The following is a 43200-nucleotide window of genomic DNA, read 5'->3' as shown; positions in this document are numbered from 1 at the left end:
GACATAGTCAGAGCCAAACACACTGCCTCCACCGGGTTCGGTCATGGTCCAACAGCGCCTGAGTTTCAAGACCCTGCTGCTTCTGGGCATGGGGCTCTTGCTGCTCATTCCTGCCCTGAATCTGCTGACGCTCGAGCGGCGCGTAGTGCAGCTTTCGGATCAGTTCAGCGGGCTGGTAGACCTCGACTTCAGCGTCTGGAACAAGACGATGGACCTGTTGGTGCTTCAGCTGGAGTCCGCCCGGCACACCCGGAACATGCTCATCCTCGATGAGGCCGCCGTGGTCGATGAGCTGCGCTTTCTGGAGGAGCGGCGCGTACGCCGGGGCGCACTGGAGGGGCAGATTGGCGAGGCGCTTGTGCAGCGCGATCAGCGGCTCCGGGAGGCCTGGGCCGATGCGGAAGCCGCCAAGCGGATCTATAACGAGCGCGAAGACGCCTATGTGGCGATGGTTCGTGATCGTCGCTACGCGGAGGCCAAGAAGAACCTGATTGACGAGACACGGCCGGCTCAGCTGGAACTGATCCGGCGCACCTACCTGTTCGTTGACTTGTTGGAGCGCAGCATCGCCGAACGCCGCGCACTCGGTCAGGAAGTGCTGGCGGATGCCAAGCGCAGTCAGACCGTGACCTTGGTGCTGAGCACGCTCATCGGTCTGCTGATTGCCTGGCTGTTGCTGCGCGATATGCAGCGGCGTTTGGGCGGCGATCCCGCGCAGGCCACGCAGGTGGCGGACCGCATCGCCTCGGGCGATCTGGATGTGGAGGTGCCCGTCGCCGCCAATGCGCCGGACAGCTTGATGGTGTCTTTGCGCCGCATGAGCGATGCACTGAAGCGTTCTCGCCAGGCGGCCGAAGAGCGCGAATGGCTCAAAACCGGGCTGGGCGAGCTGGCCGATCTGCTGAGGCTGCGCCTTGGCAGCGACGAGCTCGCCGTCCGGATCCTGGCGTATCTGGCGGGGCGCCTAGGCTTTGCCGTTGGCGCCTGGTATGAGCATGAGTCCGGTAGCAGCATGCTGCAGCTGCGTGCCGGCTACGCCCTGCCGGCGGAGCGAGCGCTGGGTGAAAGCCTGGCTCTGGGCGAGGGATTGACGGGGCAGGCCGCCCAGGAAAACAGGGTGCTTGAGCATGAGTCACTGCCTGCCGACTATCTGCCCGTGAGCTCCGCCCTGGGTCGCAGCGACAGCACCCATGTGCTGGTCCTGCCGCTCAATGATCTGCAAGGCTTGATCGGGGTCTTGGAGCTGGGAGGTTTCAAGCCGTTGACGGCGCTGGAGCGTGAGTTTCTGCATCAGGCGCGTGAGCTGATCGGCCAGGGCATGGGTGCCGTGCTGGCGCGCTCGCGTACGGAAGCCTTGCTCGAGCGTACCCAGCAGCAGGCGCTGGCTTTGCAAGCCCAGCATGAGGAGCTGGAGCAGACGAATCAGGAGCTCAAGGCGCATGGCAGCCAGCTTGAGGCTCAGCGGGCTTTGATCAATGAGCGCAATGAGGAGTTGCAGAGCAGCCAGGCCGAGCTGGAGCGGCGGGCGGCTGACTTGGCCCAAGCCAGCCAGTACAAGTCGGAGTTCCTGGCGAATATGTCGCACGAGCTGCGCACGCCGCTCAACAGCATGCTGATGCTGTCGGCGCTTCTCAAGGAGAACCGCAGCAACAACCTCGATGCGCGCCAGCTCAAGTTTGTCGACACCATCCACTCGGCCGGCAATGATCTGCTCACGCTGATCAATGACATCTTGGATCTGGCCAAGATTGAGTCCGGGCAGCTTGAGTTCCAGTATGCGTCGGTGCCCATGCGGGAACTGCTCGATCCCCTGCGCGCGCTCTTCCAGCAGCAGGCCAGTGCCAAGGGGGTGGATCTGGAGGTTCTGGCGGACCCGGGTGTGCCTGCACATCTGCTGACCGATGCATCGCGCGTGCGCCAGGTGCTGAAGAACCTGCTCTCCAATGCCCTGAAATTTACCGAGCGGGGGCGCGTGGATTTGCATGTGCAACTGGCAGCACATGGGACAGAGCGTCTTCTGGAGTTTGAGGTTCGCGACACCGGCATCGGCATTGCCGCAGACAAGCATGCCCTGGTGTTTGAGGCGTTTCGCCAGGCCGATGGTGGGGTCAGTCGCAAGTATGGCGGTACAGGCCTGGGGCTCTCGATCTCACGCGAGCTGGCGCGTCGATTGGGGGGTGATCTGGAGCTCAAGGCCAGTGTGCCCGGCCAAGGCAGCTGCTTCAGCCTGCTGCTGCCGCTGCAGCAGCAACTGCCCAGCCTGGCCGAGCCGTCGTCTGAGGCCCAGTCCGCGAGCGGCGCCTCGGCCGGCATGAGTCCGGCCGAGGCGCCCCGTGCCCGCGCCGTGCGACCGGTCCAGGTCCTCGTGATTGAGGACGATGAGCGCATGGGTGAGCTTTTGTGCCAGCAAGCGAAGGACCGAGGCCTGAGTGTTGAGTGGGCACGTGACGGTGCAGAGGGCTTGGCCCTGGCGCTAGCCGCGCCGCCGCAAGCTGTTTTGCTGGATGTGCAACTGCCCACCCTCAATGGCTGGGACTTGATGCGACAACTGCGCGCCGATTTGCGCACCCACCTGGTTCCCGTGCATTTTGTGACCGCCAGCGATGATGAGGCGCGCGCCCAGGAGCTGGGGGCCGCGAGTTTCCATCGAAAGCCGCTCACGGTCGAGGAGCTTGCTCAGCTGTTCGATGCGCTGGCGCTGGCGCCCATCCGGCACCATGTCTTGCTGCTTGAAGACGACCCCCGCGAGGCCGAAGCCCTGAGTCAGGTGCTGAGCAGCCCGCAAGTTCAGGTCAGTGTGCTGAATGAGGGGCAAGAGCTGCTGCAGCGTTTGCGCGAGACACGGTTTGACGCCCTGGTGCTGGACCTTGGTTTGGGCGCCATCTCGGGTCTTGATCTGCTGGAGGAGCTGGATGCGGACCCCCAGCTTCAGAGCTTGCCTGTCATGGTGCACACCGGGCGTGAGGTCACGCCGCAGCAGCAACGCCGCCTGGATATGCGGGGGCATACCGTGGTGATCAAGGGTGCGCTCAGCCACGAACGTTTGCGCATGGAGTTGGCCTTGCTGCTGGGGGCGGCCGACACCGATGCAATCGAAGCGCCGCCCCAAGAGGTTCAGCAGGCTTCGCCGCAGTCGCAGGACTTGCAAGGCTTGCGTGTGCTTGTGGTCGATGACGACGTCCGCAATGTTTTCACCATCAGCAGCTGGCTGGACATACATGGTGCTGAGGTGCTGGAAGCCGAGCATGGCGCCGAGGCGCTGGAATGCCTGGCCAAGCATCCGGACATCGATATCGTCTTGATGGACATCATGATGCCGGTCATGGATGGCTATGCCGCCATCGAGCAACTGCGCAAGGATGAGCGCTGGCGGCAACTGCCTGTGATCGCGATGACGGCCAAGGCCATGAAGGCGGACCGGCAACGCTGCCTGGACGCGGGCGCCAGCGAGTACATCTCCAAGCCCATAGACGGCGACAAGCTGTTGCCGATGATGCTCCGCTGTCTTGCCGGTCGCAGGGCGCAGCCATGAATTCGGTGCAACCTGGCGGCGGTAGGTCCCTGATTGCACGCAATAGCGTGGCGAGGCAAGAGCGCGAGCTCCGAGCCTTGGAGATGCGGGCCTTGCTGGATTGCCTGTATCACGCGCAAGGGGTCGATCTGCGCGGGTTGCCTGGCGAGTCCTTGATGCGCCGCTGTCTGAGTTGGCTGGCGCTCAAGGAGTTGAACAGTCTGTCTGAAGCCCAGGGCTTGTTGCTCCGTGACCCGCAACTGCTTGACGACTTTCTGCATCACGTCACGATTTCGGTCACAGAGTTCTTTCGCGACCCGGAGTACTTCGAGCTGCTCAGAACACAGGTGTTTGCCTATTTGGCGACCTTCCCTCGCATCAATATCTGGGATGCGGGCTGCAGCACGGGGGAGGAAGCCTACTCGCTGGCGATTCTGCTGCGGGAAGCCGGGCTTTGGCCTCGTGTCCGCTTGTATGCGACGGACATCAACAGCGCATCGCTCGAGCGTGCCTTTGCCGGAGCCTACGATCCGGCGGTGCTGGAGCAGGCTCAGCGCGCTTACTGCCGAGCCGGCGGCAAGGCAAGCTTTCTGGACTACTTTCGCGTGGAAGCCGGGCAGGCCGTGATCGATCCAGCGTTCAGGGAGCGCATGCTCTTCGCGTATCACGATCTGAATGGCGATGAGGTTTTTGGCGAGATGAGTCTGGTGCTGTGCCGCAATGTGCTGATCTATTTCAGCCCGGTGCAGCAAGCCCGCGCTCAGCGCCTGTTCGATCGCAGCTTGCGTTGTGGAGGGCGCCTGATGCTGGGCAGCGCCGAGGCGCTGATGGATACCGGGATGCGCAAACGCTATGCCCGGGAACACCTGGCCATCAATGTGTTCCGCAAGTGCGAGGATGTGGCATGAGTTCTGAGGTCCCGCCCCTCGCCGAGTCAGCGGGCGATGCGCCGGCAGCTGGCATGGAGCCTAGGTCACCGGCGGTCAAGCTGCTGATCGTGGATGACCTGCCCGAGAACCTGCTGGCCTTGAGGGGGCTTCTGGAGGCCAGTGGCCTCGGCTTGGACGTGCATGAGGCCGGGTCGGGGCAGGAGGCCTTGCGCCAGTGCCTGCGGTATCGCTTTGCCCTGATCCTGCTGGATGTGCAGATGCCGGGCATGGACGGCATGGAAGTGGCCGCCATGCTGCGCAGCAACCCCAAGACCCGCAGCACGCCCATCATCTTCGTTACGGCGGGGCTGAACAGCGAGCAGCATAGCTTCAAGGGCTATGAGTCCGGCGCCATTGACTACTTGATCAAGCCCGTCAACGGCTTCGTTCTGCTGTCCAAGGTTCGCATCTTTCTGGAAATGTTCCAGCAGCGCCTGCAGATCGAGGCCAGTGCGCAGCATCTTGAGCAACAGGTTCGAGAGCGAACCGCGGAGCTGGCGCGCCTGAACGCGGGGCTGGAGCAAGAGGTTCAGCAGCGCAGCCAGGAGCTGCAGCTGGCGCAGGCCCGGCTGATGCAGGAGCGTCACCATGCGGCCCTGGGTCGCATGGTTGCCGGCATGGCGCACAACATCGGCACGCCGCTGGGCAATGTCCGCTTGGCGGCGAGCACGCTTCAGCACAATGTCGACGCCTTGCTGAATGCTCTGGAGCATCGCGCCCTGAGCCGAACTGCGATGAACGAGCTGCTCGCCGGCTGCGGCGAGGCGCTGCGTCTGATCGATGGGGGCTGCATGCAGATCGTCAATCTGCAGCAGCAGCTTCGGGACATTGTGGCCGGCGTGGAGAGTTATGTCAGTGCCGCCTATTCCCTGCGCAATCTCGCCGCGCATGTGCTTGCAGGCCATGCCCAGGAGCTTGCTGAGCGGCGGGTGAGTGTGAGCAACGATGTGCCCGGCGATCTGTGGCCGCACGGCCCCTCTGAGGCGCTTGCCCAGGTGCTCAAGGCCTTGGTGCGCAATGCGCTGGATCATGCTTTCGAGCCGGGCATGCCTGGGGCGGCGCTCAAGATCAGTGCGAGACGCGAAGGCGATGATCTACAGCTCGATGTCATTGACAACGGCTGCGGCGTACCTGCCGAGCTGATGGGCCGTATCTGCGACCCCTTCTTCACGACCCGCATGGGCTTGGTCCACTACGGGCTGGGATTGAACCTGGTGCAGTCCCTGACCCGCAGCGTGATGCACGGGCAGCTGCAGCTGCTGAGCCCGGAGCAGGGTGGCTTGCTGGTGAGACTGGTGCTGCCCTATGGTCCGGGCGCTGATTGAGTGTGGTCTTGATCCCGTCCGCATATGCGGGCTTTGTTACCGGAGGTCCGACGATGAAAGCTTTCTTGAATCTGAGCCTCGGCAAGAAGTTGCTTGTGGTCTTTTCCCTGCTTGCCCTGGCCTTGGTGGCCCAGGGCCTCTTGTCCCTGTGGGAATTGCGAGCGTCGCAGGACCGGCTGGAGACGATTTACCAGCGCGATGCCATCTCCACGCTGGAGTATGGCAATGCCGAAGCGGCCCTGGTGAAGTCTGGGCGCGCGCTGCGCAACGCCATCATCTACAACACGAAGGAAGAGGGCGTTGACGGGCATGAGCAGGACATGAAGAAGCAGCTGGCCGAATTCTCGGCCGCCCTGGAGCGCGCCAACAAGGCGGCGGGTGTGAGCAATGATCACCCACAGAAGCGCATACTTCTTGCGGAGCTGGGTCCTTTGCAGGAGGGGCAGGCGGCCATCATGACCATGCTGCGAGCCGGCGACGTGCCCGCGGCCAAGGTCAAGCGGGGCGAGGTGCGCGCCAATGAGAACAAGGTGGCCGACGCGCTGGGTGCGCTGGCGGATGAGCGCGTGGGCAAGATGAAGCAGGCTGCTGAGGAGGCCCAGCAGGGCTTCGAGAGGTCGGTCTGGACTCTGGGTGCATTCATTGTCGTGGTGGTCGGATTCGCAGCCGTGGCTGTTTGGTTTCTTGTGCGGGTCACCGCGGCGCCTTTGCAGGATGCTGTGCGTGTGGCCGAGGCCGTGGCACAAGGGGATCTCAGTGTGCGCGTGCCGGAGGGGAATGGCGATGAGACCGGCAAGATGCTGCGCGCCCTGGGCAGCATGGTGACGGGCTTGCGCGGCATGGTTGGCACGGTCAAGGAGACCAGCAACTCCATCGCGCATGGCGCCAACGAGATTGCCATTGGGAATGCGGACCTGTCCCAGCGCACCGAGAACCAGGCCTCCAACCTCGAGGAAACCGCGGCGTCCATGGAAGAGCTGACCGCCACCGTTCGCCAGAACGCGGACAGCGCCCGTGCGGCCAACCAGCTGGCGGCGGCGGCCAATGCCTCTGCGTCCCAGGGGGGTGAGGTCGTGCAGCAGGTGGTGGACACCATGGCGCAGATCTCGGCATCGAGCCGCCGGATTGCGGACATCATTTCCGTCATTGATGGCATTGCGTTTCAAACCAATATCCTGGCCCTCAATGCGGCGGTAGAGTCGGCACGGGCCGGCGAGCAGGGGCGTGGCTTCGCGGTCGTGGCCGGCGAAGTCCGCAGCCTGGCGCAACGCAGTGCTCAAGCCGCTCGGGAGATCAAGGAACTGATCGGTGCCAGCGTGGAACGCGTGGAGATGGGTGCCAAGCAGGTGCAGGATGCCGGTTCGGCCATGGAAACCATCGTGACCCAGATCCGCAAGGTCAGCGATCTGGTGGGCGAGATCTCATCGGCCAGCGTGGAGCAGTCCAGCGGTATCGCGCAGGTCGGGCAGGCTGTGCAGCAGCTGGATCAGATGACTCAGCAGAATGCAGCCCTGGTGGAGCAGAGTGCGGCGGCGGCCGAAAGCCTCAAGCAGCAGACCGGACGCCTGGAAAGCGTAGTCGGGCAGTTCCGCCTTTGAGTCTGCGCATTGGAGACGGGACGGGGCGCCTGCTTTCTGCGCCCCGCGTCGCCGCTTGATGCAGCTCAAGCAAGCCTTCACAAAGTCTCTGCACAGTCCGGGTGTTCGTGAACTTCACTGACCCACTGGGAGCAAGACATGGCAGAGCTGATGAAGGCAGCGGTGGTGCGGGCGTTTGGCCAGCCCCTGGAGATTGATGAGTTGGCGGTGCCCGAGGTGCCGCCGGGCCAGGTGCTGGTCAAGGTCATGGCCAGCGGCGTGTGCCACACCGATCTGCACGCGGCCGAGGGCGACTGGCCCGTCAAGCCCAGCCTGCCTTTCATTCCCGGCCACGAGGGCACGGGCTATGTGGCGCGTGTGGGCGCGGGCGTCAAGCATCTGAAGGAGGGCGATCGCGTGGGCGTGCCCTGGCTGCACACGGCCTGCGGCCACTGCGAGCATTGCATGGGCGGCTGGGAAACCCTGTGCGACCACCAGCAGATGACCGGCTACACGGTCAACGGCGGCTACGCCGAATATGTGCTGGCCGATCCCGGCTATGTGGGCCATCTGCCGGCCGGTCTGGACTTTGCGCCCGCGGCGCCGGTGCTCTGCGCCGGGGTCACGGTCTACAAGGGCCTCAAGGTGCTGGACTGCAAGCCTGGCGACTGGGTGGCCATCTCGGGCATAGGCGGGCTGGGCCATATGGCGGTGCAGTACGCCAAAGCCATGGGCTTTCATGTGATCGCGGTGGATGTGGCCGAGGACAAGCTCAAGCTGGCCCGGGATCTGGGCGCCGATCTGTGTCTGAATGCCGCCACCCAGGACCCGGTGGCCGAGGTGCAGAAGCATCTGCGCGGCGCGCATGGCGTGCTGGTCACGGCGGTCTCGCGCAGCGCCTTTGCCCAGGGCCTGGGCATGCTGCACAAGCGAGGCACCATGTCGCTCGTGGGCCTGCCGCCGGGCAGCTTTGAGCTGCCCATCTTCGATGTGGTGCTCAATGCCAAGACGGTGCGCGGCTCCATCGTGGGCACGCGGCTGGACCTGATGGAGGCCCTGCAGTTTGCCGGCGAGGGCAAGGTGCGCTCGCACTACAGCACGGACAAGCTGGACAACATCAACAATATCTTCGCGGCCATGAAGCGCGGCGCCATCGACGGCCGCGTGGTGCTGGAGCTCTGAGGCCGCTTTGCACCTGCCCTCTCACCCCGATGGGGGTGTGAGGCTCTGCTGATCGCACGGCCATGACCCCGCTGCGCGCAGGCTTCATGCAGGCCTCATCGGGATCTGCTCGAATCGCGGCAGATTTGCAGGGACCTGACAGGCGCGACCTTCACGGCGGCTGCAAGCGGCCGGGGAGGGCGGAGCGATGCGTGTGCGAGAAGCGGGGATTGTTGTTCGCAAGGGGGCGGGAGCCTTGCTGCTGCTCATGGTGGCCATGGTGGCAGCCTGCGGTGGTGGCGGTGGTGCCGACCCTGCGCCGCAGCCCACGCCGCCTATTGCCCCTCAACCACCCCTCACGGATCCGCCAGGTATCGACAAGGGCGGCTTGCGCCAGCAGGTCGAGGCCTTTGTTGCCGAGCAGCGGACCAAGATCGCTGCCATCGATTGCAGCCTGAGCCAGACCGGCCCTTGCGAGCCGATCAAGGACATCCGCTTTTCGCAGGGCCAGGCCTTGCCTGCCAAGTTGCGCGCCGATCAGACCATTCTGCTGATCGACAGCGGCATCGCTCATGCCGCAACACTGCGTTATCGCTCGCGCATGCTGGCCTACTACCGCCTGAGCGAAAGCAGTGGACTGGTGGAGCCCTACGACCCGGTGATCGCCAGCACGCCGCGCTGGGGGGCCGAACTGTTGCGGGCCATCGACGGCTTCCAGTACCGCGATGCCGCCGGGCAAGCGCGCCCCAGCCATGTGCCATCCGCTTGGCTGGAGCCACTGCGGCCCCTGCTCAAGGGCGCGCGCGACTTTGCCGTCCTGGATCGCATTCCCCACGGCAATATGGTGCTGAGCCAGCTGGTCGAGGCCAGTCCTCAGGCCGGCTTCGTGGTGTTGGATCCATTTCCCTTCCAGTCCCTGCTCAAGGCCAAGCGCGCCAGTGTCTGCGCCAAGGATGCGGCGAGCCTGGAGCTGGCGGCGCAGCGGGCGGCGCAGAGTCTGGGCTTGGTGATGCAGCGCCACGGCGTGGACTATGTGAACCTCTCGGGCGGTTGGTTTGCCGAGGACATGGCCATCACCTGGACGGCGCTGAACTGCGGCGGCAGCCTGTCGCCCGAAGAGTCCAACCGTCTGATGCTGGCTTTGCGGCCCTTTTTTGCCCAGCTCTTCGAGTCGCCGACGGTGCTTGGCGTGCAATCGGCCGGCGGCGCGATGTCGCCGCTGACACATCCCCTGGATGTGCTGGAGCTGGCGCAGCGCGTGCGCGTCGGCTACTACCACCCTCTGCAGGCCGCACCGCTGTCGGCCGATGGCGTGCTGGGTGGGCAGCGCCCGGCGGTTGACGAGCCCAGCGCAGCCGAGCGCCGCTGGATCGACGTGTTCGTCGGCACCGGCATGACCCGCCCAGGCTTCAGACCGGAGTTCAACACCGCGCCGCCGCTGCGGACCGACTCGGTCTATGGTTTGGGTCTTTGGCCCGTGGACAGCTCCACCACCTCCTGGTCGGCCCCCCAGGCCCTCAATCGCCTGATCCATCTGAAGCAGCAGTTGGCGCCCGCCATGGCACCCGAGGCGCCGCTGGACGCAGCCCTGATCCAGCGCATGAAGGACGCGCTGACACCCATGGGCTGCAGCTGGGCACCTGAGGACGGCGGTCGCTGCAAACTGCAGGACCCCGCCTGGCACCGCCAGCAGGAGCTGTTCCGCCAGGGTTGGTTGCCGGGTGACTGGCGCTGGGAGTAGGTCCGCTGCGCACTCGCCGGCTGCAGCCTAGAGTCACCTTAGAGGGTCAGGTCTTGCCTGTGATGGGCCATCGCCTTGTCCCCAGGTCTTGTGGCGTTTGTAAGTATCGGTAATCGCGGTCGGCTCTCCCAGCGCCGCTTGCGTTGCCTTGAAGACCAGGCCCTTGTGATAAGGGCCTGTGTGACAGAGACACAGAAACATCAGGGAGAAGCTGAATGATGAAAAGGCGCGGAGATATCCGTGAAGCCGGCCATGTGCGTTCCGGACGCTGTGTGGCGGCCACCTTGGCCCTCCTGCTGGCAGCCTGCGGAGGCGGTGGGGGGGGCGGTGAAACGCCTGCCACCTCGCCGGTGGGAGCGCCCGAACCCGCGCCCATGCCCACGCCTACGCCTACGCCTACACCTACACCTACACCTACACCTACACCTACACCTACACCTACACCTACACCCACGCCCACGCCCACGCCCACGCCCACGCCCACGCCCACGCCCGCACCTGCACCTGCACCTGCACCTGCACCTGCTCTGGCCGTGCACTCAGCCTACATTCCCAAGCCCAACGGCTATGACATCGAGTGGCGTTTGCTGGAGGCGGATGCCGCCAAGGCCCGTCTGGTGGACCCCAAGGCCTTTGGCGCCGCGCCGGTCGGCAATGCGCATGGCTGGACGCATCAGGCCCGGCTGCTGGGCTCGGGGCTGTATCGCATCGAGTTGACGCAGGGGCACTTCTACCGTTTCTCCAGCAGCAATGAATGGAAATTCAATCTGACGGTCTATGACGCGGCGGGCTATCAGCTCTATGCCGGGGTGGGCGAGTTGGACCGGGTGCGTCCGCTCGACGATCCGCTGGCCTATGAACTGCTCGCCCTGCGGGATGCTGCGGCGTTCGTGAAGGTGGAGGCCACAGGTGGTGCGACCTCGACCCTGGTGGACCTGCTGGTTGAAACCACGGGCGCCAGCATCGGCGGCGATGCGCCGCGGCAGAGCGATCTGGCCACCCAGGGCCAGGGCAGCGGGGCGGCGCAAGCTCATGCGGCCTTTTTCGGCGGCGCCGGTGCAGACCGCGTGATCGGCAAGCCGCGCGCGCCCAACACCATTGTGGGTGGCACCGGCGACGATGTGATCGAGCTCAAGACGGCTGCCAAGACACTCTCGCGCGTCGATGGCGGGCTGGCTCGCGACACCTTGATCGTTGGCTTTCCCAGCAGCGCCGCACGGCTGACCCGCATCAATGCCTATGGCCCCTATCGGCATCTTGAGCCGAACGGCAGCAAGCACGATGCCCATGCGCTCAGCGGCAGCCCCGACGGCGCCATCATCATCGTGCGCAGCATCGAGCAGGTCGTGTTCAGTGATCGGACGGTGGAATTCAAGGATCTGCCGGGCTACTAGCCTCGGGAGCAAGGGCCAGATCGCTGTGAACTACTGCGCACTGGCGCTGGCTTCCCATGCGGTGCCGAGGTGCCTGGAAGCCACAATTCGGGCCGCCGCCCAGCGGCCTGGAATGTCAGCCGGAGAGGATTCAAGATGATGGTCGGAAACTGGGTCGATGGCGCTCTGCGAGTCGGCTTCATGGCCTTGTTGAGCCTTGGAGCTACCCTGGCCCAGGCCCAGTTCAAGTGTGTCGATGCCCAGGGCTCGGTCAGCTTTCAGCAGCTGCCTTGCGCACAGGGGCACAAGGAAACGTCGCTGGGCAGACAGAACGAACCGGTGCCGCAGCCGCAGTCCAGCGTCACCAGGCCGTCACAGCCTCCCGCAGCCACCCGAGCCACGCAAGATGCCGCCCAGTCCGGCGCAAGCTCTGTCTCCCCCGCCGATGTGCAGGGGGACTGGTGCATTACCGAGGTGGAGATCCTGGGTGCGGTGAAGGTGCCGGTGCAGCTGAAGCCGGATGGGCAATATGTCTGGGGCGAGAGGAATCAGTCGGTGAGCGGCCGCTGGAAATTGGTCGAGGGCCAGCTGGCGGTGAGCTCAATGGGCATGTACGAGATCCTGGGTCGACCGGGACGGGAGATGAAGCTGAGCCAGCATGGCGCCGTCACCAAGTTCACCCGTGGCCGCTGTGTCTAGCTGAGGTCCTCATGCCTGGACGGCCCCCGCGAGTCAGCCCACACCGCGTATGCGCAGTCGGGCCTTGTTGGACAGGCCGCGTCGTGCCAGCGTGAGCCGGGTGTGCAACTGCTCCAGCTGCTCGGGCGTGAGCAGCGCTTTAAGGGCTTCACTCAGCGTGCTGTCCAGCGCCTCGGCCTGTATGGGGTCATCGGTCAGGGCTTGAGCCCGCGCTGCGGCCAGTGCCGCCTCATCGCTGCGACCTAGCGCAGCCAGGGCCTGGGCCAGACCGTATTCAATCTGGATCGCGTGTCGCCGCCGCGGCGGCAGTTCCGGGGGCAGGGCCACGTCCTGCAGCCAGTGCAGCGCCTGCTCCCATTGCTTGTCTGCGGCGGCCAATCCTGCGAGCTCCAGGGCGACCGAGCGTCGTATATGCAGCCAACCCATCTGCTGGGCCTGGTTGTGAATCTGCCTCAGCCGGAGCTCGGCCTCCCGGCAGCGGCCGCTGCGCAGCTGCCAGACGGCCAGATTGGCTTGCCACATGCAGCGCTCATAGGGCTTGCGGGCCCGGCTCTCGATCTTGCGCCCCTGGGTCACATAGCGTTGCATGCGCAGGCGCAGGGCATGGGCCTGGGCGCTTCGGCCCTGATCGCTCAGTGCCAGCTTCAGGGCATTGAAGAGGAAGAGTCCGTTGGAGTAGCGCAGCAGGCTGACATCGTGGTCCCCCAGTTGCAGGGCATAGCCAATGGATTCCAGCATATGGCTCTCGGCCGCCACGGCGTCGCCCAGGCAGAGCTCGGCCATGGCCAGACGCTCCTGGGTCTGGGCGCTCATGCTCGGATCAGCCAGTTCCAGCGCCAAGGCCTGGCCGACCCAGGCCACCTCCAGGGCGCGCATGAGCGCCCCCATCTGCAGCTCGCCGAATGACCAGATCACCAGCAGCTGGACCCGGGCGGACGCTTGCTTGAACTGGGCGCCGCGCAGCGCTTCACCGCAGGCTTTGATCAGGGTGGCCCAGTCTCCCTGTTTGCTGAGGCTGTGCAGGCCCAGCATGCGCGCGCGCTCGCGCTGGGCCGCCGGCGCATCCGGCCAGGCGGCCTCCCACTGCTGGAGCCGCCGCAGCAGGGTCGGGTAGTCGCCGTCAAGATAGGCGGTTTCCAACTCCTGCAGATGGCCAAAGACATCTCGCGGAGCATCGGGCGATGTGGTGACGGTGTTCATGCCCTGGACCTGCAATGAACCCCTTGAGGGTAGAGGTTTAGCCGTTCAGCGTGTCCTGGAAGAAGCGCAGCGTGCGCTCCCAGGCCTGGGCGGCGCAGCCGGCGTCGTAGACCTCCGGGCGCTTGTCGTTGAAGAAAGCGTGGTCGGCCGGATAGCGGTGGATCTCGGGAGATTTTCCCTGCATGGCACTGACCAGCCCGTCCACGGCGGCCGGTGTGCACCAGTCGTCACGATCGGCGAAGTGTCCCTGGAAGGGGATGGCGATGCGCGCCGGGTCGGCAAACTCGGCCGGCGGGATGCCGTAGAAGCAGGATGCCGCCGACAGGCCGGGCAGATGCACCGCCGCGGCAATCGTCAGCGCGCCGCCCATGCAGAAGCCGGTCACGCCCACCTTGGGCGCGCGGGCCTGCAGATAGCTCAGGGCACCGGCCAGGTCCTGGTGGGTGGCGTCCGCAAAGTCCAGGCCCGTCATCAGGTGATTGGCCTCATCGGCGCTGCTGGCGATGCGGCCGCGGTAGAGGTCGGGGGCCAGGGTAGTGAAGCCGGCCGCCGCAAAGCGATCGGCCAGCTCGCGGATATGGGTGTTGAGCCCCCACCACTCCTGGATCAGGATCAGGGCGGGGCGGCCCGGGCCGGCATCGGCCAGCCAGGCGGGGCTGCGCTGCCCATCGGGGCGCTGAAACTCGATCATCTGTCCCATGGTCGGCGGACTCCGTGAAATAGGTGCAGGGCTAGGATAGCGTGTCACGATGCTGCCAGCCCTGCAGAGCCCGGGTCAAGCGTTCGGGTAGCTGATCCTCAGTCCCAGCCCGCGTCCGTCCAGACCTTCGACAAAGTCCAGCGTGGCACGCTCGCGCTCGGCAATGCGCTTGACGATGGCCAGCCCCAGGCCGGTGCCCTGCTCGCTGGTGCCGGGCACGCGATAGAAGCGCTCGAAGACGCGCTCGCGCTGCTCCAGCGCCAGGCCCGGGCCGTTGTCGCGCACGGTGACGCTCAGGCCGGCAGGGCTGCCGTCCAGGGCCACTTCCACGCGGGCGCCGGGCGGGCTGTAGCGGATGGCGTTGTCCACCAGGTTGTCGACCATGGAGCACAGGCCGCTGCGTTCCAGCTGGGCTTCGCAGGATTCGGGCGCCTGCATTTCCAGTTGAATACCCCGCTGGCGCGCCAGCGGGGCCAGCATGGCCACACGCTCACGCAGCAGGGCCGCCGCGTCCAGGCGTTCGGCCCGAGGCGTCAGGGCCGAGGTCTCGGCGCGGGCCAGGGTCAGCAGCTGGGCCAGCAGATGGGAGACCCGGGCCACGCCGGCCCGCAGGGCCTGTGCCGCTTCATGGCGAGCCTGGGGCTCCTGCTCGCTGAGCAGCAGATGGGCTTGTGCATTGACGGCGGCCAGCGGGGTGCGCAACTCATGGGCCGCATCGGCCAGAAAGCGGCGCTCGGCCTCCAGGCGCTGGCCCTCGCGCGACAGCAGGCCGTTGAGCGCGCTCACCAGGGGGGCGGTCTCGGTGTAGAGCCGGTCCACCTGCACCGGCGCCAGATCGCCGGCCGGGCGGCGGGCGATGCGCTGGGCCCGCTGGGCCAGGGGCCGCAGGCCCACGCGCACGCTGATCCAGCTCCCCAGTCCATGCCAGACAAAAACGCCCAGCTGGGACGTGAGGATCAGCCACAGCACCGGCATCGCAGCGCTGAGGGGGATCTCGCGCGGCTCGGCCAGCAGCAGCGCCCGTCCCTGGCCGGGGTCCAGTCGGCGCACCACCCAGGCCGGGTTCTCGCCCGGTGCAGGCGCGGCGTCCAGGCGTGTTGCGGGCGCGCGGGGGCTGCGGGCCAGCAGGCGCCCCTCGGCATCCCAGACCTGGTAGATGGGGTGCAGTCCGGCGCCCACATCATCGTCCAGGCCCAGCAGGGCCATCACGGCGCGGTCGGCATCGGCCAGACGCTGGGCCAGCTCGGGCTCGGGGCTGCCGGCTGCAGCCACCAGCACGGTGCCCATCTGCTGCAGACGGGTCTCGACCTCATCCGTCCCCCAGGCCACCACGCGCAGCGTCAGCAGGGCCGCCAGGGCCAGCCAGGCCAGCAACAGGGCCAGGGCCTGCCAGGCAATCAGTCGCCCGCTGAGCGAGCGCGGGGCCCAGGGGCGGTTTGAGATGGAAGCGCCGCTCATGGCAGCGTCGCGCCGTCGGCCGGCAGGGGCACTTCCAGCGCATAGCCCACGCCGCGCACCGTGCTGATCCAGTCATTGCCCAGCTTCTTGCGCAGCTTGTAGATGTGCACATCGATGGCATTGCTGTCCAGCAGATCGCTGCCGCCCAGGCTGCGCTCGATCTGCTCGCGCGTCATCACCCGGCCGGGCTCGGCCGCCAGGCTCAGCAGGATGTCGTACTCGCGCACCGAGAGCGGGACTTCCTGAGCATCCAGCTGCACTCGACGGCGCGCGGTGTCCAGGCTCAGCGCGCCCAGCTGCCAGACATTGCTGGCCTGGCCGCAGTGCCGGCGCAGCAGGGCACGCACGCGCGAGAGCATTTCCTCCATCGCAAAGGGTTTGCCCAGATAGTCGTCGGCACCGCAGTCCAGACCCTCGACGCGCTCATCCACGCTGTCGCGCGCGGTGATCATCATCACCGGGGTCTTGCGGCCCTGCTGCCGCCACCAGGCCAGCAGATCCAGGCCCGTGCCGTCCGGCAGGGTGATGTCCAGCAGCAGCAGGGCGAAGTCGCCGTCCTCCTGCAGAAAGCGTCGTGCATCGGCGGCGGTCCTCAGCCACAAGACCTTGTGGCCGGCCATGCTGAGCACGCGCTGCAGCGACTGGCCCAGCGGCAGATCGTCCTCGAGAAGAAGAATGCTGGCCATGCGCGGGCCCCTCCTGATGGGCCGAGCTTGCGCGGCCTTGGCGGCGAATTCTAGGAGGGCGTCCACCCGGGACCGGCCCGCCTGGACCCGGGGGCTTCATGCACGCTTCATCTGACCGGGCCGTCGGTTCATGTCGGCTTCATGCCGGGCTTTGGACACTGCAGCCCATCGCAACTCCGACCTCGATGAGCCCATCATGATCCCCTATTTCCTGACATTGGCCCTGGCCCTGGGTAGCTCGCTGGTGATCGCTCAGGCCCCGGCGCCCCGTCCCGCCGCGGCCGCGGCGTCCGACTGGCAGCTGCGTGCGGGCGCGGCACTGATCGCCATGCCCAAGTACAGCGGCGGCCGCGAGCTGCGCACCCTGGGCACCCCCTTGCTGGAGGCTCGTTGGCGCGAGAACTACCTGATCAGCACTGTGCGCGGCCTGGTCTATGAACGGCGTCTGGGACAGGGCGCCGCCATCAGCCTGGCCCTGGCGCCGGATGTCTATCAGCGGCGTCCCAAGGATGGCCCACGCCTGCTGGGTCTGGACAAGTTCGAGATAGCCCCCGCCCTGCGTCTGGGCGGGGAGTTCGCCGAGGGACCCGTCTTCTTGAATGCTGTGGCCAGCACGCGCCTGGGCTCGGCTGGCAAGCCCGGAGGGCGCGGCAGCTATGCCGAGTTCGAGCTGGGCTATGGCCTGCTTCAAAGCTCGGAACTGGCACTGGCTCTGGGCGTGAATGCCACGCTGATGGATGCCAAGCTGGGCCAAGGGCTGTACGGCATCAGTGCGGCCGAGGCGGGGCGCAGCCGCTTGCGGCCGCATGCCGTGGGGGCAGGCCTGCATAGCGTGGGTGGCTTTGTTCAAGTCAGCTACCAGCTCGATGCGCATTGGCAGCTGTTCGCCAAGGCCAGCCTGGCCAGCCTGAGGGGTGACGCCGCCGACAGCCCCGTGGTGGAGCGCAAGCGGCAGCCCTTGTTGGCCCTGGCCCTGAGCCGGAGCTTTTGATGCGGCGACCGCCTCGCCGTACTGTGGTGCGGGCCGATAAATGGGGGAGGTCTACGCGGGTTCAAGAGTCATGTGCGAGCCTTTGTGCGGCTCGACGAAAAAGACTTGGCATCGTGTGCGAATCTGGGCCTTGGCTCTTGATCTAGGGCAGAGTGCTGACGTACAACCCGGCCTAGTCTTAGTCCATCAACGCTTGAAAGGAGAGGATCATGCCTACCGAAGTCCAGAAGCAGCGTCTTGTGAGCGATCTACACGCCGTCGTGGCCGAGGCCGAGAGCCTGCTGCGCGCCACGGCCGGTCATGCCGGCGAGGGCGCCAGCGAGTTGCGGGCCAAGGTGCAGGCCACCCTGGATCGCGCCAAGGACAATCTGCACGATCTGCAGGATGCCGCGGTCGAGCGCGCCAAGGCCGCTGGACGGGCCACCGACGCCTATGTGCATGAGAACCCCTGGCAGTCCATCGGCGTGGCCGCCGGCGTGGGCCTGCTGCTGGGCATGCTGATCGCACGCCGCTGAAGCCAGGGCCCTGGGCCCTGCGTCGCAAAAACAGGCCCCGCGGGGCCTGTTTGTTTTGGGTGAGGGGCGCGCGTGCTCAGTGCTGAGCGCGGTTTTGCTCCTGCATCCACGTCTCGAGCAGGTCTGCCGCCATCGGTTTGGCAAACAGCCAGCCCTGGCCCTCGTGGCAGCCCAGGGCCAGCAGCTGCTGGCGCTGCTCCTCGGTCTCGACGCCCTCGGCAATCACGGTCAGGCCCAGGCCGCGGCCCAGATTGATGACCATATGGGCAATGGTCAGACCGGCACTGGAGTTCTGGGCCTCGCGCACAAAGGCGCGGTCGATCTTGAGCCGGCCCACCTCCAGCTGGCGCAGCTGGGACAGGGAGGAGAAGCCGGTGCCGAAGTCGTCGATGGCCACGCTGGCCCCGCTGCGCTTGATCTCGGCCAGCAGCTGGCGCACGAGTTCCCCGTCGTCCATGGCCATGGACTCGGTGATCTCCAGTTCCAGATTGCGCGGGTTGATGCCCGAGTCTTGCAGGGCGCGCTCCAGGGTGGCAATGAAGCACGGATGGCGAAACTGCGCCAGGGAGATGTTCACGCACATGCGGAAGTCCTGATGGCCCAGGTCCTCCATGCGCTTGAGCTGGTGGCAGGCGGTGCGCAGCACGAACTCGCCAATGCTGATGATCAGGCCGCTCTGCTCGGCCAGAGGGATGAACTGGTCCGGCGGCACGAAAGTGCCGTCCGCCGTGCGCCAGCGCAGCAGGGCCTCGGCGCCCAGGGTGCGCTGGCTGGCCAGATCCACCTGGGGTTGATAGACCACGAAGAGCCGGTTTTCCTCGAAGCCGGCGCGCAGTCCCTTGAGCAGCTTGAAGCGTTCGCGCGCGTCGGTCCCCATCTCCGGCGAGAAGTACTGGGCCGCACCCCGGTGCTGTTGCTTGGCGCGCTTGAGTGCGATCTGGGCGTCCAGCAGCAGCTCCGAGCCCCGGGCGTTGGAGTCCGTCAGCCGCACCAGGCCGGTGGTGGCCGCGGAGCGCCTGCAGCTCTCGGCCACCGCGAAAGGCGCGGTGAAGGCGCTGCGTATGCGCTCGCTATTGACCAGGGTGTCGGGGCCGATCAGACCGAAGGAGTCGGCCGAGACGCGGGCCATGGCGGTGTTGAAGCCCAGACACTCGCCCAGGCGCTGGGCCACGGCCCGCAGCACCAGATCGCCGAAGCTGTGACCGAAGGCATCGTTGACACCGGCAAAGTCGTCCAGATCGATCAGGGCCAGGGTGACGCCCGAGGGGTCGCGCAGATTCTGGTCCAGCAGCTCGATGAAGCGAACGCGGTTGGGCAGGTGCAGCAGTGGGTCCTGATAGGCCTGGTCCAGCAGCCGGCTGTAGAGCAGCACGTTCTCGAAGCCCACCGCGATATTGGTGCAGAAGGCGCGCAGCAGCTGCAGCTCCATGCTGCTGAGCTCGCGGCCCGTGTCCACCATGGCCGCCATCGCGCGCTCGCCGCTCAGCCCGAAATACAGGCAGGTGCCGTGGTGCTCGTCGAACAGATGCCGGCGCTCGCGCAGGCATTGGGTCAGGCGCTCGCGGACATGGGTGACCTGCACATCGGCCAGCGGGCTGTTGATCAAGCTACCGTACTGGCCGGCTGCGGCAATGACGCGGCTTTCGCACAGATCGCCCGGGCCTTCGCCGCCCGCCTGGGCACAGATCAGGCCCTCGGGCAGCACGCCCAGCAGGGCGCAGAGCTGGGTCACCACGCCCTCGGCAAAGCGATGCAGGCCGCGCAGGCGGCTGAGTTCGGTGCTGGCCTCGACGATGAGCTCCAGGCCCTTGCGGTTGATCTCCAGCGCGCAGATCTGCTTGTAGGAGCGTATGGCGGCCGTGAGCACCGTGTAGAGCCGCGTGCGGGTCAGCTCGGACTTGGTCTTGTAGTCGTTGATGTCATAGGCCTGCACCGTCTCGATCTCGGGTGCATAGCCAGGCTGGCCGGTGCGCAGCACAATGCGCACCGCATGCTGCTGCAGGTCTTCGCGGATTTGGCGCACCAGCTGGAGTCCGGCGTTCTCGGATTCCATCACCACGTCCAGCAGCACCACCGCCAGATCGTGCTCGCGGCTCATCAGCTCGCGGGCTTCAGCGGCGGAGCTGGCGTGCAAGAAGCTCAGGGGCCGCCCCTCGATCAGCAGACCCTGCATGGCCAGCTCGGTGGCCTTGTGCACATCGGCGTCGTCATCGACGATCAGCACCCGCCAGGGCATCAAGGTGGAACTGCTTCCCCCGTCGGCGTTGCCCTCGGGGCCGTCCACAAACTCCAGCAGATCATCGTCTGGGTAGATGCCCGGCGTGGCTGCTGCGGCTGGCTCCTGATACTCGGGCATAAATTCGTCCTGCGCCGCCCGGTCGGGACGGCTCGCATCACATGGTCTCAAACAGTTCTGGTCTTGTTCCGGTCTGCCCCACAAGAAGGCGCATTCCGAAACCTGGGTTATAGACGATTTGCCTGTCGCCCATAAGCCGGAACACCAGAGCTGTGGCAAGTCTGCCGCGTGGCGCCGGGAAAGTCCTAGGCCCGTTTAAGCTTCATGGTCTGAGAGAACAGGACAAGGAGCGGGGATGAGCCAGAACGAGCCGGGTGCCAAGCCTGCCCCGGCGGGCTTGCTGGAGGCGCTGCGGCGCCTCGTGGATCATGGGCTGGAGCTGTTGCAGCTGCGCCTGAGCCTGCTGGGCACTGAGCTGGAGGCCGAGAAGCTGCGCCTTTTCGGTGCCTTGCTGGGGGCCCTGATGGCCCTGCTGTTCGGCGGCATGGCCCTGGGCCTGCTGAGCCTGGCCGTCGTGCTGCTGTGCCCCGATGCCTGGCGCTGGCTGGCCGCCTTGCTGCTTGGGGTCTTGTATCTGGGCCTGGCCTGGGGGCTGTGGAATCGTGCTCAGGCGCGCCTGTCCGCACCGGGTGGCCTGTTCGCCGCCAGCCTGGCCGAGCTCAAGCGCGACCGCCAGGAACTGGGCGGGGGAGCCGAGTGATGCTGGATGCGGCCGAACGCGAGCTGCGCCAGCGCCAGCTGATGCTGCGCCTGCGCAGTGCCGAGCTGCGCGCTGCTCTGCGCGAGGATGTGCAGGCCCTGCAAGGCCCCCTGGGCTGGGCGGATCGCGGCTGGTCACTCTGGACCGGCCTGCGCCAGGGCCTGGCTGGCGGCGCGGGTGGTGGGGGCTGGTGGCCCCGCCTGGGCGCCCTGGCCCTGGGCCTGCTGGCCTTGCGCCGGCCATCGCGCACGCTGCGCTGGCTCAGTGCCGGCCTGGCCTGGTGGCGGCTCGGACGGCGTTTGATCGATCGGCTGCGCCGTCCGCGCTAGGCCCCGGTGGCCTGAGCGCCCGAGCGCTCGCGAAACTCAGCGCGGTTTCTTGCCGTCCGGCGGCTTGGCGCTGCCGGTGACCCGCGGCGGCAGACCCGTGTGCTGGGTCAGCAGCCGGCCCTTGGCGGGCGTCTGCGGCGCCATGCGGCCGCCTGTCGTCTTGGCGGGAGCCGCTTTGGCCGCCACCGTGGGCTTGGCATGGGGCAGGGCGGCGCTGCTGGAATTCTTGCGGCGCGCGCTCTGGTAGCTGCCATCCGTGAGCGGCTGGTAGCTGGGGATCAGGTGCTGCTTGCCATTGCCGATCAGGTCGTCGCGGCCCATGGCCTTGAGGGCCTCGCGCAGCACCGGCCAGTTGTTGGGGTCGTGGTAGCGCAGAAAGGCCTTGTGCAGGCGGCGGCGGCGCTCGCCGCGCACGATGTCCACGTCCTCGCTGTCGCGGGTCACCTTCTTCAGCGGGTTCTTGCTCGAGTGGTACATGGCCGTGGCCGTGGCCATGGGGCTGGGGTAGAAGGTCTGCACCTGGTCGGCGCGGAAGCCGTTCTTCTTGAGCCAGACCGCCAGGTTCATCATGTCCTCATCCGAGGTGCCGGGGTGGGCGGCGATGAAGTAGGGGATCAGGTACTGCTTCTTGCCGGCCTCGGCGCTGGCCTGCTCGAAGAGCTGCTTGAACTTGTCGTAGGTGCCGATGCCCGGCTTCATCATCTTGGACAGCGGGCCGCCCTCGGTGTGCTCGGGCGCGATCTTCAGATAGCCGCCCACATGGTGGGTGACCAGCTCCTTGATGTACTCGGGGCTCTTGATGGCCAGGTCGTAGCGCAGGCCCGAGCCGATCAGGATCTTCTTGATGCCCTTGAGCGCGCGGGCGCGGCGGTACATCTTGATCAGAGGGCCGTGGTCGGTCTGCAGGTTCTGGCAGATGCCGGGGTAGACGCAGCTGGGCTTGCGGCAGGCAGCCTCGATCTCGGGGCTCTTGCAGCCGATGCGGTACATATTGGCCGTGGGGCCGCCCAGGTCGGAGATGACGCCGGTGAAGCCCTTGACCTTGTCGCGGATCTCCTCGATCTCGCGGATCACGCTGTCTTCCGAGCGGCTCTGGATGATGCGGCCCTCGTGCTCGGTGATGGAGCAGAAGGTGCAGCCGCCGAAGCAGCCGCGCATGATGTTCACGCTGAAGCGGATCATCTCCCAGGCCGGGATCTTGGTGGCACCGTCGTGGCTGCCCTGCTCGTCCGCATAGCTGGGGTGCGGCGAGCGGGCATAGGGCAGGTCGAAGACATGGTCCATCTCGTTCGTGGAGAGCGGGATGGGCGGCGGGTTGACCCAGAGGTCGCGATCACCGTGGGCCTGGACCAGGGCGCGGGCATTGCCGGGGTTGGTCTCCAGGTGCAGCACGCGGTTGGCGTGGGCGTAGAGCACCGGGTCGCTCTTGACCTGCTCATAGGCCGGCAGGCGCAGCACGGTCTTCTCGCGCGGCGGCAGGGTCAGCTTGGCGCGGGGATGCAGGGTGATGGGCTTGGGTGCGTCGGGCGCGCTGGGTTTCTCGCCCGCGGCGCAGCTGGCGCCCTGGTCGGCCGCGGTTTCCTCGACGGTCTGGTAGGGGCTGATCAGCTCGTCGATGCGGCCCGGCGTGTCCACCGTGGTGGAGTCCATCTGGAACCATTCGTCCAGGCCGGTGTGGTCATCGCGGCGCATGAAGGCGGTGCCGCGCACGTCGGTGATCTGGGTCACGGGCTCGCGGCGCGCCAGGCGGTGGGCGATCTCCACGATGGCGCGCTCGGCATTGCCGTAGACCAGCAGATCGGCCTTGGCATCCACCAGGATGGAGCGGCGCACCTTGTCCTGCCAGTAGTCGTAATGGGCGATGCGGCGCAGCGAGGCCTCGATGCCACCGATGATGACGGGCACCTCGCTCCAGGCCTCCTTGCAGCGCTGGGTGTAGACCAGGGTGGCGCGATCGGGCCGCTTGCCGCCTTCGCCGCCGGGCGTGTAGGCGTCGTCCGAGCGGATTTTGCGATCAGCCGTGTAGCGGTTGATCATCGAATCCATATTGCCGGCCGCCACGCCGAAGAAGAGATTGGGCTTGCCCAGGGCCTTGAAGGGCTCGGCGCTCTGCCAGTCCGGCTGGGCGATGATGCCCACGCGAAAGCCCTGCGCCTCCAGGGTGCGGCCGATCACCGCCATGCCGAAGCTGGGGTGGTCCACATAGGCGTCGCCGGTGACGATGATGATGTCGCAGCTGTCCCAGCCCAGCTGCTCCATCTCCTTGCGGCTCATGGGCAGGAAGGGCGCGGGGCCAAAGCGCTTGGCCCAGAAGGGCTTGTAGCCGGTCAGGGTCTTGGCGGGCTTGGGCGGGACGATGGTGGCGTGGGCGGACATGGCGGGCTCGGTTGGCAATGCCTGGCGGGCAACCCGGTATTGTCCCTTGACCTCGGATAAACCCGAAGCCTTCGCCCCGCAAGCCCGGGGCTCAAGCCGGGCTTTTTTCGCTTTGCAGGCCGGGACACAGGGGCAGCTGGCCCAGACGCATGCGCTCGGCCTTGCTCATGGGGGGCAGGGCGTGGCCGGCCGGCATCAGGCTGTCCAGAAAGCCCTGCACGGCCGCCTGACCCACGGCCAGCAGGTCAAAGGCGGCGGGCTCCGTGATCCATTGGTGCAGCAGACCGTCCACCAGGCTGACCAGGGCCACGGCGGCGGTGGCTACATCCACCTGGGCTTCGAGCTGGCCCTGTTCCTGGGCGTGACGAAGGCAGCGCAGGGTGAGTTCGCGCCAATCGCGGTGGGCACTGGCCTTGCGTTCGCGCAGGCCTTCCAGCTCGCCCGCGTACTCCACCTTGTGCATGGAGATCTCGAAGGCGCGATGCGTGCGATCCTGGTTCACGGTCAGAAAGAAGATGTTCACCAGGCCCCAGCGCAGCTCGGAAAGATCCCGGGGGGCGGTGTCCTGGCCGCCCATGCCTTGCTCCATGGGCATGGTGGCGCGTTCCATGATGGCGTCGAAGAGCTGGCTCTTGTCCTCGAAGTGCCAGTAAATGGCGCCCCGTGTCAGCCCCGCCGCATCCGCGATCTGCTGCAGGGACGTGCGCGAGACACCCTGCCGCAGGAACAGGGTTTCTGCGGTGTCCAGGATCCGGTGGCGCGTTTCCTGCGCCTCTTGCTTGGTTCTGCGTACCATGACCCCACGATTTTAAGCTTTAATTTGCTTTACATACATCCATGTATGTATGTGTATATACTTTGGGCCAACCCTAGCTTCCGGCTCCATGGCCTGTGGCGACCTCCTTGTGATGAGGCGCCGTGGCGGTAGCCGTTTCTCAGAAAGGCTTCACACGTGATCTGCTCCGCAAAGGCTCATCAAGACGAATCCCCCGACACCACAACGCTCGGAATGGGCGCGCGGCTGCTGTACTGGGGGCCCCTGACCGTGGCCCTGGTGGCTGTGCTGGCGGGCTGTTCCAAGGACGGCGCCGCGCCGGCCGGTCCGGCCGGTGGCGGCATGCCGCCGGCCCCGGTGGGCGTGGTGACGGTGGCCGAGCAGGCCGTGCCCCTGCAGACCGAGCTGCCCGGTCGCGTGGAGGCGCTGCGCACCGCCCAGGTCCGCGCCCGCGTCAACGGCGTGGTGCTGCAGCGCCTGTTCACCGAGGGCGCCGAGGTCAAGGCCGGTCAGGCCCTGTTCCAGATCGATCCCGCGCCCTACCAGGCCCAGTTCGACAGTGCCCAGGCCAGCCTGGCCAAGGCCCAGGCTAATCTCAGCCAGGCCGCCGCCCTGGCCGAGCGCAACAAGCCCTTGGTGGAGGCCAAGGCCATCAGCCAGCAGGAATACCTGCTGAGCGTGGCCAGCGCCAAGCAGGCCGAGGCCGATGTGGCCGCTGCCAAGGCGGCGATTGCCAGCGCCAAGCTGAATCTGGACTACGCCCGCGTCAGCGCGCCCATCTCGGGCCGTATCGGCCGTGCCCTGGTGACCGAGGGCGCCCTGGTCAGCGCGGCTGAGGCCACCCAGCTGGCCCTGATCCAGCAGACCTCCAGCGTCTATGTGAACTTCACCCAGTCGGCCAACGAGGTGCAGCAGCTCAAGCGTGCCCTGGCCAAGGGCCAGATGCGCAGCGCCGGCCACAATGCGGCCCAGGTCCAGGTGCTGCTGGACGACGGCAGCAGCAAGCCGGGCAAGCTGCTCTTCACCGATCTGACGGTGGACGCCAGCTCGGGCCAGGTGTCCCTGCGCGCCGAGGTGCCCAATGCCGACGCTGCCCTGCTGCCCGGCCAGTATGTGCGCGTGCGCCTGGCCCAGGCCGAGCTGCCGGCCGCCATGCTGCTGCCTCAGCAGGCCGTGACCCGCGGCAGCGCCGGTGACACGGTGCTGGTGGTGGGCCCCGACAACAAGCCCCAGCCCCGCAAGGTCAAGATCGGCGGTGCCCAGGGCAATCAGTGGGTGGTGCTGGAAGGCCTGAAGCCGGGCGAGCAGGTGATTGCCGACGGCTTCCAGAAGATGTTCGTGCCGGGCGCGCCGGTCAAGCCGGTGCCCTTCGTGGCCGGTGCTGCCAGCGCCGCCGCTGCGGGCGGCGCGCCGGCCTCGGCCCCGCAAGCCCCGGCCTCGGCCGCCAGCCGCTAAGCCCGGGAGGTTTGACCCATGGCACGTTTCTTCATTGATCGCCCCATCTTCGCGTGGGTGATCGCGCTCTTCATCCTGGTGTTCGGCGGGGTGGCCATCACCCAGCTGCCCGTGGCCCAGTACCCCACGGTGGCGCCGCCGGCGCTGTCCATCAACGTCGCCTACCCCGGCGCCTCGGCCAAGACCCTGGACGAGGCCGTGATCTCCGTCATCGAGCAGGAGCTCAATGGCGCGCCGGGACTGGCCTATATGGAATCGGTCAGCCAGGCCAATGGCACCGGCGCCATCACCGTGACCTTCGAGTCTGGCACCGATATCGACCTGGCCCAGGTCGAGGTGCAGAACCGCCTCTCGCGCGCCAGCCCGCGCCTGCCGGCGGCGGTGACGCAGCAGGGCGTGCGCGTGGACAAGGCGCGCAACAACTTCCTGCTCTTCGTGATCCTGTCGTCCAAGGACGGCTCCATGGACCCGATTGCGCTGGGTGACTATGCGGCCCGCAATGTCGTGCCCGAGATCCAGCGCATTCCCGGCGTGGGTCAGGCCCAGCTCTTCGGCACCGAGCGCGCCATGCGCATCTGGCTGGATCCGGCCAAGATGCTGTCCTTCAATATCAGCCCGGCCGAGGTCAATGCCGCCATCGCGGCGCAGAACGCCCTGGTGCCCGCCGGCGTGATGGGCGACCGCCCCAACCTCTCCAGCCAGACCATGTCGGCCACCGTGGTGGTCAAGGGCCAGCTCGAGAACGTGGAGCAGTTCGGCAAGATCGTGCTGCGCGCCAACCCGGACGGCTCCACCGTGCGCCTGAAGGACGTGGCCAGGCTGGAGCTGGGCGGCCAGAACTACGGCACTTACGCACGCCTGAATGGCCAGCCCTCCACCGGCATCGGCGTGCAGCTCTCGCCCAGTGGCAATGCCCTGGGCACGGCGACGGCGGTGAAGGAGCGGATGGCGCAGCTCCAGCAGTTTTTCCCGGCCGGCGTCGAGTACAGCGTTCCCTACGACTCCTCCAAGTTCGTCAAGATCTCCATCACCCAGGTGGTCCAGACCCTGATCGAGGCCGTGATCCTGGTGTTCCTGGTGATGTTCCTGTTCCTGCAGAACTGGCGCTACACCCTGATTCCCACCCTGGTGGTGCCGGTGGCCCTGCTGGGCACCTTCGCCATCATGCTGGGCCTGGGCTTCTCCATCAATGTGCTGACCCTGTTCGGCATGGTGCTGGCCATCGGCATCCTGGTGGACGATGCCATCGTGGTGGTGGAGAACGTCGAGCGCATCATGAGCGAGGAGGGGCTCTCGCCCCGTGAGGCCACGCGCAAGGCCATGGGCCAGATCTCGGGCGCCATCATCGGCATCACCCTGGTGCTGATCGCGGTGTTCGTGCCCATGGCCTTCTTTGCCGGCTCGGTGGGCAATATCTACCGCCAGTTCTCCCTGGCCATGGTGGCCTCGATGGCGCTCTCGGCCCTGATGGCCCTGACCCTGACCCCGGCCCTGTGTGCCACCCTGCTCAAGCCGGTGGAGGCCGGCCACCACCACGAGAAGCGCGGCTTCTTCGGCTGGTTCAACCGTGGCTTCGCCCGCACGGCCAAGGGCTACGAGGGCTGGGTCGCCAAGCTGCTCAAGCGCAGCCCCAGCATGATGGTGGCCTTCCTGGCCATCGTCGTGGCCGTGGGCTGGCTCTATGTGCGCATGCCCACCTCCTTCCTGCCCAATGAGGACCAGGGCTATCTGATCGTCAATGTGCAGCTGCCCCCGGGCGCCACGACCAACCGCACGGAAGCGGCGGTCAAGGCGGTCGAGGACTTCATGCACAAGCAGCCCGAGGTGGCCGACACCGTGGGCGTGATCGGCTTCTCCTTCTCGGGCCAGGGCCAGAACGCCGCTCTGGTGTTCGTGCCGCTCAAGCCCTGGGACGAGCGCAAGGGCCCCGAGCACAGCGCCGAGGCGCTGGCCAAGCGCACCATGGGCGCCATGATGTTTGGCGTGCGGGATGCCTTCATCTTCCCGCTCTCGCCGCCGCCCATTCCCGAGCTGGGCAATGCCACCGGCTTCGCGCTGCGCCTGCAGGACCGCGCGGGCCTGGGCCACGAGGCCTTGCTGGCCGCGCGCAACCAGCTCATGGGCATGGCCCGCGAGAGCAAGCTGATCACCGGCATGCGCCCCGACGGCCTGGAAGACGCGCCGCAGCTGCAGATCGACATCGACCGCGACAAGGCGCTGGCCCTGGGTGTGAACTTTGATGTGCTGGCGCGCGTGCTGGGCACCCAGCTGGGCTCGGCCTATGTGAATGACTTTCCGAGCAGCGGCCGCATGCAGCGCGTGGTGGTGCAGGCCGATGCCGCCGCCCGCATGACACCGCAGGATCTGCTGGCCCTGAACGTCACCAACAATGTGGGCAAGAGCGTGCCGCTCTCGGCCTTTGCGAACACGCGCTGGATCACGGGCCAGATGCAGGCTACACGCTACAACGGCTACCCGGCCATGCGCCTGGCCGGCGATGCGGCACCCGGCGCTTCCACCGGCGCGGCCATGGCCGAGCTGGAGTCCATGATGGCCAAGCTGCCCGCCGGCATTGGCTATGAATGGACGGGCCTGTCGCGCGAGGAGAAGCTCTCGGGCGCGCAAGCCACCATCCTGCTTGCCTTCTCGCTGCTGGCCGTCTTCCTGTGTCTGGCCGCGCTGTACGAGAGCTGGTCCATCCCGCTGTCGGTGATGCTGGTGGTGCCCCTGGGCCTGCTGGGCGCGCTGCTGGGCGCCACCTTCCGCGGCATGCCCAACGATGTGTACTTCAAGGTGGGCCTGATCACCATCATTGGCCTGTCCGCGAAGAACGCCATCCTGATCATCGAGTTCGCCAAGGATCTGCAGGCCCAGGGCAAGGGCCTGGTGGAGGCCATCCTGGAGGCGGCGCATCTGCGCTTCCGCCCCATCATCATGACCTCGCTGGCCTTCATCCTGGGCGTGATGCCGCTGTTCTTCGCCTCGGGTGCGGGCTCGGCCAGCCAGCGTGCCATCGGCACCGGCGTGCTGTCCGGCATGATCACCGCCACCGTGCTGGCCGTGCTCTTCGTGCCGGTGTTCTTCCTGGTGGTGCGCCGCATCTTCAAGGGCAGCGAGCGCCAGCGCAAGATGTATGCGCATGAGCTGGAAGCCAGTCCGCTGCGTGACGCCGAAGGGGTTTGATCCATGAACAAGAGCTACAAGACTTTCTCCTCCCTGAGCGCCCTGGCCGCGGCCCTGCTGCTGGCCGGTTGTGCCAACCTGGCGCCCGAGTACCAGCGCCCCGCCGCCCCGGTGGCGGGCGACTGGCCCAGCGCCGCCACGCCGGCCGAGGCTGCCCAGGCGCCCCAGGCCGCCGAGCTGCCCTGGCAGCAGTTCTATGCCGGCGACGCCCGTGTGCGCGCACTGATCGAGCTGGCCCTGCAGAACAACCGCGATCTGCGTGTGGCCCTGTTGAATGTGGACAAGGCGCGCGCCCAGTACCGCATCAGCGATGCCGCGCGCTGGCCCACGGTTGGCGTCGGCCTCTCCGGCCAGCGCTCGCCCGCCAGCAATGGCAGCGGCAATATCAACAGCGTCTACCAGGCCGGTCTGCAGCTCACGGCCTATGAGTTGGACCTCTTCGGCAAGCTGAAGAACAACAGCGAGTCCGCCCTGGCCAGCTATCTGGCCACGGCCGAGGGTCAGCGTGCCGCCCGCCTGAGCCTGGTGGCCGGCGTGGCCGCGGCCCAGCTGAATCTGCAGGCCGCCGAGGAGTTGCTGACGCTCAGCCGCCAGACCCTGGCCACCCGCGAAGGCAGCCTCAAGCTCAGTCGCACCAAGTTCGATGTGGGCGCGGCTTCTCAGCTGGATCTCTCCAGTGCCGAGTCCGCCGCCGGCGCGGCCCGGGCCAGCCTGGCCGCCGCCCAGCGCGCGCGCGACGAGGCCGAGAACGCCCTGGTGCTGCTGCTGGGCCAGCCCCTGCCGGCCGGTCTGCCCGCGGCCCAGCCGCTGCAGGCCCTGCAGCTGCCGCAGGTGCCGGCGGGCCTGCCTTCCGAGGTGCTGGTCAGCCGCCCCGATGTGCTGCAGGCCGAGCAGCAGCTGCGCGCGGCCAACGCCAATATCGGCGCGGCGCGGGCGGCGGTCTTCCCCAGCATCACGCTCACGGCCAGCGCCGGCACGGCCAGCACCCAGCTCTCGGACCTGTTCCGCAACAGCGCCTGGAGCTTTGCCTCGCAGATCCTGATGCCCATCTTCGATGCCGGGCGCAACCAGGCCAATATCGAGGTGGCCAAGGCCAACCAGGGCATTGCCCTGGCGCAGTACGAGAAGACGGTGCAGACCGCCTTCCGCGAGGTGGCCGATGCCCTGGCCGGCCTGGCCACGCTGGACGAGCAGCTCAGCGGCCAGGAGCAGCAGGCCCGCGCCGAGGCCCAGCGCCTGGCCCTGGTGGAGCTGCGCTTCGGCAACGGCGTGTCCAACTCCCTGGAGTTGCTGGATGCCCAGCGCGCCAGCTATGCGGCCCAGCAGGCCCTGCTGCAGGTGCGCCTGGCCAAGGCCCTGAACCGCGTGCAGCTCTACAAGGTGCTGGGCGGCGGGGCGGCCGACACGGCCAAGTCCTCCTCCTGACCGGTGCGGGCGGCCGCGGCCGTTCCATGAAAAAGGCGCCCCGCGGGGCGCCTTTGCGTTTGGCTTGGCCGAAGCCTGAGCTCAGTGGGCCTGGACCCAGGCCAGGCCTTCGGCCTTGGCATAGCGCAGGGCCGCGCCCTGGCTGTCGAAGCGCGGCACGAAGCGCATGACGCGGTCATGGCTGGCCATGCCCCGGCCGGAGCGGATGGAGACCGCGGCGCTGAAACCGCCGTCGGCATGAGGTTTGATCATCGGTGAGACAAGGTAACGCCCCACCTCAATGCTGTTCTTGTTACGCATGATGTGTTTGAGGTGTGCGCCTTGATCGGTGGCAACCGTCTTGGCGCGGTTCGGTAATTCGGCCCCCAGGGAGCGGGTCGGGTGGCCGGTCTGTGTGGCTGCTGATGTTCCGGGCATGAGGACGCCCGCGGTTCGCGCTGCTTCTTGTGGATGTGCTTCTTGCAGCGGGACGGCCGTATGTGCAGCGGCCCGTGGGACGAGAGGCAGGGCTGGGAACCTCTGCGCGGCAAGCCTTGTTGGCACAGGGCTGCGGTTCGTCCGAAGTGGGGGAGTATAGCGCAAGTCGGACCTGCCCCAGTTTTCGGGGACGACGTCGAGTAAAGGGCTGGGGCATGCTGCGCCCCTTGCCTGTCACCACTGCGGTTCCGTGAAAGCTGTCGTCGCGCTCGTCCTGACCCTGCTGCCCTGGCTGGGCATGGCCGCGCCTGACGAGGACAGACTGGGGCGGGCACTGGGCTATCCCGTGGGCACGGCGCACAACTGGTTCTGGCAGGAGTCCGTGCGGGTGGGTTCATTCACCCACCAGGCCGAGATCCGAGGGCTGGTGCGCGGCAAGCCCAATGCCATGGCGCCCGCGCCGATGCCCTTGGCCCTGCCGCGCGCGGCGCAGGAGCCGGCTTTCCGCTGGCGCATCGATGGCCAGGAGCTGGGCGTGGAGGACTATCTGGCCCGCCAGCGGGTGATGGGCTTGCTGGTACTCAAGGACGGCGAGATCCAGCTGGAGCGCTACCAGTACGAGCGCGGCCCTGAGCACCGCTTCCTGTCCAACTCCATGTCCAAGTCCCTGGTGTCCCTGGCCGTGGGCCTGGCCTTGCAGGAAGGCTATCTGCGTTCGCTGGATGACCGGGCCGACAGCTATGCGCCGCGCCTGGCAGGCACCTTGTACGGTGAGACCAGCTTGCGCAATCTGCTGCGCATGGCCTCGGGGGCCCGCTTCGAGGAGCGCTACGACGGCCAGGACGATCTGGCGCGCTTTGGCGCGGCGGTACACCGCGGCGATCTGGAGAGCGCGGCGGCGGTGGTCAGCGAGCGAGTGGCCCCTCAGGGGCAGCGTTTCAACTACGCCAGCGCCGAGACGCCCATGCTGGCCGCCGTGCTGCGCGGTGCCACGGGACTGTCGCTCAGCGAGTATCTGCAGAGCCGGCTCTGGCAGCCCATGGGGGCGGAGAGCACGGCTTATTGGTGGAGCGACCGCAGCGGCCTGGAGGCCGCGGGTGGGAACTTCAACGCCACCTTGCGCGACTACGCCCGCCTGGGCTGGCTGCTGGCGAATGACGGCCGACGCCCCGATACCGGCGTGCAGGTCCTGCCGCGGGACTATCTCCTGGAGGCGACCGATTGGCGGCGGCATCCGCTGGTTTTTCAGCCCGGACGCGCCACGCCTTACTTTGGCTATGGCTACCAGTTCTGGACCTTTCCAGGCCAGGCCCGGCGCTTTGCGCTGCTGGGTGTCTTTGGCCAGATGATCTTCGTGGACCCACAGCTGCGTCTGGTGATGGTGCACACCGCCGTCAATGCCACGCCGCGCGCCGGGCAGACCAGCATGGGCCGGGAGGCCGACGCGCTCTGGCGCGGCCTGGTGTCGCACTACGGCGGGCGCTGGGACCGCTAGGGGCTCAGGGTACTGGCCCCTGCTGGCGCTGCAGATAGGCCAGCAGATCCGCGATCTTGCGCTCGTCGTAACCGAAGCCCATGAAGCGCATCTTGGTGCCGGGCACGGTGCCGCTGGGGTCCTTGATGTACTTGTGGAGGGTGGCCGCGTCCCAGACCAGGCCAGACTTCCTCAGGGCCTCCGAATAGGCATAGTCGCCAAGGCTTCCCGCGCGCCGGCCCTGCAACTGATTGAGGTGGGGGCCAAAGCCATGGCGCGCCGCAGGCCCCACGGCATGACAGCGTACGCAGGGCGCAAAGGCCGCACGGCCGGCCACGGGATCGCCCACGGGCTGGCCCATCGTCAGCTGGGGCAGCAGCAGGACGCCGACCCAGAGTAAGCACTTGAGCATGAGCTGAGACATCGCTGCGGATTGTGCGCTCCGTTCACCCCCGCAAGGCCCAAGGGGCCTCTTCATGGCTGCTTCATGGCCGCAGGCCGACACTGCTTTCATCGTCACCAGCACAGGGAGAGAGATGATGCGAGCAAGCCAGCCTCCGATCCAGATCCACCGGCGTTCCGCCTTGGTCCACCTCGCCGGCCTGGGCCTGCTGCTCACGGGCTGCGGCGGAGGCAGCGACGAGGGCAATGTCTACACACTCGACGGCGTGCGGGTCAAGGCCACGGTGGACAAGCGCGGCAGCTATGACATCGAAGTCACCGGCGTGGACTGCGAGCTGACCGTGGCCTCCGACAACCGGGTGGGCCGCCTCTTGATCACCGGCATCAGCAACCGGGTGGTGGTGCGCGAAGGCGTGACCCTGGATCTGATCGACTTCGCTGGTAACAGCAACCGGGTCGAGGTGCCCAAGGGGCTCAAGGTCCGGGTGGTGGACGCTGGCAGCGGCAACCGCGTCACCGAGCGATGAGCCTTGCGGGCCCGGCGCTGCCGGGGCACTCACATCTGCTTGAACAGATGGGCGTAGCTCTCCGCCACCAGCAGGGTGTCCTCATGCTGCTTGAGCTTGACCTGCAGGCGGCCGCGGAAGTCGCGCACCACGCCGGCAACGGCCCCGGCATTGACCAGGGTGGGGCGATGGATCTGCCAGAACTGCTGCGGGTCCAGCTCCTCCACCAGCTCCTTGAGCGGCTTGCGGATCAGGGCCTCGCCCTCGCGGGTGGCGACCCGGGTGTATTTGTTGTCGGACTGGAAGTAGAGCACCACGTCCACCGTGATCAGGGCGCTGAGCAGGGTGGCCAGGGCCAGGCGCAGCAGCCGGCGCGGGTGAGGGCCACGGCCGCCAGCAGGCTCAGGCCCGTGATCAGGCTTTGCCGGGTGAAGCGCGCGGCCGTGTACAGCCATTCCGACACCGGGGTCTCGGGCACATACCAGCCCAGGGCGCGCGACAGGGCCATGCCCAGGCAGAGGTAGAAGACGAGGGCGATGGTGCGCAGATTGAAGATCTGCACCAGGGCCAGGCGGGAGGAGGGCGGCATGGCGCGGATTCTCGCGTGCCGTACCGGTGCGGGGTGGGGCATGCGACGGACAGGGTTCGCAGTGCGACGAAACCCGTCTGTGGGCACCTCGGTCTGGCCCATACTTGCCGGCTGGTCAGCAGGAGTGCAGGAAATGAGGATTGATATCGGCGGCGGTGTGCGCCTGTTCGTGGATGTGCAGGGCCCGGGCCTGGTGCCCGACGGGGTGCGGATGCGCGAGAAGCCCACCCTGATCTGCATGCATGGCGGCCCGGGCTTTGACCACAGCGCCTTCAAGCCGGGTTTTGACGCCCTGGCCGATATCGCCCAGATCGTCTATTACGACCACCGCGGCCATGGCCGCAGCGATGCCCGCCCGAGCGAGGAATGGACCCTGGACACCTGGGCCGACGACATCGTGCGCCTCAGCGATGCCCTGGGCATCGAGAAGCCCATTGTGCTGGGCCAGAGTTTTGGCGGCTTTGTGGCCCAGCGCTATATCGCCCGCCACCCCGGCCATGCGGCCAAGGTCATTCTCTCCAGCACCTCCCACCATATGGGGCTGGAGCGCAAGCTGGACTGGTTTGGACGGCTGGGGGGCCCCGAGGCCCGCGCCGCGGCCCAGGCCGGCTGGCGCCGGCCCGACCCGCCGACCTGGGCGGCTTACTGGAGCCGCTGCCGCAGCCTCTACAACACCCAGCCACCGCTGGACCCGCAGGCCGGTGAGCGCACCCTGGCGCGCACCGAGATCCTGCTGCACTTCGTGGCGCATGAGAAGCAGGGCCTGGACCTGCTGCCGGGGCTGGCGCGGGCGGCCTGCCCGGTGCTGGTGCTGACGGGCGACCAGGACCCCGTCTGCCCCATCGAGGATGCGCGCGAGATCGCCGCGGCCCTGCCCGAGCGTTGGCGCCATTTCGCCTGCGTGCAGGGCGCCGGCCACGGCACCTGGCGCGACAAGCCGCAGGAGGCTTACGCCGTCCTGCGGGACTTCCTGCTGGCCTGAGGCCGGCAGCGCTTTACTTCTTGTCCTGCTCGCGGCGACGCTTGGCCGCCCAGAGCAGGGCCAGACCGGCCGTCATCAGGGCATAGGTTTCGGGCTCGGGCACGGCGGCCAGGGCGGTTACGCCGGTGGCGGTGAAGTCGGTGAAGACACCGTCCACGCCCAGCTTCAGATAGGCCTCGATTTCGGACTTGCCGTCGGAAAAGCCCAGCAGGCCGCCATCATCGCGCATGGTCCAGGTGTGGACCAGCAGGCCGTTCTTGTGGGCGGCCTCGATCACGCCGGTGCTGCCCAGCACCAGGCGGTCCTTGCCATTGACCACGCCGTCGCCGTTGCGGTCCACGCCATCGGCCACGGTCTTGAGCAGATAGGGCTTCCAGGGGCCGATGCCGTCGGCATAGGTGGCCACCATGGACAGGCCCACCGGGCTCACCAGATCGGCAAAGCTCAGCTTGCCGCCCGCGGCCACCACATCGGCGGGCTGTGCATAGGGCGCGACCAGGGACAGGGAGCCATCGGGGTTCACATCGTCGGCGTCCACCAACTGCACCAGCTTGATGTCGGTGCGGGTGTTGAGGTATTGCAGATTGCGCACCTCGAAGCTCTGGATGAAGACCGGCGCATTGCGGTCATTGCCGTAGGCCGCGTGCAGGGTCGAGACCAGCTTGTCCTCGAAGTAGGTCTTGGAGAAGCCCAGGCCCTGGGACACGCCCTGCATGTAAGTGGAGTGCTTGAGCTCCGGATAGATGCCGATGGTTCGGCCGGTCTCCAGGCTCTTCTGCTTGGCCAGGGCAATCACCTCGTCCAGCGTGGGGACCTGGAATTGGCCGTTGTACTGCTGCGGTCGGTTGGCACGGGGCTGCACCGCGCGCAGGGTCTTGAGCTCGGCCAGGGTGAAGTCTTCGACGTACCAGTCGCTGCTGGTCACGCCGTCCACGGTCTTGGTCCGCTTGCGGTCGGCAAAGGCGGCGATGCTGCCCACATTGGTGGTGGCACCGATGGTGGGTTCGTGGCGGGCCACCAGCACGCCGTCCTTGGTCATGACCAGGTCGGGCTCGATGTAGTTGGCGCCCAGCTCGATGGCCTTGGCATAGGCCTCCAGCGTGTGCTCGGGCAAGAGGCCCGAGGCGCCGCGGTGGGCGATGATCAGAGGTGCCTTGCCGTCCAGGGTGTTCCAGGCCAGGGCGGCGGGCGCGGCGGTGGACAGCAGCAGCGCGGCTGCCAGTGCCGGCAGGGACAGGGTGTGGTGCATGAGGACTCCTCCTGAGTGTTGTCGAGAATCATCGAAGGCTTCCATGAAGCTTCGATGTTCCGGGAGGAGTGTTTGTAGTCCGTTCGGCCTAAGGCCGAACCTGGGGCAAGACCTGCCCCTAGTTTGAAGCGATCAAGGCCTTGAGCTCCCGCTCCAGCAGGTGCGCGTCGCACAGATTGATCTCCAGCAGGCGCCGCAGATGGGTGATGCTCTCGATGTCGATGCTGCGGCACAGCATACCCACGCGCTTGCCGTCCAGCTCCATATGCGCCACCTCGCCGGCCATGGAGATGCCTGCCTCCAGCTCGGCCAGTTCCACCGCGAGCAGGCAGGGATCGCCGGGCTTGAGCGAGGCGCGCGCGGGCAGCTGCAGGAGCGCGCCCTTCAGGGAAAGATCAATCACCCTGACGGCCAGCCGCTCGCTGGTGGTGGTCAGATGGGCCTTGGCGTCAAAGGCGACGCGGGCGAATTGGCGGCGTTCGGTGCTGATGGCGATCTCCCGGTGGCGCGCCCTGATGCTAGCACCGCGCCGCGGCGCGCGGGAGCCCCGCAGCGCGGCGCAGGACGCGCTCAGAAGTCTTCGTGAGCGTAGATGGTGCTCAGCTCGATGGCGTCCCGCAGGCGCAAGGGGGCGGCACCCTCCAGGCCTATGGATTCCAGCAGATAGAAGCAGGCGCGCAGAAAGGCTTCGGTTTCCTGCCGGGCCTTGTCGTGGGCCAGGCCACTGAGCTCGCCGGCGCGGCTCAAGGCCGCATGGCCTTGACGAGCTTGCAAATGCCCCGAGGCCTCGTGGCGCGGCGCGGCGTAGCGTTCGGCCAAGCGCTGCAGCAGGCTCTGGAGCTCGTCGGCCGGCGTCTGCTCGCCCAGCATGCGGCATAGATCGCCCAGCAGGCGCTCCGCAGCAGCGGCCAGCAGGCGGGCTGCGTGGTCGCTTCCGCCCGCCAGATACAGCGCTGCACCCATGTCCACATATTCCAGGGCCAGGGCCAGACGGGGCAGATCGCTGTCCTTTTTGTTCGTCATGGGTGAATGAGGGGCGTCGAGAGCTGAGGCTTGGGTGTTCGGCTGCCGCGCCTGGGGCTACGCCGGTGAGTCTGGCCCGAGTGTAGGGGCAGCGGGCATCGAGTCAGAGCGGCTTCACCCTTTGGTGGGTGGGGCGGGCCCATGGTTTTCTCTTTGTTACCTTGGAGCGAGGGTGGGCGGCATGCGCCTGCCGCTTGCGGTCAAAATCCGTGCACTACCGTGCAGCGCCAGGAGCCATGTCATGAATGAGAACGCCCACCCCGATCGACGCGAGCTGCTGCTGCGCCTGGGCGCCGCGGGCCTGGGGCTCGCGCCGCTGGGGCTGCAGGCCAAGGAAGACGGCAAGAACACCTATGACGAAGAGTCCATCCTCAAGGCCGCCACGGACTTCTTCGGCAACACCACCGAAGGCCTGGCCAAGGTGATCGAGAAGGCCTTCAAGGAACAGGGCCGCCCCAACGCCTACATCAAGGGCGAGGAGGCCAGCGCGGCCCTGACCATAGGCCTGCGCTATGGCGAGGGCCAGCTGGTGATGAAGGGCGGTGGCGGTGCCCGCGTGTTCTGGGCCGGACCGTCCATAGGCTTTGATGCCGGTGCCAATGCCTCCAAGGTCTTCACCCTGGTCTACCGACTGCCCAATAGTGCCGCCATCTACCAGCGCTTTCCGGCCGTGGATGGCAGTGCCTACTACGTGGGCGGGGCGGGCATCAACTACCAGCGCCTGGACAACATCACCCTGGCGCCCATACGTCTGGGCGTGGGCCTGCGCGCGGGGGTGAGTCTGGGCTATGTGCACTACCGGCGCGAGAAGAGCTTCAACCCCTTCTGAGACCTGAAGTTCAGCCCTGCGCTTAGTCCGAACGGCAGGGGGCTCACCATGGGCCCGACATGGTCACTCCAGAGAATGCGGCGCGTGCTGCGTGCAGACGCAGCGGCCCGCCAATTACGGAGTGAACATGAGCCAGCCCCTCGACTCTCTCAAAGACTTTTCCCCCTCGCGCCGCGGCCTGCTGCGCAGCGCCTCGGCCGCCGCGGCCCTGCCCTTTGTGGCCAGCCTGGGCGCCCTGCAGGCCCGCCAGGCCCATGCCGCCGGCACCTCGTCCCTGGTGCTGGGCCCCTACGGCCCCATCGCCCCGGTCAATGACCTGAGCACGGGCCTGCCCCTGCTGCAGCTGCCCGCAGGCTTCAGCTACAAGAGCTATGGCTGGACCGGTGACGCCATGAGCAATGGCAAGCCCACGCCGCGCGCCCACGACGGCATGGCCGTGGTGCAGAGCCGCCGCGTCGGCCGCAGCACCGAGCTGGTCCTGATCCGCAATCACGAGGTCTCGACCGGCCCCGACGCCAGCTACTTCGGCGCCCCCGCCGTCTACGACACCGGCATGTCCGGCAGCAATTACTTCAACGGCGGCACCACCAATCTGGTCTTCCGTGACGGCAACTGGGTCCGCACCGACGCCAATCTGGGTGGCACCCGCACCAACTGCGCCGGCGGTCCCACCCCCTGGGGCACCTGGCTGAGCTGCGAGGAGGTCAGCTCCGACAGCGTCAGCACCCAGGGCAAGAAGCATGGCTATGTGTTCGAGTGCGCGGCCGATCCCAGCCAGACCACCGGCCAACCCATCGTGGGCATGGGCCGCTTCGGCCACGAGGCGGTGGCCATCGACCCGGCCAGCGGCATTGCCTACCTGACCGAGGACCTGTCCGGCAAATCGGGCTTCTACCGCTACATCCCCGACGTGCTGCCCGGCCGCCTGGGTAGCCTGGCCCAGGGCGGCAAGCTGCAGATGGCCAAGGTCAAGGGACAGAACAACGTCAATATCGCTCCGGCCGAGCTGGACCAGGTCTATGAGCTGGAGTGGGTGGACATCGCCGACCCCGATCAAGACCGCGGCACGGCCATTGCCGTCAACGGCGCGACCATCAGCAACTGCGCCGGCCCCTTTGTGCAGGGCTGGGCCCAGGGCGCGCTGCGCATGAACCGGGGCGAAGGCATCTGGTACCACGCCGGCAAGGTCTATGTGATGGACACCGCGGGTGGCCCGGTCAACCGCGGCGCCATCTGGGAGCTGGACCTGGCCAGCCAGGAGATGCTGTGCATCTTTGCCAGTGGCTCCGAGCTCTCGGGCGACAACGGCGACAACCTCTGCGTCAGCCCGCGCGGCGGCATCGTGATCTGCGAGGACGGCGGCGGTGCCACCGACAGCTATGGCCGCGGTTCCCGCCTCATGGGTCTGGGCGCCGAGGGCGAGACCTTCATCTTTGCCAAGAACAACGTCAGCCTTGGCGCCGCTCAGCTGAGCGCCGCGGGCAAGCTGGCCAGCCTGGCCGGTGACAACCGCAACGCCGAGTTCTGTGGCGCCTGCTTCGATCCCACGGGCCGTTATCTCTTCGTCAACATCCAGACGCCCGGCATCACCTTTGCGATCAGCGGCCCCTGGGCCAAGGGTCCGTTCTGAGCCCGGCCCCGTTGCCGCATCGCCCCAAGTCTGCAAGGAATCCCATCATGAAATTCAGCAAGACCCTGATCTGCGCCGCCCTGCTGGGCCTGGGCGCCCAAGCCCAGGCCGCCCAGTATCTGGGCGCCAACGGCACCGGCGTGAGCGCCACCGACTTTTCCAGCCCCGGCCTGCTGGGCTTTGACCTGGACTTCGTCCAGCGCAGCCAGGTGAGCCTGAGCTTCGCCATCGAGGCGCAAGACCTGGCCCCAGGCGCTCTGAGCTTCAACGCCCTGGTGCGCAACCTCAGCGGCCTGGGCTTCGAGGGCGTGAGCCTGCGCCTGGAGGGCGCGCGTTTCGCGCTGCCCGCCGGCAGCCTGGGCACCGACGGCTTCCAGGCCGTGTCGCAAAGCGGCTACGGCGCCGATCGCCTCTGGGCCAAGTTCAGCGATCCGGGCGTGACGACCGAGTTCTACATCGGCAATCCGCTGGGTACCGCGGCGGCCAGCAACTGGACCCTGGACCTGTCGGGTCAGCAGGTGGGTGACACCTTCCGCATCACCGTGGCCGTGCCCGAGCCCGGCACCTATGCCCTGATGCTGGCCGGCCTGGCTGCCGTGGGCTTTGTGGCGCGTCGCCGCAAGCCGGCCTGAATCGCGCGCAGATAGCCGGGACGCCGTGCGTTCCGGCGCTTCTCAGGAAAGAACATCGACCATGAACCATCGTCTCAAGACCCTGGCCGGCCTGATGCTGGCCGCAACCTGCGTGGCCGCCAGCGCCGCGCCGCTCGAACAGACCCTGAGCTTCCAGCAAGGCCTCAATGGCTATGCCGGCACCCAGGACAGCATGATCCGCAGCAACGAGACCGCCACCGGCGCGGGCCAAAGCAGCAACGGTGACTCGCGCGGCCGCAACTTCGGCGGCCTGGACTTTCTGAGCATCGACGGCGACGACGGCAGCCCGGGCAACAAGCCCAACCAGGGCCTGATCCGCTTCGACAGCCTCTTCGGCACCGGCGCCCAGCAGATCAAATCCACCGACAAGATCGTCTCGGCCACGCTCAAGCTGAATGTCTTTGATGTGGGCAGCGGCTTCAGCCTGCATCAGATGCTGCAGAGCTGGCAGCAGGGCACGGTCACCTGGAACAGTATGGCCAATGGCGTGCAGACCAATGGCCTCGAGGCCTCCGCTGCAGCCCTGGCCAGCGTGGGCGCCAACAACAGCAGCGCCAATGTCGCGACCGGCTGGCTCAGCCTGGATGTCACGGCCTCGCTGCAGCAGATGCAGTCGGGTCTGCTGGCCAACCACGGCTGGCTGCTGAACCCCTTTGCCTCGGGCACCAATGGCATCGACATCCGCAGCAGCGAGTTCGCCACCCAGTCGCTGCGTCCCCTGCTGGAGGTGCAGGTCTCAGCCGTGCCTGAGCCGGGCAGCTACGCGCTGATGGCCCTGGGCCTGGCCGGCTTGGGCCTGTTGGGGCGCGTTCGCCGCAAGGTCTGAGTTGGGCGTCGAGGGGGATCGGCATCCGCCGTCAAGCGGGCTTGTTCGATGAGCGGGATCAAGGTCGGCTGACTAAGATGGCCTGAAGATCCCTCACCCGCCAGTTTCGGCGGGTTTGGCTATCGCACAGGAGTCCGTCCCATGCCCGCCCCCTCGCTCGACCCCTCTTTTTCTCCCGCGTCGCCGGCCAGCCTGGCGGCGCTTCCGGCCCAGGAAATCAGCGCCGAGGTGTTGCAGGAGAAGTACGCGAAGGGCGAGGAGCGGGCGCTTGACGAGGTCAGGCTGCGCGTGGCGCGGGCCCTGGCCGAGGTGGAAGCGCCGGACCAGCGCGCGGCCTGGACGGCGCGCTTCCTGGACGCTCAGCGCCGCGGCTTCATACCGGCCGGTCGCATTCTCTCGGCCGCCGGCACCGAGCTGGCGGCCACCCTGATCAACTGCTTTGTGCAGCCGGTGGGCGACTCCATCGCCACCGCCGAGGACGGGGTTCCGGGCATTTACACCGCCCTGACCGAAGCGGCCGAAACCATGCGCCGCGGCGGCGGCGTGGGCTATGACTTCAGCCGCATCCGCCCCAAGGGCGCCTGGGTGGGCTCCACCCGCAGCCATGCCTCCGGTCCGGTGAGCTATATGCGCGTCTTCGACCGCAGCTGCGAGACCGTGGAGAGTGCCGGAGCGCGACGCGGCGCCCAGATGGGCGTGCTGCGCTGCGACCACCCGGACATCGAGGAGTTCATCCACGCCAAGGACCAGGGCGATCTGCGCAATTTCAATATCTCGGTGGGCGTGACGGATGCCTTCATGCACACGGTGCTGGAAGGGGCGTCGGTCGAGCTGGTGCATGCGGCCACGCCCAGCGAGGCTCAGAAGGCGGCCGGCGCCTATCAGCGTGCCGATGGCCTGTGGGTCTATCGCAAGACCCCGGCGCGCGAGCTCTGGGACCAGATCATGCGCAGCACCTATGACCATGCCGAGCCCGGCGTGCTCTTCCTGGACCGCATCAACAACGACAACAACCTCTACTACTGCGAAACCATCGCGGCCACCAACCCCTGCGCTGAGCAACCCCTGCCCCCCTATGGCTGCTGCTGCCTGGGCTCGGTGAACCTGACGCTCTTCGTGCGCGAGCCCTTCACGCCCCAGGCCCGTTTTGACGAGGCCGAGTTCGCCGAGGTCTGCGCCGTGGCCACCCGCATGCTGGACAACGTGCTCGAAGCCACGCCCTGGCCCCTGCCGGCCCAAGACTTGGAGGCGCGCAACAAGCGCCGCATCGGTCTGGGTTTTACCGGCCTGGGTGACGCCCTGGTCATGCTCAATCTGCGCTACGACAGCGAGCCCGCGCGCGAGCAGGCGCGCCGCATCAGCGAGCTCATGCGCGACGCCGCCTACGGCGCCTCGGCCGATCTGGCCCAGGAGAAGGGCGCCTTCCCGCTCTTCAACGCCGATCTCTATCTCTCGGGCGGCAACTTCGCCTCGCGGCTGCCCCAGGGCCTGAAGGACAAGATCCGTGGCCAGGGCCTGCGCAACTCCCACCTGCTCTCCATCGCGCCCACCGGCACCATCAGCCTGGCTTTTGCCGACAACGCCAGCAATGGCATCGAGCCCGCCTTCAGCTGGGCCTACACGCGCAAGAAGCGCCTGGGCCAGGCCGAGGGCGGCGGCTTCAAGGAGTACCAGGTCGAGGACCATGCCTGGCGCCTGTACCGCCATCTCTACGGCGAGCAGGCCCCGCTGTCCGAGGCCTTTGTCACCGCGCTGGAGCTGCGCGCGGCCGACCATGCGGCCATGGTGGCCGCGGTGGCGCCGTACATCGACACCTCGATCTCCAAGACGGTCAATGTGCCGGCCGACTATCCCTACGCCGACTTCCAGGACCTCTACACCCAGGCCTGGAAGAGCGGGCTCAAGGGCCTGGCCACCTACCGGCCCAATAGCGTGCTGGGCTCGGTGCTCAGCGTGGAGCCGGCGGCCGTGCCCGAGCCGCTCAAGCCCGTGGCCGAGACGGGCGCTGGGAGCAACCAGCGCCTGCGCGTGGAGCGCCTGCCCAAGCAGGTCATGGCCTCGCTGCGCTGGCCCAGCCGGCCCGAGCTGCCGGGCGGCAACCCGGCCTGGAGCTACATGATCCGCCACCCGCACGGCGACTTCGCGCTCTTCGTCGGCGAGCTGCCGGCGGTGGGGCCGGACGCCGGGCTGTTCGGAAAGAACCTGCCCTTCGAGG

Annotated in this window: 37 protein-coding genes; 23 read left to right on the top strand and 14 right to left on the bottom strand. The window is 67.2% G+C overall.

The features are described from left to right. Nucleotides 1-43 precede the first annotated feature (43 nt). From ACK5F2_RS04145 to ACK5F2_RS04110, 8 genes are all read left to right on the top strand, one after another. The gene (locus ACK5F2_RS04145; RefSeq protein ID WP_409862997.1) at nucleotides 44-3532 is read left to right on the top strand and encodes a response regulator; all 3489 of its coding nucleotides are present in this window, start codon (nucleotides 44-46) and stop codon (nucleotides 3530-3532) included. 92 nt (nucleotides 3533-3624) lie between these two features. Further along, nucleotides 3625-4419, top strand: coding sequence for a CheR family methyltransferase (locus ACK5F2_RS04140; protein WP_409862996.1), 795 nt, complete (start codon nucleotides 3625-3627; stop codon nucleotides 4417-4419). Then, complete coding sequence (locus ACK5F2_RS04135) at nucleotides 4416-5765, top strand: response regulator (RefSeq protein ID WP_409862994.1); 1350 nt, start codon at nucleotides 4416-4418, stop codon at nucleotides 5763-5765. Before ACK5F2_RS04140 ends, ACK5F2_RS04135 begins: the two co-directional genes overlap by 4 nt. Nucleotides 5766-5818: 53 nt before the next feature. Then, nucleotides 5819-7363 (top strand): methyl-accepting chemotaxis protein, encoded by a 1545-nt coding sequence (locus tag ACK5F2_RS04130; protein WP_409862993.1) that lies wholly within the window; start codon nucleotides 5819-5821, stop codon nucleotides 7361-7363. Between the two features lie 138 nt (nucleotides 7364-7501). Then, nucleotides 7502-8524: an alcohol dehydrogenase AdhP gene (adhP, locus tag ACK5F2_RS04125; protein ID WP_409862990.1), complete on the top strand. Its 1023-nt coding sequence runs from the start codon at nucleotides 7502-7504 to the stop codon at nucleotides 8522-8524. Nucleotides 8525-8759: 235 nt separating this feature from the next. After that, complete coding sequence (locus ACK5F2_RS04120) at nucleotides 8760-10244, top strand: hypothetical protein (RefSeq protein WP_409862988.1); 1485 nt, start codon at nucleotides 8760-8762, stop codon at nucleotides 10242-10244. A gap of 533 nt (nucleotides 10245-10777) precedes the next feature. Beyond that, nucleotides 10778-11638: a hypothetical protein gene (locus ACK5F2_RS04115; protein ID WP_409862987.1), complete on the top strand. Its 861-nt coding sequence runs from the start codon at nucleotides 10778-10780 to the stop codon at nucleotides 11636-11638. A 135-nt stretch (nucleotides 11639-11773) separates the two neighbouring features. Continuing rightward, entirely contained in the window at nucleotides 11774-12316 is a 543-nt protein-coding gene (locus ACK5F2_RS04110; RefSeq protein ID WP_409862986.1) for a DUF4124 domain-containing protein, read from the top strand. Nucleotides 12317-12349: 33 nt separating this feature from the next. On the opposite strand, the gene ACK5F2_RS04105 is transcribed toward ACK5F2_RS04110, so the two are convergent. The 4 genes from ACK5F2_RS04105 to ACK5F2_RS04090 form a co-directional block, all read right to left on the bottom strand. Then, the gene (locus tag ACK5F2_RS04105) at nucleotides 12350-13516 is read right to left on the bottom strand and encodes a hypothetical protein (protein WP_409862985.1); all 1167 of its coding nucleotides are present in this window, start codon (nucleotides 13514-13516) and stop codon (nucleotides 12350-12352) included. A 37-nt stretch (nucleotides 13517-13553) separates the two neighbouring features. Beyond that, a complete protein-coding gene (locus ACK5F2_RS04100) occupies nucleotides 13554-14216 on the bottom strand; it encodes a dienelactone hydrolase family protein (protein ID WP_409862984.1) in 663 nt (220 codons plus the stop codon). A gap of 75 nt (nucleotides 14217-14291) precedes the next feature. Then, entirely contained in the window at nucleotides 14292-15674 is a 1383-nt protein-coding gene (locus ACK5F2_RS04095; RefSeq protein ID WP_409862982.1) for an ATP-binding protein, read from the bottom strand. After that, entirely contained in the window at nucleotides 15671-16360 is a 690-nt protein-coding gene (locus tag ACK5F2_RS04090) for a response regulator transcription factor (protein ID WP_409862981.1), read from the bottom strand. Before ACK5F2_RS04090 ends, ACK5F2_RS04095 begins: the two co-directional genes overlap by 4 nt. A gap of 196 nt (nucleotides 16361-16556) precedes the next feature. Here ACK5F2_RS04090 and ACK5F2_RS04085 point away from each other — a divergent pair, with 196 nt between their 5' ends. Both ACK5F2_RS04085 and ACK5F2_RS04080 read left to right on the top strand, forming a co-directional pair. Continuing rightward, the gene (locus ACK5F2_RS04085) at nucleotides 16557-17351 is read left to right on the top strand and encodes a MipA/OmpV family protein (protein ID WP_409862980.1); all 795 of its coding nucleotides are present in this window, start codon (nucleotides 16557-16559) and stop codon (nucleotides 17349-17351) included. A 209-nt stretch (nucleotides 17352-17560) separates the two neighbouring features. Then, nucleotides 17561-17866 carry a YqjD family protein gene (locus ACK5F2_RS04080; protein ID WP_133605523.1) on the top strand — a complete coding sequence of 102 codons (306 nt, stop codon included), beginning with the start codon at nucleotides 17561-17563 and terminating at the stop codon, nucleotides 17864-17866. A gap of 76 nt (nucleotides 17867-17942) precedes the next feature. On the opposite strand, the gene ACK5F2_RS04075 is transcribed toward ACK5F2_RS04080, so the two are convergent. Continuing rightward, nucleotides 17943-20222: an EAL domain-containing protein gene (locus ACK5F2_RS04075; RefSeq protein ID WP_409862978.1), complete on the bottom strand. Its 2280-nt coding sequence runs from the start codon at nucleotides 20220-20222 to the stop codon at nucleotides 17943-17945. Nucleotides 20223-20457: 235 nt separating this feature from the next. Here ACK5F2_RS04075 and ACK5F2_RS04070 point away from each other — a divergent pair, with 235 nt between their 5' ends. Further along, on the top strand, nucleotides 20458-20862 hold the full coding sequence (locus ACK5F2_RS04070; RefSeq protein WP_133605521.1) for a phage holin family protein: 405 nt from the start codon (nucleotides 20458-20460) through the stop codon (nucleotides 20860-20862). Further along, entirely contained in the window at nucleotides 20862-21191 is a 330-nt protein-coding gene (locus tag ACK5F2_RS04065) for a hypothetical protein (RefSeq protein ID WP_409862977.1), read from the top strand. Before ACK5F2_RS04070 ends, ACK5F2_RS04065 begins: the two co-directional genes overlap by 1 nt. Nucleotides 21192-21227: 36 nt before the next feature. Here ACK5F2_RS04065 and ACK5F2_RS04060 read toward each other — a convergent pair whose 3' ends face one another. Together ACK5F2_RS04060 and ACK5F2_RS04055 are read right to left on the bottom strand one after the other, a co-directional pair. Further along, entirely contained in the window at nucleotides 21228-23567 is a 2340-nt protein-coding gene (locus ACK5F2_RS04060) for a YgiQ family radical SAM protein (protein ID WP_409862975.1), read from the bottom strand. Between the two features lie 91 nt (nucleotides 23568-23658). Further along, on the bottom strand, nucleotides 23659-24363 hold the full coding sequence (locus ACK5F2_RS04055; RefSeq protein WP_409862974.1) for a TetR family transcriptional regulator: 705 nt from the start codon (nucleotides 24361-24363) through the stop codon (nucleotides 23659-23661). 213 nt (nucleotides 24364-24576) lie between these two features. Here ACK5F2_RS04055 and ACK5F2_RS04050 point away from each other — a divergent pair, with 213 nt between their 5' ends. Genes ACK5F2_RS04050 through ACK5F2_RS04040 form a run of 3 tightly spaced genes read left to right on the top strand, consistent with a single transcriptional unit; the run spans nucleotide 24577 to nucleotide 30405 of the window. Further along, entirely contained in the window at nucleotides 24577-25797 is a 1221-nt protein-coding gene (locus ACK5F2_RS04050; RefSeq protein WP_409862972.1) for an efflux RND transporter periplasmic adaptor subunit, read from the top strand. Between the two features lie 18 nt (nucleotides 25798-25815). Beyond that, nucleotides 25816-28980: an efflux RND transporter permease subunit gene (locus ACK5F2_RS04045; RefSeq protein WP_409862971.1), complete on the top strand. Its 3165-nt coding sequence runs from the start codon at nucleotides 25816-25818 to the stop codon at nucleotides 28978-28980. A 3-nt stretch (nucleotides 28981-28983) separates the two neighbouring features. Beyond that, nucleotides 28984-30405 (top strand): efflux transporter outer membrane subunit, encoded by a 1422-nt coding sequence (locus ACK5F2_RS04040; RefSeq protein ID WP_409862969.1) that lies wholly within the window; start codon nucleotides 28984-28986, stop codon nucleotides 30403-30405. An 81-nt stretch (nucleotides 30406-30486) separates the two neighbouring features. On the opposite strand, the gene ACK5F2_RS04035 is transcribed toward ACK5F2_RS04040, so the two are convergent. Next, entirely contained in the window at nucleotides 30487-30705 is a 219-nt protein-coding gene (locus tag ACK5F2_RS04035) for a hypothetical protein (RefSeq protein ID WP_211343920.1), read from the bottom strand. Between the two features lie 367 nt (nucleotides 30706-31072). Here ACK5F2_RS04035 and ACK5F2_RS04030 point away from each other — a divergent pair, with 367 nt between their 5' ends. Beyond that, nucleotides 31073-32317: a serine hydrolase domain-containing protein gene (locus ACK5F2_RS04030; protein ID WP_409862967.1), complete on the top strand. Its 1245-nt coding sequence runs from the start codon at nucleotides 31073-31075 to the stop codon at nucleotides 32315-32317. A gap of 4 nt (nucleotides 32318-32321) precedes the next feature. Here ACK5F2_RS04030 and ACK5F2_RS04025 read toward each other — a convergent pair whose 3' ends face one another. Then, nucleotides 32322-32708, bottom strand: coding sequence for a c-type cytochrome (locus ACK5F2_RS04025; protein WP_409862965.1), 387 nt, complete (start codon nucleotides 32706-32708; stop codon nucleotides 32322-32324). A gap of 172 nt (nucleotides 32709-32880) precedes the next feature. Here ACK5F2_RS04025 and ACK5F2_RS04020 point away from each other — a divergent pair, with 172 nt between their 5' ends. Beyond that, nucleotides 32881-33225: a DUF3060 domain-containing protein gene (locus ACK5F2_RS04020; protein WP_409862964.1), complete on the top strand. Its 345-nt coding sequence runs from the start codon at nucleotides 32881-32883 to the stop codon at nucleotides 33223-33225. A 29-nt stretch (nucleotides 33226-33254) separates the two neighbouring features. On the opposite strand, the gene ACK5F2_RS04015 is transcribed toward ACK5F2_RS04020, so the two are convergent. Continuing rightward, nucleotides 33255-33527: a LytTR family DNA-binding domain-containing protein gene (locus ACK5F2_RS04015; protein ID WP_409862963.1), complete on the bottom strand. Its 273-nt coding sequence runs from the start codon at nucleotides 33525-33527 to the stop codon at nucleotides 33255-33257. A gap of 5 nt (nucleotides 33528-33532) precedes the next feature. Next, nucleotides 33533-33793 (bottom strand): hypothetical protein, encoded by a 261-nt coding sequence (locus ACK5F2_RS04010; RefSeq protein ID WP_409862961.1) that lies wholly within the window; start codon nucleotides 33791-33793, stop codon nucleotides 33533-33535. 133 nt (nucleotides 33794-33926) lie between these two features. Between ACK5F2_RS04010 and ACK5F2_RS04005 the strand changes: the two genes are divergently transcribed. Then, nucleotides 33927-34775 carry an alpha/beta fold hydrolase gene (locus tag ACK5F2_RS04005; protein WP_409862960.1) on the top strand — a complete coding sequence of 283 codons (849 nt, stop codon included), beginning with the start codon at nucleotides 33927-33929 and terminating at the stop codon, nucleotides 34773-34775. Between the two features lie 13 nt (nucleotides 34776-34788). Here the strand turns inward: ACK5F2_RS04005 and ACK5F2_RS04000 are convergent, their stop codons facing one another. The 3 genes from ACK5F2_RS04000 to ACK5F2_RS03990 form a co-directional block, all read right to left on the bottom strand. Then, nucleotides 34789-36024, bottom strand: coding sequence for a glycerophosphodiester phosphodiesterase family protein (locus ACK5F2_RS04000; protein ID WP_409862958.1), 1236 nt, complete (start codon nucleotides 36022-36024; stop codon nucleotides 34789-34791). Between the two features lie 118 nt (nucleotides 36025-36142). Further along, nucleotides 36143-36514, bottom strand: coding sequence for a PilZ domain-containing protein (locus ACK5F2_RS03995; protein WP_409862998.1), 372 nt, complete (start codon nucleotides 36512-36514; stop codon nucleotides 36143-36145). An 80-nt stretch (nucleotides 36515-36594) separates the two neighbouring features. Continuing rightward, nucleotides 36595-37047 (bottom strand): hypothetical protein, encoded by a 453-nt coding sequence (locus ACK5F2_RS03990; protein ID WP_409862956.1) that lies wholly within the window; start codon nucleotides 37045-37047, stop codon nucleotides 36595-36597. Between the two features lie 241 nt (nucleotides 37048-37288). Here ACK5F2_RS03990 and ACK5F2_RS03985 point away from each other — a divergent pair, with 241 nt between their 5' ends. From ACK5F2_RS03985 to ACK5F2_RS03965, 5 genes are all read left to right on the top strand, one after another. Further along, on the top strand, nucleotides 37289-37876 hold the full coding sequence (locus tag ACK5F2_RS03985; protein WP_133605496.1) for a DUF1134 domain-containing protein: 588 nt from the start codon (nucleotides 37289-37291) through the stop codon (nucleotides 37874-37876). A 127-nt stretch (nucleotides 37877-38003) separates the two neighbouring features. Next, nucleotides 38004-39506, top strand: a complete 1503-nt coding sequence (locus tag ACK5F2_RS03980) for a PhoX family protein (protein ID WP_409862955.1) — start codon at nucleotides 38004-38006, stop codon at nucleotides 39504-39506. Between the two features lie 47 nt (nucleotides 39507-39553). Continuing rightward, a complete protein-coding gene (locus ACK5F2_RS03975; protein ID WP_409862953.1) occupies nucleotides 39554-40138 on the top strand; it encodes a PEP-CTERM sorting domain-containing protein in 585 nt (194 codons plus the stop codon). 61 nt (nucleotides 40139-40199) lie between these two features. Continuing rightward, the gene (locus ACK5F2_RS03970) at nucleotides 40200-40985 is read left to right on the top strand and encodes a DNRLRE domain-containing protein (RefSeq protein ID WP_409862951.1); all 786 of its coding nucleotides are present in this window, start codon (nucleotides 40200-40202) and stop codon (nucleotides 40983-40985) included. 141 nt (nucleotides 40986-41126) lie between these two features. Beyond that, the coding region (locus ACK5F2_RS03965) for an adenosylcobalamin-dependent ribonucleoside-diphosphate reductase (RefSeq protein WP_409862950.1) at nucleotides 41127-43200 on the top strand (2074 nt) is incomplete at its 3' end.

The organism is Roseateles sp. (genome assembly GCF_046300915.1).
In the GTDB taxonomy this organism is placed as follows: domain Bacteria; phylum Pseudomonadota; class Gammaproteobacteria; order Burkholderiales; family Burkholderiaceae_C; genus Kinneretia.
This window is presented reverse-complemented; position numbering and strand designations above follow the sequence as displayed.

Bases quoted from the DNA above. Each gene is read 5' to 3' on its own strand.
- ACK5F2_RS03970 (WP_409862951.1), top strand. From the start codon at position 40,200: ATGAACCATCGTCTCAAGACCCTGGCCGGCCTGATGCTGGCCGCAACC.
- ACK5F2_RS03975 (WP_409862953.1), top strand. From the start codon at position 39,554: ATGAAATTCAGCAAGACCCTGATCTGCGCCGCCCTGCTGGGCCTGGGC.
- ACK5F2_RS04085 (WP_409862980.1), top strand. From the start codon at position 16,557: ATGATCCCCTATTTCCTGACATTGGCCCTGGCCCTGGGTAGCTCGCTG.
- ACK5F2_RS04075 (WP_409862978.1), bottom strand. From the start codon at position 20,222: ATGCCCGAGTATCAGGAGCCAGCCGCAGCAGCCACGCCGGGCATCTAC.
- ACK5F2_RS04060 (WP_409862975.1), bottom strand. From the start codon at position 23,567: ATGTCCGCCCACGCCACCATCGTCCCGCCCAAGCCCGCCAAGACCCTG.
- ACK5F2_RS04135 (WP_409862994.1), top strand. From the start codon at position 4,416: ATGAGTTCTGAGGTCCCGCCCCTCGCCGAGTCAGCGGGCGATGCGCCG.
- ACK5F2_RS04040 (WP_409862969.1), top strand. From the start codon at position 28,984: ATGAACAAGAGCTACAAGACTTTCTCCTCCCTGAGCGCCCTGGCCGCG.
- ACK5F2_RS04095 (WP_409862982.1), bottom strand. From the start codon at position 15,674: ATGAGCGGCGCTTCCATCTCAAACCGCCCCTGGGCCCCGCGCTCGCTC.
- ACK5F2_RS04005 (WP_409862960.1), top strand. From the start codon at position 33,927: ATGAGGATTGATATCGGCGGCGGTGTGCGCCTGTTCGTGGATGTGCAG.
- ACK5F2_RS04080 (WP_133605523.1), top strand. From the start codon at position 17,561: ATGCCTACCGAAGTCCAGAAGCAGCGTCTTGTGAGCGATCTACACGCC.
- ACK5F2_RS04105 (WP_409862985.1), bottom strand. From the start codon at position 13,516: ATGAACACCGTCACCACATCGCCCGATGCTCCGCGAGATGTCTTTGGC.
- ACK5F2_RS04090 (WP_409862981.1), bottom strand. From the start codon at position 16,360: ATGGCCAGCATTCTTCTTCTCGAGGACGATCTGCCGCTGGGCCAGTCG.
- ACK5F2_RS04000 (WP_409862958.1), bottom strand. From the start codon at position 36,024: ATGCACCACACCCTGTCCCTGCCGGCACTGGCAGCCGCGCTGCTGCTG.
- ACK5F2_RS03990 (WP_409862956.1), bottom strand. From the start codon at position 37,047: ATGACGAACAAAAAGGACAGCGATCTGCCCCGTCTGGCCCTGGCCCTG.
- ACK5F2_RS04145 (WP_409862997.1), top strand. From the start codon at position 44: ATGGTCCAACAGCGCCTGAGTTTCAAGACCCTGCTGCTTCTGGGCATG.
- ACK5F2_RS04035 (WP_211343920.1), bottom strand. From the start codon at position 30,705: ATGCGTAACAAGAACAGCATTGAGGTGGGGCGTTACCTTGTCTCACCG.
- ACK5F2_RS03985 (WP_133605496.1), top strand. From the start codon at position 37,289: ATGAATGAGAACGCCCACCCCGATCGACGCGAGCTGCTGCTGCGCCTG.
- ACK5F2_RS04110 (WP_409862986.1), top strand. From the start codon at position 11,774: ATGATGGTCGGAAACTGGGTCGATGGCGCTCTGCGAGTCGGCTTCATG.
- adhP (WP_409862990.1), top strand. From the start codon at position 7,502: ATGGCAGAGCTGATGAAGGCAGCGGTGGTGCGGGCGTTTGGCCAGCCC.
- ACK5F2_RS04130 (WP_409862993.1), top strand. From the start codon at position 5,819: ATGAAAGCTTTCTTGAATCTGAGCCTCGGCAAGAAGTTGCTTGTGGTC.
- ACK5F2_RS04065 (WP_409862977.1), top strand. From the start codon at position 20,862: ATGCTGGATGCGGCCGAACGCGAGCTGCGCCAGCGCCAGCTGATGCTG.
- ACK5F2_RS04055 (WP_409862974.1), bottom strand. From the start codon at position 24,363: ATGGTACGCAGAACCAAGCAAGAGGCGCAGGAAACGCGCCACCGGATC.
- ACK5F2_RS03980 (WP_409862955.1), top strand. From the start codon at position 38,004: ATGAGCCAGCCCCTCGACTCTCTCAAAGACTTTTCCCCCTCGCGCCGC.
- ACK5F2_RS04025 (WP_409862965.1), bottom strand. From the start codon at position 32,708: ATGCTCAAGTGCTTACTCTGGGTCGGCGTCCTGCTGCTGCCCCAGCTG.
- ACK5F2_RS04100 (WP_409862984.1), bottom strand. From the start codon at position 14,216: ATGGGACAGATGATCGAGTTTCAGCGCCCCGATGGGCAGCGCAGCCCC.
- ACK5F2_RS04070 (WP_133605521.1), top strand. From the start codon at position 20,458: ATGAGCCAGAACGAGCCGGGTGCCAAGCCTGCCCCGGCGGGCTTGCTG.
- ACK5F2_RS04050 (WP_409862972.1), top strand. From the start codon at position 24,577: ATGGGCGCGCGGCTGCTGTACTGGGGGCCCCTGACCGTGGCCCTGGTG.
- ACK5F2_RS04045 (WP_409862971.1), top strand. From the start codon at position 25,816: ATGGCACGTTTCTTCATTGATCGCCCCATCTTCGCGTGGGTGATCGCG.
- ACK5F2_RS04010 (WP_409862961.1), bottom strand. From the start codon at position 33,793: ATGCCGCCCTCCTCCCGCCTGGCCCTGGTGCAGATCTTCAATCTGCGC.